Origin of the sequence: Duganella margarita, from assembly GCF_009857535.1 — a bacterium.
GTDB classification, from domain to species: Bacteria; Pseudomonadota; Gammaproteobacteria; order Burkholderiales; family Burkholderiaceae_D; genus Rugamonas; species Rugamonas margarita.
Genome location: NZ_WWCS01000006.1, coordinates 1 through 57,471 on the forward strand (window position 1 = coordinate 1; position 57,471 = coordinate 57,471).

At 64.8% G+C, this 57,471-nt stretch carries 50 protein-coding genes and 1 pseudogene (1 of these 51 only partly in view); 28 read left to right on the forward strand and 23 right to left on the reverse strand.

Going from position 1 to position 57,471, the window contains the following annotated elements; all coding sequences use genetic code 11:
- Nucleotides 1-238: 238 nt before the first annotated feature.
- From GTP55_RS10960 to GTP55_RS10980, 5 genes are all read right to left on the reverse strand, one after another.
- Nucleotides 239-1,120 (reverse strand): phosphate/phosphite/phosphonate ABC transporter substrate-binding protein, encoded by an 882-nt coding sequence (locus tag GTP55_RS10960; protein ID WP_161044981.1) that lies wholly within the window; start codon nt 1,118-1,120, stop codon nt 239-241.
- Complete coding sequence (locus tag GTP55_RS10965; protein ID WP_229257872.1) at nt 1,117-3,396, reverse strand: putative bifunctional diguanylate cyclase/phosphodiesterase; 2,280 nt, start codon at nt 3,394-3,396, stop codon at nt 1,117-1,119. The genes GTP55_RS10960 and GTP55_RS10965 overlap by 4 nt, the downstream gene beginning before the upstream one ends.
- A 227-nt stretch (nt 3,397-3,623) precedes the next feature.
- Nucleotides 3,624-4,838 carry a hypothetical protein gene (locus GTP55_RS10970; protein ID WP_161044983.1) on the reverse strand — a complete coding sequence of 405 codons (1,215 nt, stop codon included), beginning with the start codon at nt 4,836-4,838 and terminating at the stop codon, nt 3,624-3,626.
- 201 nt (nt 4,839-5,039) lie between these two features.
- Nucleotides 5,040-5,582: a hypothetical protein gene (locus tag GTP55_RS10975; RefSeq protein ID WP_161044984.1), complete on the reverse strand. Its 543-nt coding sequence runs from the start codon at nt 5,580-5,582 to the stop codon at nt 5,040-5,042.
- A 281-nt stretch (nt 5,583-5,863) separates the two neighbouring features.
- Nucleotides 5,864-7,264: an aminotransferase-like domain-containing protein gene (locus tag GTP55_RS10980; RefSeq protein ID WP_202423657.1), complete on the reverse strand. Its 1,401-nt coding sequence runs from the start codon at nt 7,262-7,264 to the stop codon at nt 5,864-5,866.
- 112 nt (nt 7,265-7,376) lie between these two features.
- Between GTP55_RS10980 and GTP55_RS10985 the strand changes: the two genes are divergently transcribed.
- The 5 genes from GTP55_RS10985 (at nt 7,377) to GTP55_RS11005 (ending at nt 14,727) form a co-directional block, all read left to right on the forward strand.
- On the forward strand, nt 7,377-7,613 hold the full coding sequence (locus GTP55_RS10985) for a hypothetical protein (protein ID WP_161044985.1): 237 nt from the start codon (nt 7,377-7,379) through the stop codon (nt 7,611-7,613).
- 102 nt (nt 7,614-7,715) lie between these two features.
- The gene (gene bla, locus GTP55_RS10990; protein ID WP_161044986.1) at nt 7,716-8,579 is read left to right on the forward strand and encodes a subclass B3 metallo-beta-lactamase; all 864 of its coding nucleotides are present in this window, start codon (nt 7,716-7,718) and stop codon (nt 8,577-8,579) included.
- Between the two features lie 270 nt (nt 8,580-8,849).
- A complete protein-coding gene (locus GTP55_RS10995; RefSeq protein WP_161044987.1) occupies nt 8,850-11,051 on the forward strand; it encodes an OsmC domain/YcaO domain-containing protein in 2,202 nt (733 codons plus the stop codon).
- An 82-nt stretch (nt 11,052-11,133) separates the two neighbouring features.
- A complete protein-coding gene (bcaP, locus tag GTP55_RS11000) occupies nt 11,134-12,528 on the forward strand; it encodes a branched-chain amino acid transporter BcaP (RefSeq protein WP_371868322.1) in 1,395 nt (464 codons plus the stop codon).
- A gap of 9 nt (nt 12,529-12,537) precedes the next feature.
- Nucleotides 12,538-14,727 carry an ATP-binding protein gene (locus tag GTP55_RS11005; protein WP_161044988.1) on the forward strand — a complete coding sequence of 730 codons (2,190 nt, stop codon included), beginning with the start codon at nt 12,538-12,540 and terminating at the stop codon, nt 14,725-14,727.
- A 3-nt stretch (nt 14,728-14,730) separates the two neighbouring features.
- On the opposite strand, the gene GTP55_RS11010 is transcribed toward GTP55_RS11005, so the two are convergent.
- A complete protein-coding gene (locus tag GTP55_RS11010) occupies nt 14,731-15,636 on the reverse strand; it encodes an alpha/beta fold hydrolase (protein WP_161044989.1) in 906 nt (301 codons plus the stop codon).
- A 140-nt stretch (nt 15,637-15,776) separates the two neighbouring features.
- Here GTP55_RS11010 and GTP55_RS11015 point away from each other — a divergent pair, with 140 nt between their 5' ends.
- The 5 genes and pseudogenes from GTP55_RS11015 (at nt 15,777) to GTP55_RS11030 (ending at nt 22,132) form a co-directional block, all read left to right on the forward strand.
- Nucleotides 15,777-18,755, forward strand: coding sequence for a sensor histidine kinase (locus tag GTP55_RS11015; RefSeq protein WP_161044990.1), 2,979 nt, complete (start codon nt 15,777-15,779; stop codon nt 18,753-18,755).
- A 60-nt stretch (nt 18,756-18,815) separates the two neighbouring features.
- Nucleotides 18,816-19,451 carry a response regulator gene (locus GTP55_RS11020; RefSeq protein ID WP_229257873.1) on the forward strand — a complete coding sequence of 212 codons (636 nt, stop codon included), beginning with the start codon at nt 18,816-18,818 and terminating at the stop codon, nt 19,449-19,451.
- 33 nt (nt 19,452-19,484) lie between these two features.
- Nucleotides 19,485-20,441, forward strand: a complete 957-nt coding sequence (locus GTP55_RS11025) for an AEC family transporter (RefSeq protein ID WP_161044991.1) — start codon at nt 19,485-19,487, stop codon at nt 20,439-20,441.
- A gap of 92 nt (nt 20,442-20,533) precedes the next feature.
- A pseudogene (locus GTP55_RS29835) lies at nt 20,534-20,815 on the forward strand (PAS domain-containing protein); the annotation flags it as partial.
- Between the two features lie 180 nt (nt 20,816-20,995).
- A complete protein-coding gene (locus tag GTP55_RS11030) occupies nt 20,996-22,132 on the forward strand; it encodes a methyl-accepting chemotaxis protein (protein ID WP_229257893.1) in 1,137 nt (378 codons plus the stop codon).
- On the opposite strand, the gene GTP55_RS11035 is transcribed toward GTP55_RS11030, so the two are convergent.
- Genes GTP55_RS11035 through GTP55_RS11055 form a run of 5 tightly spaced genes read right to left on the reverse strand, consistent with a single transcriptional unit; the run spans nt 22,113 to nt 25,277 of the window.
- Nucleotides 22,113-22,340 carry a hypothetical protein gene (locus GTP55_RS11035; protein WP_229257874.1) on the reverse strand — a complete coding sequence of 76 codons (228 nt, stop codon included), beginning with the start codon at nt 22,338-22,340 and terminating at the stop codon, nt 22,113-22,115. The two genes, GTP55_RS11030 and GTP55_RS11035, sit on opposite strands and share 20 nt — an antisense overlap.
- A 19-nt stretch (nt 22,341-22,359) precedes the next feature.
- Nucleotides 22,360-23,277, reverse strand: a complete 918-nt coding sequence (locus GTP55_RS11040) for a PaaX family transcriptional regulator C-terminal domain-containing protein (protein ID WP_161044992.1) — start codon at nt 23,275-23,277, stop codon at nt 22,360-22,362.
- Nucleotides 23,270-24,601, reverse strand: coding sequence for a permease (locus GTP55_RS11045; RefSeq protein ID WP_161044993.1), 1,332 nt, complete (start codon nt 24,599-24,601; stop codon nt 23,270-23,272). Before GTP55_RS11045 ends, GTP55_RS11040 begins: the two co-directional genes overlap by 8 nt.
- Complete coding sequence (locus GTP55_RS11050) at nt 24,598-24,822, reverse strand: DUF2249 domain-containing protein (protein WP_229257875.1); 225 nt, start codon at nt 24,820-24,822, stop codon at nt 24,598-24,600. The genes GTP55_RS11045 and GTP55_RS11050 overlap by 4 nt, the downstream gene beginning before the upstream one ends.
- Nucleotides 24,819-25,277 carry a hemerythrin domain-containing protein gene (locus GTP55_RS11055; RefSeq protein WP_161044995.1) on the reverse strand — a complete coding sequence of 153 codons (459 nt, stop codon included), beginning with the start codon at nt 25,275-25,277 and terminating at the stop codon, nt 24,819-24,821. Before GTP55_RS11055 ends, GTP55_RS11050 begins: the two co-directional genes overlap by 4 nt.
- 131 nt (nt 25,278-25,408) lie before the next feature.
- On the opposite strand from GTP55_RS11055, the gene ubiU reads away from it, so the two are divergent.
- From ubiU to ubiT, 3 genes are read left to right on the forward strand one after another with little or no spacing between them, the layout of a single operon-like run.
- The gene (gene ubiU / locus GTP55_RS11060) at nt 25,409-26,428 is read left to right on the forward strand and encodes a ubiquinone anaerobic biosynthesis protein UbiU (protein WP_161044996.1); all 1,020 of its coding nucleotides are present in this window, start codon (nt 25,409-25,411) and stop codon (nt 26,426-26,428) included.
- 13 nt (nt 26,429-26,441) lie between these two features.
- Complete coding sequence (gene ubiV / locus GTP55_RS11065; protein ID WP_161044997.1) at nt 26,442-27,341, forward strand: ubiquinone anaerobic biosynthesis protein UbiV; 900 nt, start codon at nt 26,442-26,444, stop codon at nt 27,339-27,341.
- Nucleotides 27,338-27,832, forward strand: coding sequence for a ubiquinone anaerobic biosynthesis accessory factor UbiT (gene ubiT, locus GTP55_RS11070; protein WP_161044998.1), 495 nt, complete (start codon nt 27,338-27,340; stop codon nt 27,830-27,832). Before ubiV ends, ubiT begins: the two co-directional genes overlap by 4 nt.
- Here the strand turns inward: ubiT and GTP55_RS11075 are convergent.
- From GTP55_RS11075 to GTP55_RS11105, 7 genes are all read right to left on the reverse strand, one after another.
- Nucleotides 27,798-28,538 carry an anaerobic ribonucleoside-triphosphate reductase activating protein gene (locus tag GTP55_RS11075; protein WP_161044999.1) on the reverse strand — a complete coding sequence of 247 codons (741 nt, stop codon included), beginning with the start codon at nt 28,536-28,538 and terminating at the stop codon, nt 27,798-27,800. The genes ubiT and GTP55_RS11075 overlap by 35 nt on opposite strands.
- A complete protein-coding gene (gene nrdD, locus GTP55_RS30035) occupies nt 28,519-28,686 on the reverse strand; it encodes an anaerobic ribonucleoside-triphosphate reductase (RefSeq protein ID WP_161045254.1) in 168 nt (55 codons plus the stop codon). The genes GTP55_RS11075 and nrdD overlap by 20 nt, the downstream gene beginning before the upstream one ends.
- Nucleotides 28,683-30,722, reverse strand: a complete 2,040-nt coding sequence (locus GTP55_RS11085) for a ribonucleoside triphosphate reductase (RefSeq protein ID WP_161045000.1) — start codon at nt 30,720-30,722, stop codon at nt 28,683-28,685. Before GTP55_RS11085 ends, nrdD begins: the two co-directional genes overlap by 4 nt.
- Before the next feature lie 93 nt (nt 30,723-30,815).
- On the reverse strand, nt 30,816-31,445 hold the full coding sequence (locus GTP55_RS11090) for an SCO family protein (RefSeq protein WP_161045001.1): 630 nt from the start codon (nt 31,443-31,445) through the stop codon (nt 30,816-30,818).
- Entirely contained in the window at nt 31,442-32,209 is a 768-nt protein-coding gene (locus GTP55_RS11095) for a formylglycine-generating enzyme family protein (RefSeq protein WP_161045002.1), read from the reverse strand. The genes GTP55_RS11090 and GTP55_RS11095 overlap by 4 nt, the downstream gene beginning before the upstream one ends.
- Nucleotides 32,210-32,211: 2 nt before the next feature.
- Entirely contained in the window at nt 32,212-33,609 is a 1,398-nt protein-coding gene (gene nirK, locus GTP55_RS11100) for a copper-containing nitrite reductase (RefSeq protein WP_161045003.1), read from the reverse strand.
- Between the two features lies 1 nt (nt 33,610).
- On the reverse strand, nt 33,611-35,899 hold the full coding sequence (locus GTP55_RS11105) for a nitric-oxide reductase large subunit (protein ID WP_161045004.1): 2,289 nt from the start codon (nt 35,897-35,899) through the stop codon (nt 33,611-33,613).
- A 246-nt stretch (nt 35,900-36,145) separates the two neighbouring features.
- On the opposite strand from GTP55_RS11105, the gene GTP55_RS11110 reads away from it, so the two are divergent.
- Genes GTP55_RS11110 through GTP55_RS11130 form a run of 5 tightly spaced genes read left to right on the forward strand, consistent with a single transcriptional unit; the run spans nt 36,146 to nt 41,478 of the window.
- Entirely contained in the window at nt 36,146-37,351 is a 1,206-nt protein-coding gene (locus GTP55_RS11110) for an MFS transporter (RefSeq protein WP_161045255.1), read from the forward strand.
- The gene (locus GTP55_RS11115) at nt 37,351-38,736 is read left to right on the forward strand and encodes a NarK family nitrate/nitrite MFS transporter (RefSeq protein ID WP_161045005.1); all 1,386 of its coding nucleotides are present in this window, start codon (nt 37,351-37,353) and stop codon (nt 38,734-38,736) included. The genes GTP55_RS11110 and GTP55_RS11115 overlap by 1 nt, the downstream gene beginning before the upstream one ends.
- Nucleotides 38,737-38,749: 13 nt before the next feature.
- Complete coding sequence (hemN, locus tag GTP55_RS11120) at nt 38,750-40,150, forward strand: oxygen-independent coproporphyrinogen III oxidase (protein ID WP_161045006.1); 1,401 nt, start codon at nt 38,750-38,752, stop codon at nt 40,148-40,150.
- 7 nt (nt 40,151-40,157) lie between these two features.
- Entirely contained in the window at nt 40,158-40,841 is a 684-nt protein-coding gene (locus tag GTP55_RS11125) for a Crp/Fnr family transcriptional regulator (RefSeq protein WP_161045007.1), read from the forward strand.
- Nucleotides 40,828-41,478 carry a carbonic anhydrase gene (locus GTP55_RS11130; RefSeq protein ID WP_161045008.1) on the forward strand — a complete coding sequence of 217 codons (651 nt, stop codon included), beginning with the start codon at nt 40,828-40,830 and terminating at the stop codon, nt 41,476-41,478. The genes GTP55_RS11125 and GTP55_RS11130 overlap by 14 nt, the downstream gene beginning before the upstream one ends.
- Here GTP55_RS11130 and GTP55_RS11135 read toward each other — a convergent pair.
- Together GTP55_RS11135 and GTP55_RS11140 are read right to left on the reverse strand one after the other, a co-directional pair.
- A complete protein-coding gene (locus GTP55_RS11135) occupies nt 41,369-41,635 on the reverse strand; it encodes a DUF3079 domain-containing protein (RefSeq protein ID WP_161045009.1) in 267 nt (88 codons plus the stop codon). The genes GTP55_RS11130 and GTP55_RS11135 overlap by 110 nt on opposite strands.
- Before the next feature lie 11 nt (nt 41,636-41,646).
- Nucleotides 41,647-42,033, reverse strand: a complete 387-nt coding sequence (locus tag GTP55_RS11140; protein ID WP_161045010.1) for a hypothetical protein — start codon at nt 42,031-42,033, stop codon at nt 41,647-41,649.
- 197 nt (nt 42,034-42,230) lie between these two features.
- Between GTP55_RS11140 and GTP55_RS11145 the strand changes: the two genes are divergently transcribed.
- From GTP55_RS11145 to narL, 9 genes are all read left to right on the forward strand, one after another.
- On the forward strand, nt 42,231-42,590 hold the full coding sequence (locus GTP55_RS11145) for a hypothetical protein (RefSeq protein WP_202423658.1): 360 nt from the start codon (nt 42,231-42,233) through the stop codon (nt 42,588-42,590).
- A 113-nt stretch (nt 42,591-42,703) separates the two neighbouring features.
- Nucleotides 42,704-46,402 carry a nitrate reductase subunit alpha gene (locus GTP55_RS11150; RefSeq protein WP_161045011.1) on the forward strand — a complete coding sequence of 1,233 codons (3,699 nt, stop codon included), beginning with the start codon at nt 42,704-42,706 and terminating at the stop codon, nt 46,400-46,402.
- Between the two features lie 4 nt (nt 46,403-46,406).
- Complete coding sequence (gene narH / locus GTP55_RS11155) at nt 46,407-47,975, forward strand: nitrate reductase subunit beta (protein ID WP_161045012.1); 1,569 nt, start codon at nt 46,407-46,409, stop codon at nt 47,973-47,975.
- Complete coding sequence (narJ, locus tag GTP55_RS11160) at nt 47,968-48,636, forward strand: nitrate reductase molybdenum cofactor assembly chaperone (protein ID WP_161045013.1); 669 nt, start codon at nt 47,968-47,970, stop codon at nt 48,634-48,636. The genes narH and narJ overlap by 8 nt, the downstream gene beginning before the upstream one ends.
- Nucleotides 48,637-48,646: 10 nt before the next feature.
- Complete coding sequence (narI, locus tag GTP55_RS11165) at nt 48,647-49,330, forward strand: respiratory nitrate reductase subunit gamma (protein ID WP_161045014.1); 684 nt, start codon at nt 48,647-48,649, stop codon at nt 49,328-49,330.
- 10 nt (nt 49,331-49,340) lie between these two features.
- Entirely contained in the window at nt 49,341-50,087 is a 747-nt protein-coding gene (locus GTP55_RS11170; protein WP_161045015.1) for a peptidylprolyl isomerase, read from the forward strand.
- Nucleotides 50,087-51,061 (forward strand): GTP 3',8-cyclase MoaA, encoded by a 975-nt coding sequence (gene moaA / locus GTP55_RS11175; RefSeq protein WP_161045256.1) that lies wholly within the window; start codon nt 50,087-50,089, stop codon nt 51,059-51,061. The genes GTP55_RS11170 and moaA overlap by 1 nt, the downstream gene beginning before the upstream one ends.
- Nucleotides 51,062-51,103: 42 nt before the next feature.
- Complete coding sequence (locus GTP55_RS11180) at nt 51,104-53,041, forward strand: type IV pili methyl-accepting chemotaxis transducer N-terminal domain-containing protein (RefSeq protein WP_161045016.1); 1,938 nt, start codon at nt 51,104-51,106, stop codon at nt 53,039-53,041.
- A gap of 12 nt (nt 53,042-53,053) precedes the next feature.
- The gene (narL, locus tag GTP55_RS11185; protein WP_161045017.1) at nt 53,054-53,710 is read left to right on the forward strand and encodes a two-component system response regulator NarL; all 657 of its coding nucleotides are present in this window, start codon (nt 53,054-53,056) and stop codon (nt 53,708-53,710) included.
- A gap of 18 nt (nt 53,711-53,728) precedes the next feature.
- Here the strand turns inward: narL and GTP55_RS11190 are convergent, their stop codons facing one another.
- Complete coding sequence (locus tag GTP55_RS11190; RefSeq protein ID WP_161045018.1) at nt 53,729-53,992, reverse strand: heavy-metal-associated domain-containing protein; 264 nt, start codon at nt 53,990-53,992, stop codon at nt 53,729-53,731.
- Nucleotides 53,993-54,160: 168 nt separating this feature from the next.
- On the opposite strand from GTP55_RS11190, the gene GTP55_RS11195 reads away from it, so the two are divergent.
- A complete protein-coding gene (locus GTP55_RS11195) occupies nt 54,161-55,345 on the forward strand; it encodes an NnrS family protein (RefSeq protein WP_161045019.1) in 1,185 nt (394 codons plus the stop codon).
- Nucleotides 55,346-55,350: 5 nt separating this feature from the next.
- On the opposite strand, the gene GTP55_RS11200 is transcribed toward GTP55_RS11195, so the two are convergent.
- Both GTP55_RS11200 and GTP55_RS11205 read right to left on the reverse strand, forming a co-directional pair.
- Entirely contained in the window at nt 55,351-56,652 is a 1,302-nt protein-coding gene (locus GTP55_RS11200) for a cytochrome c (protein ID WP_161045020.1), read from the reverse strand.
- Nucleotides 56,649-57,471, reverse strand: partial view of a GMC family oxidoreductase gene (locus GTP55_RS11205; protein WP_161045021.1) — the final stretch only. The gene runs 917 nt beyond the window's last position; the window shows 823 of its 1,740 coding nt (coding positions 918-1,740); its start codon lies off the right edge, out of view; its stop codon occupies nt 56,649-56,651. Before GTP55_RS11205 ends, GTP55_RS11200 begins: the two co-directional genes overlap by 4 nt.

The following is a 57,471-nucleotide window of genomic DNA, read 5'->3' on the forward strand; positions in this document are numbered from 1 at the left end:
CCGCGCTGGAGAGCGCCTGCCGCGACGCCGACCATGAGGGTGCCGCTGCGGCACTGGCGGCGCTGACTGCGGCCGCCGCGCGCGAGGCCGATGCGGCGCCGCTGGCGGTGACCTCATGATGAGCGGCAAGTGATGCAAGGGCGATTTGCGGTAAAGGCAGCTCGGGCATGCCGACGCAATCGTCCCGCAAGATGCCGGGCTTTAGCGAACTGCCGGTGATCAAGCCCGCCACCCCGGCTCAGTAGATGTCGCGAACCGGTTGATAGTCCCGATCCGAGATGGGCACGAAGCGCACCCCATCGATATTTTCCAGTACGGCGGCCCGGCGCGCGCCGTCGTTTTTCAGGAAAACGCTGCGTATCTTTTTCTTGACCGCCTCGCACAACTGGCCGCGATACACGAACGGATCGAGCGGAAAGGCTTGCGAGCGCCATATCACGCGCACTTTTTGCATCGCGGCCGGATCGCTGAGGACCGCCGCCAGGTTGACGCTGGCGACAAATGCGGCGTCGACCCGGCCGTCGAGTACACGGTTGATGGACTGCACATGGCTGCCCGTGTAGCCGATCTGCCCGAAGTACGATTCCAGCGCTTGCCCGGCCTGTTTTGCGAAGACCTGCCGGGGAATCAAGGCGCCCGAGGTGCTTTGCGGATCGACCAGCGCCAGGCGCTTGCCGCGCACCGCTGCGATGTTGCCGATGCCGCTGTCGGCCCGCACAATCAGCAGCGAGTGGTAGAAGGCGCCGGCTGGCTGGTAGGCGTTGGCCTTGTGCTCGAAGCTGGCGAACGGCGTGAGTTGGGGATCGGCTTTCCTGGCCGCGACGTAGCTGGCTGGCCCCATGCGGGCCAGCTGGATGGCGCCGGACAGCAGGCCTTCCGCCACCGCGCCGTAGGAGGGCGGGGCGTAAATCTCGACCGGAATGCCGAGGGCCGCGCGCAGTTCCTGCAGCAGCGGCTGATGCGCGAGCATGTCCTTTTTGAGGTCTCCCGACGGGATGATCGACATGCGCAGCATGGCGGGGTTTTCGCATTCGGCGCCGGCGGCGGCGGTGGCATGGAGCCATAGCCAGGCAAGCAACAACAGGGGCGCGAACGCGCGGTGCAGGAGGGTGATGGTCATGTCGAAGGAAAGGTGTAATGGCGTTTGCGCAGCAGCGGCGCGATGTCCTGCGCCGACACGGGGCGCTGCAGGAAGAAGCCCTGTACCTGGTCGCAGCCGGCCGCCTTCAGGTGCAGCAACTGGTCCTTGCTTTCCACGCCTTCGGCCACCACGATTAAGCCGAGGTTGTGGGCCAGCGAGATGGTCGAGGCGACAATCACCGCGTCGTCGGTGTCGTTGCGGATGTCGCGGATGAACGAGCGGTCCACCTTGACGGCGTTGATCGGCAGTTGTTTCAGCATGCTCAGGCCGGAAAAGCCGGTGCCGTAGTCGTCCAGCGCGATCTTGATGCCGATGCCGGCCAGCGATTCGAGATTGCGCCGCGCCAGCTGGGTGTCTTCGATCAGGCTGGTCTCGGTGATCTCGATCTCGATCCATTCGGGACTGACCGCATGGCGCGCCAGCGATGCCATTACATCCTCCGGCAGGCGGTTGTCGCGCAGCTGGTGCGCGGAGACGTTGATCGCCACCGGCACCAGCGGCACGCCGTCCGCCTGCCACTGCGCGATCTGGCGGCAGACCGCATCGATGACCCAGCGTCCCAGCGGGATGATGTAGTTCTGTTCTTCGGCGAGCGGAATAAAGTCGCCCGGGAAGATCAGCCCATGTTCCGGGTGGTCCCAGCGTATCAGCGCTTCCAGGCCGACCACGGCGAAGTCGTCGAGCGCCACTTTGGGCTGGAAGTGCAGGCAGAATTCGTTGTCGTGCATGGCGGACTTGAAACGCGCGGTCAGTTCCGAGCGGCGCGCGCTCGACGCGTTCAGCGACGCGTCGTAAAAGCGGAACACGCCGCGTCCCTTGGCCTTGGCGCTGTACATGGCATGATCGGCGTGGAGCAATAAATCGTCCACCGTCTGGCCGTCGCGCGGATACAGCGCAATGCCGACGCTGGGACTGGTCTCGACGTTGTGGCCGTCGAGATCCACATAGGTTTTCGACAGCTCCTGCACCAGGTTGGCCGCCAGCTGGCTGACGAAATCCTCGGACGGGATTTCCGACAGCAGGACCACAAATTCGTCGCCGCCCAGGCGGGCCACCAGGTCGTAGTTGCGCACCGCCGCCTGCAGCCGGCCGGCAACCGCCTTCAACAACAGGTCGCCAACCGCGTGGCCGAGATTGTCATTGACCAGCTTGAAGCGGTCGAGATCGAAGAACAGTAGCGCGTACAAATTCCGGCTGCGCCGGGCGCGTTTGAGCTCGGAGGCGGCCAGCTGCTGGAATTGCCGGCGGTTGGGAATGCCCGTCAGGTAATCGTGCGAGGCCAGCGCGAGTGCGCGGATCTTTTCCTGCTCCAGCAGGTCGATCAGTTGCTTTTTTTCCTGTTCGGAATTGGCAACGGCCTGATGCAGGCGATGCTGATGCCGCAGGCTGAACACGACAATCAGGATGACCAGAATGACCACCGCCGAGAACACCAGCGAGCGCAGCAGATACTCGTGGTGCTGGGCCGACAGCCGGCCCAGCACCACGGCGGAATTTTGCGTGACCGCGACCTGGATCGGGTAGTGGGCCAGGCGGTGCGCCGAGGACAGATAGCCCAGGTCGGTCGGACCGCTGGAGAAGGTGAGCGCGTCCATGTCGCCAGGCAGCCGGGAGTGGGAACCGGGCAGGCGTGTGTCGAGGGATAAGGCGCCTTCGCGCAGGACCGCCAGTGGCAGGCCGTCTGAATGGATCAGTTCGATGCTGCCGCCCTGGCCAAGCTCGACCTCGCGGTACCGGGAGAGGATGTAGCCGAGGTCGAGAATGGCGCCGTAGTAGCCCGCGCTGCGCGCATCGCCGAGCGGCACCAGAATCGGCAGCCGCCAGGCGCCATTACCGTCGGCCGGGGGATGGCCAATCAGGATCGGCGCTGGGTCACCGCGCCGGCCATCGCGCAGCGCCTGGTCGAGCAGTGGCTGCAGTTCTGTTTCGGTGCGCTGATGGGCCGACGAGTAAATCAGTTTGCCGTCGCGGTCATACACTGCCGCCCGCAAGTAGGCCGAATCGCCGACCTGCTGAGGATTAAAGTGCGGGCTGCTGACGCCGGAAGACTGGTCGCCGCCGCTGGTGATGCGCGCGTACAAGGACGCTCTGCCCAACACTTCTTCCAGGTTGGTGGCGACGATGGCGGCGATATTCTGGCTGCTTTCCGTGGTGGCCTGCAGTGCCAGCTTTTTCTCGTTCTGGATGCGGGTGAAGTGCAGCGCCCACAGATAGACGAGCAGGGCCAGCCCAAGGACGAAGGCGCTCGGTACCAAGGTATGCTGGCTGGTGAGAAGCGACGCGCAACGACGTTTGAAAACTGCGAGGAGTGAAAGCATGGACTGGCAAAGCCAAGTGGTATTGCAAAGCAGAAAAATTTCCTTATGGTATCAAAGTTAGATGTCAGTTTCGTGACATGCGGCCACTCGCTTTTTCCGCTGCTAAATGAACCAGGGCAGCCTGGCGGGCTGCCCTGGTGGATCCAACTGTTTAAGCCCGGGATTTATTGCCCGTCGTTTTTAAGCAGGTTGGTGATGCCCCAGATGAAATCCACGCTCACCGTATCGGTTGGCAGCGTGACTTTGCCCATCGGATTGCTACTGAGCAATGTCGTGAAGGGGGAGCCGTCCTTGTTCACCGCTGCGCTGGCGTGGCAAGCCATGCAGGACGATTGCCGGATCGGTACGGCCGCCGCGATCCGCTCGGTAAACGAGTCGCCCAGCATCAGCGGTGCGCCGTTCTTGGCGACGAAATCGATCTGCGACGCTTTCAGGCAGTAGTTCTGCCATACGGCGTCAAGCTGGGCCGCCTTGAATAATTTGGCGACCGCGGGTGTCTTGGCGCAATTGCCATATTGACCGTTGGCTGAGGTCTCTGCGGCAGGCAGGATTTTCGGCTTGACCGCGCCGAAGGAATCGTAACAGCCCATGGTGTCGCAGCGCCCCGGATTGGCCTGGTGTTCGAACGACGCCCAGACCCAGTTGGGGATTTCCTTGGAACTAATATGGAAGGAGACCAAGCCGTAAACTGTGCCGCCGGACACGGTGGTGTAGTACTGCGCCTTGACCTGCGCCACGGTTTTTTTCACATGATTCGCAGCCAGCCAATCGACGATGGTATCGATCGGTACCCAATCGGCCTTCACCTCCACCGCATCGGTGGGCAGCGATACCCGCCAGTCGGAAGACTTGGCTTTTTGATAGGCTTTGGCCAGTCCTGCTTGCGTATTGAGGCCGTTGCTGGTCAGGTAGTCGTACGAGGGGCGGTTGCGCCGCACTTCTTCGGCGTAGCATGGCTGCGAACCGGTCAGCTTGACAGGTTGAGGCGGTGGCGTACTGCCTGCGATGGGGAAATTGCCGGCTTTGGCATCGCCAACCGGTTGGCACTGGCCATCGATCATGGCTGCTGTCAACGCATGCGGCGCTTTGCTGAGTTGCAGCAGACCAGGCCGCAGCTTTTTATTCTTGGCCTGCTCGGGTGTTGGCCAGTGTGGCGTGGGCGTGTAAATATCGGGATCCGATGCCCATGTTTCAAACACGACTTGCGACGTTGATGCTGGCGTAATGGCCGCAATAAAATGCTGCCAGGACAATTGATCTGCATTTTGGCCCGACGGCAGCACGCCACCGGTGGCGGGAACGGGATTGGCAGCCCATGCTGTGCCAGCTGCGTGGATGCACAGGCCCAGGCAGAGGTAAGCGAGTATTTTAGATTTCATGTGTTTCAATGCCTCCAGAAAAATGGGTTGCGTTGTTGCGCCCCGTGACAGCAAGGTACGCTGCGATCGAGCCGGCGATAAGTCTCAGCAGGTATCGCGATGCGTTGTTACGCGAGGCTTGTTGATTGCCGATTTCAGGAGACCGCCAGCCATCCGGCGAGGTGCCGCACCGGACGCTGGTAAAAATCGACAGTCCCGCCGTTATGACACGTTCGATGCGGTAAAGGCGTAACCGATGAAGTTTGTGGTGTCCGGCCCGCTGCCAGCGACCGCAGTGAGGGTCGCAGCTGCCCAGCCCACGGTCTGCGCTGGCCCCAACGTATGAATGCCACTGCTCATCGCAACCAGTCCGCCCTCCATCACCAAGCTGCTGAGAATTTGTTTGGCGATAGTGGTGGGCACGTCGGCGCCTCCGGTAACCTGCCAACTGTTCAGATCAGATGTGATTTGATCCACGGCACATGTGACAGGGGTCGACATGCTGATGCTCCCTGTCGCCACGAGAAAAGCGGAATCGATATTCCCCGCTGCAAGCGGATTGGTTGAGGTGAAGCGCGCATTCCACGCCGCGGTCAAAGTGGCCAACAGGGCTTTTTCCAAGGCTTGTTCAACCGCTTGGGCAGGACTGCCGACCGGCACCGTGGAAAAGGTGCCCGGATTGGTAATTGCCGCGGCGTTGACTGCATTAATAATGACCGTCGTGTTGTTGTTGACGATGGTTGAGGTGCTGGACGAGCTTCCCATTTTGATATCCTTAAGTAATAGATGAAAGATAATGGCGGCGAAATGTCAGCTGCTGCTGAGGCCCGGTGGATTAACGATGCTCATCAATCGCCTACCTTCTGGGCTGCATTTTTTGCCAACCCATGACGTCAAAGTACACGTCGGCCCGGCCAGTCATAAGTATCAAACCGTATCTCGGATCGTTGTTACGTCAGCAATGGGAGTGACCGCGTGCCGGCGCCCGCATCGGGCGCCGCCGGGAAGAGGCGGGATAGATATGAAGCGGAGGGTTGGCTGGGCGGTTAGACCACCGCAGCGCTGAACGACTCGGGCCCCCGCGCAAGCAACTGCGACAGCCGTTGCAGCCCTGCTTGCAAGCGTCCACGGTCCTTGATGCTCCCCAACGAAATCCGGATTGCATTCACGGATGCGCCGCCTGTTGCGAAAGCCTCCGCCGGCGTGACGGCGATGCCCGCGCTGTCGGCGGCACGCGCAAGCTGGGCGGGAGTCCAATACGCCGGCAATTCGAGCCACACATGCAGGCCGTCGCCGGCGCCGCTGTAGCGCCCCGCCAGAATATCGCGCGCCATCCGGTGGCGCAGGCGCGCCTCCTTGCGCACGCCTGCCATCAATCCGCCAGCCGAACCATCGACGATCCACTGTGTGGCCAGTGCCGCCGTCAGCGGCGCCACCATCAGCGCGAACGACCTGAGCGCGGCCAGAAAACGTTCGCGCTCGTGCGGGTCGCGTATCAGCACGAAGGCGACACGCAAGCCGGGCGTGAGGCATTTCGACAGGGTGGCGATGTAGTACACCTGTTGCGGGGCAAACGTGGCAATCGGCGGCGGCGGTGCCTCGGCGAGCAGCCAGTAGGGATCATCCTCGACGATGCGGACATTGCAGCGCCTGGCGATGTCGGCGAGCTCCTTGCGCCGGCGCTCCGGAATGGTGATCGCGGTCGGGTTTTGTAATGTCGGATTGAGGAAGACCAATCCCGGCTGGTGCTGGCGGCACGCTGCCTCAAGCATGTCAGGCACCATCCCGTGCTGGTCCGCGTCCACCGCAATGATGCGCCGGCCGAATTGGGTGGCTGCGGCGCGCAAGCCGGGATAGCTCGCCGGCTCCGCCAGGATGATATCGCCTGGCTTCGTCAGCGCCAGGATCAATGCGGCGATCGCCGCTTGCGCACCCGGGCAGACCAGCACCTCGCGCGCGTCCAGCGGTCCAAACATCGGCGCCAGCCATTGGGCCCCAGCCTTCCGGTCGGAGTCGCTGCCGCCGGCCAGGTGATAGGTCATCAGCAATTCGTTATCTGCCCTCATCAAGACTTGCGACAGGCCTTGTTTCAGCATGTCGTCGAAGTCCACCCCATCCGGTGGTGGCGGGGTATTCATGCTCAGGTCGAGGATCGAGGTCAGCTCGACTTTCGGCGCCGCCACATACGTGCCGCGCGCGCCGCGGCCTTCCAGCAGGTTGCGGCGTCTGGCTTCGTCGTAGGCGCGCGTGATCGTCGTCAGGTCGACGTTCAACTGTTCGGCCAACTGGCGCTGCGGCGGCAGACGGTCACCCGGTTTCAGCGAACCGTCCACCATCGCCGCCTGCAGCGCATCGGCGATCTGCAGGAAACGCGGCCCGCCATGCGGGGCCAGACGCGGCAACCAGTTAGCCAAATTTTCATTTTGTATGGTTTTTACCTGGGACATTTTGTCTCGATGTATGGAAATTGCTTTGAAGTAGTATGCTTCATAACCTGCAGCAACACCATCCTTGCATGGCGGTCGCTGGCGCTTTCTCCCCTTTCATAGGTAGATGTAAATGGACTGGATCCCGATAGTCTTTGTGATATTCAAGCTGGCCGTACTCGGCACAGGCATGTTCTTCGCCATCAAATGGCATTACGACCAAGGGAAGAAGGGCAAGGTAGCGGAGCGGCGTGCGGTGCTGCGCGCGGCCGGCAAGGTGGTCGCATTCTTCGTGCTGTCATTGCTCGGCCTGGGCCTCGTCACGTTCTTCCTCGTCAGAATGCTTGGGATGGACTTGACCTTCCCATGAGGGCAAAGTGAAGAATTGAATTCCACTGGTGCTTGACGAAATGCGACAACTGTCGCACTATTGCGACACTCGTCACATGACGACTTTTTAGTTATCCCGCAAATGAAAAAGCAAATTCTCGGGTGTGTCACGCTGATTGCCGCATGTCTCATTAGTGCCAGGGCGGCTGACTGGTATGCGCCGCAGGAGCCGTTTCCGCTGTACGGCAATACCTATTACGTCGGCACTGGCGGCATCAGTGCGGTGCTGATTACCTCGTCGGCGGGACACATCCTGGTGGATGTCGGCGGACCGGAGGCGACCGAGCAGGTGGTGGCGCATATCCGCCAGCTTGGCTTCCGGGTGGAGGACATTCGCTACATCCTGAATTCGCACGCGCACCAGGATCATGCCGGCGCGATTGCCGATTTGCAGAAGCTGAGCGGCGCAACGGTGCTGGCCAGCGCGGCTTCCGTGAAGGTGCTGGAAAGCGGCCAGCCCGATCCAGCCGATGCGCAGTTTCCGAACCTGACGCCGATGGCGCCGATCGCGCACACGCGTGCGGTGCGCGACGGCGAACTCGTCCATCTCGGCCCGCTGGCGGTCACCGCGCATTTCACGCCGGGCCACACGCAAGGCGGCATCAGCTGGACCTGGCAAGCCGAGGAGGGCGGTCGCACCGTGAACGTGGTGTTTGCCGACAGCCTGTATGCACTGGCCGCCGACGGCAGGCTTTTCAGCCGCAATCCGCTGTACCCGAACGCGCAGGCAGACGTCGAACGTTCGATCGCCACCGTCGCCGCATTGCCGTGCGACGTGCTGATCTCCGCTCACCCGGAGCTGGGCGGCCTGTGGGAGCGCAAAGCCAAACAGGCAGCGCTCGGCGATGCCGCCTTCATCGATACCGGCGCTTGCCGCAACTACGCGGCCAAAGCCCGCGTCACGCTGGCGCAAACGCTGGCCGCCGAAGCAGCGCCTGGCAAGTAGCGCATCAAGAAGACAGTAATGGTTGGCGGCAGCGGGTGCGGTACGAATGCCCGGACGCGTTCGCCTAGCGTTGTCGTCATCACCAAGGTTCCGCTCGAGCGTGGCATTTTAAAGATTCCTTTAATACCGAAATTCATCTTAAAGCATTCTTTAATTTGCCGCTTGGTCTAACAGTGATATACTGCTAAGCCATTGATTTATCAGGCAGTTCGACTCAGGGGTAGCCCAAGTGGCTGCCCTTTTTGCATTTCTTTTTCGGAATTCCCCCCCATGGAAATTAAGGTCAATTTTCTCGACAAGCTGCGTCTCGAAGCCAAGTTCGACGACTTCACGGTGATTGCCGATCAACCGATCCGCTACAAAGGCGACGGCTCGGCGCCCGGTCCGTTCGATTACTTCCTGGCGTCATCGGCACTGTGCGCGGCGTATTTCGTCAAGTTGTACTGCAACACGCGCAATATCCCGACCGAAAATATTCGGCTGTCGCAGAACAATATCGTGGACCCGGAAAACCGCTACAAGCAGATCTTCAAGATTCAGGTCGAGCTGCCGGAAGACATTTCCGAAAAAGACCGCATCGGCATCCTGCGCTCGATCGACCGCTGCACGGTGAAAAAAGTGGTGCAGGAAGGCCCGGACTTCATCATCGAAGAAGTCGCCAACCTGGACGCCGACGCGCAGGCGCTGCTGACCGTCAGCCCGGGCGCCGACACCAGCACCTATATCGCCGGCAAGGATCTGCCGCTGGAGCAAACCATCGCCAATATGTCCGGCTTGCTGGCCAGCCTCGGCATCAAGATTGAAATCGCCTCGTGGCGCAACATCGTGCCGAACGTGTGGTCGCTGCACATCCGCGATGCCCATTCGCCGATGTGCTTCACCAACGGCAAGGGTTCGACCAAGGAAAGCGCGCTGGCCTCGGCGCTGGGCGAGTACATCGAGCGCATCAGCAATAACCACTTCTACGCCGGCGCCTTCTGGGGCGAAGACATTGCCAACGCCGAGTTCGTGCATTATCCGAACGAGCGCTGGTTCAAGCCGGGTCCCAAAAGCAAGCTGCCGGCAGGCCTGCTGGATGAGTACACGCTGGAGATCTACAACCCGGACGGCGAACTGCGCGGCAAGCACCTGATCGACACCAACTCCGGCAATGTGGCGCGCGGCATCTGCGCGCTGCCGTTCACGCGCCGGTCGGACGGCGAGACGGTGTATTTCCCGTCCAACCTGATCGAGAACCTGTACGCCAGTAATGGCATGAGCGCTGGTAATACGCTGGTCGAGGCGCAGGTGCAGTGCCTGTCGGAGATTTTCGAGCGCGCCGTCAAGCGCGAGATCCTGGAGGGCGAAATCGCCTTGCCGGATGTGCCGCAAGAAGTGCTGGCGAAATATCCCGGCATCGTGGCCGGCATTCAGGGCCTGGAAGAGCAGGGCTTCCCGGTGCTGGTCAAGGATGCGTCGCTGGGCGGCCAATACCCGGTAATGTGCGTGACGCTGATGAACCCGCGCACCGGCGGCGTGTTCGCCTCGTTCGGCGCGCACCCGAGCCTGGAAGTGGCGCTGGAACGCAGCCTGACCGAACTGATGCAGGGCCGCAGCTTTGAAGGCCTGAACGACCTGCCGCGTCCGACCTTCGCCAGCGAAGCCGTCACCGAGCCATACAACTTCGTCGAGCACTTCATCGATTCCAGCGGCGTGGTGTCGTGGCGCTTCTTCAGCGCCAAGGCCGATTACGATTTCGTCGAGTGGGATTTTTCGGCGCAGGGCGACAACGCCAACGCCGAAGAGGCGGCGACTCTGTTCGGCATCCTCAAGGACATGGGCAAGGAAGTCTACACGGCGGTCTACGACCAGCTGGGCGCGACCGCCTGCCGCATCCTGGTGCCGGGCTATTCGGAAGTCTATCCGGTGGAAGACCTGATCTGGGATAACACCAACAAGTCGCTGCTGTTCCGCGAAGACATCCTGAACCTGCACCGCCTGGACGACGCCCAGCTGGAAGCGCTGCTGGACCGTCTGGAAAACAACGAGCTGGACGACTACGGCGACATCGCCACCCTGATCGGCATCGAGTTCGACGAGAATACCGAGTGGGGCCAGCTGAACGTGCTGGAGCTGAAGCTGCTGATCAACCTGGCCTTGCAGCAGCTGGACGAAGCGCACGAGCTGGTCGGCGCCTTCCTGCAATACAACGACAACACGGTCGACCGCGGCCTGTTCTACCAGGCGCTGAACGTGGTGCTGGAAGTGGAACTGGACGACGAGCTGGAACTGGACGACTACGTGGCCAATTTCCGCCGCATGTTCGGCAACGAGCGCATGGACGCGGTGCTGGGTTCGGTGGACGGCAGCGTGCGCTTCTACGGTCTGACGCCCACCAGCATGCAGCTGGAAGGCCTGGAGCGCCATCAGCGGTTGCTCGATAGCTACAAAAAACTGCACGCAGCACGCGCCAGGGCGGCTGCAGGCCGCTGAATCTGCCCGCTCGCCCTCGGTTGTGTCATACTGCCGCGCTTCAAGTGTGCGCAATATGTTCAATAAAGCAACGGAGGCAGCAGTGAGTATTTTTAGAACCAAGGATTTCGACGCAATGCGCGCAGCCAGCGCCAAGCCGGGCGGGCTGAGGAAAGTCCTTGGCCCCGTCGACCTGGTGCTGATGGGGATCGGCGCGATTGTCGGCACCGGCATCTTTGTGTTGACCGGCAGCGGCGCGACCACCGCCGGCCCGGCATTGGCCTTGTCGTTCGTGGTGGCGGCGTTTGCCTGCGGCTTCGCCGCCCTGTGCTACGCGGAGTTCGCCTCCATCCTGCCGGTTGCCGGCGGTATCTATACTTACAGTTACGCCATCCTCGGTGAAATCATCGCCTGGATGATCGGCTGGGACTTGATCCTCGAGTACGGCCTGGTGACTTCGGCCGTATCGGTCGGCTGGTCCGGCTATTTCCAATCCCTCATCAGCGGTTTCGGCCTGCACATCCCGGTGGCGCTGTCCGCTGCTCCCGGCGCGCTGCCTGGCGTGACCACCTTCTTCAACCTGCCTGCGTTCGTCATCATGATGGTGCTGACCGTCATGCTGTCGCTGGGCGTGCGCGAATCGGCCCGTATCAACAACATCATGGTGGTGATCAAGATCGCCGTGGTACTGCTGTTCATCTTCGTCGGCGTGCGCCATGTAACGCCGGCCAACTGGCATCCGTTCATGCCGTACGGCGGCACCGGCGTGATGAGCGCGGCGGCGCTGGTGTTCTTCGCCTTCATCGGCTTTGACGCGGTGACCACGGCGGCGGAAGAGGTCAAGCAACCGAAGCGCGACCTGCCGATCGGCATCATCGGTTCGCTGGCGGTCTGCACCGTGCTGTATGTGGTGGTCAGCCTGATCATGACCGGCATCGTGCCGTTCACCCAATTCAAGGGCATCGACCATCCGGTCTCGCTGGCGCTGCAATTCGCCGGTGAAAATTGGGTCGCCGGTTTCGTCGACGTCGGCGCTATCCTCGGCATGAGTACCGTGATCCTGGTTATGGCGTTCGGCCAGACCCGCGTGCTGTACGCCATGTCGCGCGACGGTCTGCTGCCGAAGCAGCTGTCGGCGCTGAACGGCAAGGGCACGCCGATCGTGGCGACCTGGCTGGTCGGCATCGTGTTCGGGCTGCTCGGCGCGCTGGTGCCGCTGCAGGTGCTGGGCGAGCTGGCCAACATCGGCACGCTGGCGGCGTTCTGTCTGGTCTCGGTGGCGGTAATCGTGCTGCGCAAGCAGCGCCCTGATCTGAAGCCGGCGTTCCGCTGCCCTGGCGTGCCGGTGATTCCGGCGCTGGCCATCCTGTTCTGCGGCGCGCTGATGGTGTTCCTCAGCGCCGTCACCTGGATCGCCTTCATCATCTGGCTGCTGATCGGCCTGGTGGTGTACTTCACCTACGCGCGGCATCACTCGGCGCTGAACAAAGCGCACTGACCCATGCCCATGGCGCCGCTGCTCGCCTGGCGTAGCGCCGTGTCACGGCGCCTGCAGGCGCTCGACCACGGCGACCAGGGTCTGCAAGGCTGGCGCCAACGGCTGCTGGATGGTTTGTGTGCGGTGGCTTTCTGGCTGGGGTTGCTGGCCATGTTGCCCAGCATCTGGGGCAGCGCGCGCCAGGGGCACTGGCCGCTGATCGTCACCGACGTGGTGGCGCTGGCCGGCATGGTGGTGCTGAACTACCGCCGCAGCATCGCTTATCGCTGGCGCGCCGGCGCCTTGCTGGGCATCGCCTACCTGCTGGCGGTGATGCTGCTGTTTGCGATGGGGCCGCTGTCGCAGATCTATTTGCTGGCGGTGCCGGTGCTGTGCACGGTGCTGATCGGCAGCACGGCCGCCATGTTGGCGCTGCTGGCCTGTACCGCGACGCTGTTCCTGGCCGGCTACGTCGGCGGCATTGAGCCGGGCCTGGCGGTGATGGTGGTCGGCCCGCTGGCGCACTGGCTGATCCTGAGCGTGAACTTCCTGCTGGTGGCCAGCATTTTGTGCGTGTCCTGCTCGTATCTGCTGCATGGACTGGCCGGCGCGCTGGTGCGCGAACGCGCGATCCACGCGCAAAATGCCGAAGCGCTGGCGGCGCGGCGCGCGGCCGAAGTCTCCAGCCAGCTCAAGAGCGATTTCCTGGCCATGATCAGCCACGAGGTGCGCACGCCGCTGGGCGGCGTCATCGGCATGCTGCGCTCGGCGCTGCGCGACGCCAGCCTGCCGCACGCTACCCGCGACAAGCTGCGCCTGAGCCTGAGCAACGCCGAGGTGCTGCTGCAAATCATCAACGATATCCTCGATTTTTCTCGCCTGGAAGCGGGCAAGATGCCGCTCGAGCATCTGGACTTCGACCTGCCGGCCGTGCTGCGCGATGTGGTCGACCTGCTGGCCAACCGCGCCGAGGCCAAGGGCATTTCCCTGGTGGCCGAAGTCGATCCGGCGCTGCCGGTCTGGTGGCGCGGCGATCCGACGCGGCTGCGCCAGGTGGTGGTCAACCTGGTCGGCAACGGCATCAAGTTCACCGAGCGCGGCGAGGTGTGCGTCAGCGTCGCGCCGGGGCAGGAGGGGCCGGGCATCGTCATCACCGTGCGCGACACCGGCATCGGCATCGCGGCCGAAGCGCTGGGCCGGCTGTTCCAGAAATTCGAGCAGGCCGACGCCGCCACTTCGCGCAAATACGGCGGCGCCGGCCTTGGCCTGGCGATCTGCAAGAATATCGTGGCGGCCATGGGCGGGCGGATCGAGGCCACCAGCGAGCCGGGCGTGGGCAGCGTGTTCCGCGTGCTGCTGCCGCTGGAACATGGCGTGCCGGCGCCGGCCGCGCCGGTGGAACTGCTGCGTCCTCACCAGGCCAGCCTGGCGGTGCTGTGCGCCGAGGACGGCAGCATCAACCAGCTGATCCTGCGCGAACTGCTGGGCTATATGGGCCACACCATCACTATCGTCGAGGATGGCGTGGCGGCGCTGGAAGAACTGGCTGCGCGCGACTATGATTTGCTGATCATGGATGACCGCATGCCGCGCATGGACGGCTATGCCGCCCTGCAACGCCTGCGCGCCGGGCGGGATGGCGTGCGCAACCCCGCCATTCCTGTGATTGCGTTGACGGCCAACGCCGGGCCGGAGGACCGCCAGCGTTTCCTGGCGGCCGGCGCCAACGGTTTCCTGCCCAAGCCGATTGACGAGAACGATTTGCACACCGAAATCGCGCGCCAGCTGGATGCCTTGCTGGCGCAGGGCCGTCCGCTGATCGCCGACCGGCACGCCATGCCGGCCAGGCTGGACGCGATGTTCGGCGTAACGACTGCACCGGCGTCGAGCGCCGCGTCGCGCACGGCGCCATCGACGACCGATTCCAGCGACAAACTGTACCGCGCCATGCGCGCCGCCTTCCAGATCGAAGGACCGCGCTTGCTGGACGTCGCCCAACAGGGATTGGATCACGGCGACGCCGCAGCGGTCGCCCTGGCCGCCCATCGGCTGATGGGGGCGGTGGCTTACCTTGGCGCCGACTCGCTGCACGCGCGCTGCGCCAAGATCGAGCGGCTGGCCGACGCCGCCGAGCTGGAAGCGCTGGCGCCGCACCTGGCGGCGCTCAAGCTGGAGCTGGAGCAGGCGTTGAAAACGCTGGCGTCGAACGCGCCAGCCTGACCATCACTTCAGGAAATCCACCAGCTTCGGCACCACTTGCGCGGTGGCTTCTTCCATCAGCCAGTGGCCGCTGTTCTTGACCACCACGCCTTCCACATTGGTGTCCACCAAGCGCGCCTGCTGGATCAGGAACTCGCCCGAGGCTTTTTCGCCGGTCAGCACCAGCATCGGCATCGTCAGCGGCGTCTTGGCGTAGCCGGCGAAGTCCTTGGCATCCTGCTCGAAGGCGCGGAACACTTCAAAGCCGGCGCGCATATGGCCTGGTTGCGCATATTCGTTGGTGTAGAACTTGCGGTCCGCTTCGCTCAGCGACTTGGTCTTGTCGGCGGCAAAATCATTCCAGAAATGCTCGAAGTAGGTGCGCTCGCGGCCTTTGACCAGGGCCAGCGGGGTTTCGCCGTAGAAGTGGAAGTGCCACAGGTCGCGCAGCAGCCACACATCCTTCCAGTTGCCGACGCCCGGCAGGAACGCATCCATCAGCGCGATCTTGCTGACTTCCTGCGGATACTGGGCGGCGTAAGCGTAGGCCACCATCAGGCCGATATCATGGCCGACCACCTTGGCCGACTTGATGCCCAGGCTGGTCGCCAGCGCGTGCACATCCTGCGCCATCACCGACTTGGTGTACGGGCCTTGCGGCAGGCCGGACTGGCCGAAGCCGCGCAGGTCCGGCGCGATCACCAGGTGGTCTTTCGACAGTTTGTCGATCAGCGGCAGCCACATATGGCTTGACTCGGTATAGCCGTGCAGCAGGATGACCGGATCGCCTTTGCCGGTCGTCAGGTAGTGCAGCCGCACGCCGTTGACTTCGGCGAACTGGCTCTTCGGCGCCTCGGCATGGGCCGGTCCCGCGACCACGCCGAGCAACAGCAGGCCGGCGGCCAGCAGCTTGGTAAACATAGCTTGCATGATAAATCCTCCTCATTTGGTGAAGCAGACAGCATAGCTAGCAGCCTCAAACGGACATACACACGATCGGGTGATTTCTATACAATATTCGCCAATAGCAAACAAATTCCGAATTACAACTAATTGTTGGTTGCGCTTTGATGAAGAGACCATTGCCGGCTTACGGCAAGGCACTGGCCTTGTTTGTGATGCTGTCCTGCTGCGTGTTGCCCGCTGTGTGCCACGCCCAGGCGCAGGCCGTAGTGCAAGCGGAGCGTCCGGCCATCAATCTGCATCACACCAGCTGGACCGCCCGTGACGGCGCACCGGCGCTGGTGTTGTCGATGACGCAGACCACCGATGGCTGGCTGTGGCTGGGCGGTCCGACCGGCCTGTATCGGTTTGACGGCATCCAGTTCGAACAGTTCGTGCCGTCCAATGGGCCGCTGCTGACGCGCAACGTCAGTGTGGTCAACGCGTTTGCCGACGGTTCGCTGTGGATCGGCTATCGCACCGGCGGCGTTGCGCGCCTGCAGAACGGCCTGGTCCGCAACTATGGCGAACGCGACGGCTTGCCGGCCCGCGCCGCATGGGGCGTCGAGCAGGACGGCAGCGGCCGCATCTGGGCGGCCACGCCGCTCGGCATGCGGTACCTGGAGCAGGACCGCTGGCTGGCGCCGGCCAGCGCCTGGAATCTGCCCGCGACGTCGTACAAAACGCTGATGCGCGACCGCCGGGGCGTGCTGTGGGCGCAGGGCGAGGCCGGCGTGTTTTTCCTCAAGCCGGGCGCCGCGCGGTTTGAGCGGGCGGCGGTCGACAGCGGCACCGGCGTGCTGTTCGACCTGGCCCACGACAGCGTGGTCAGCTGGAATGCGACACAAGGAAAGTTCCGCCAGGTGGCCGGCCGTCCGCAGGATCTGCAGCCGCGCCTCTGGCAACACCTGGGCGATCCGGCCAGCCTGCTGTTTGATCGCCGCGGCGACCTGTGGGTTGGCACGCGCGACGGCCTGGCGTACCACACGCCGCAAGGCATCGCGCGCACCTTGCCGGCGCACGGGCTGAGCGGGCGCCAGGTCAGCGCCGTGTTCGAGGACCGGGAAGGCAATATCTGGGCCGCGACCGCCAGCGGCATCGACCGGTTCGCGCGGCGCCGGCTCACCAGGATCGCGGTAACGGAGGCGGCCATCGGTCACGCCATCCTGGCCGACGATAACGGCGGCGCCTGGATCGGCGGCTTTCACGTGGCGGCCGGCGATGCCGGGCTGGCCGAGGTGACGCCGCTGTGGCCGCCGGGCAGCGACGGCTGGTCCGGCATGCTGACCAGCTTTACCCGTACCAGCGACGGCGTGCTGTGGGGTTCCACCTACGGCGCTTTGCGCCGGGTGCAGGGGGGCGACCGCCGCAAGATCGCCTTGCCGCCGTTTGCCGGCGGCGCCTTCGTGCCACTGGTGCAGGCGGACCGGGACAATAGTGTGCTGGTGTCGCTCAAGCAGCATGGCTTATACCGGCGCAAGCCCGACGGCGCATGGCAGAAACTCGGCGATCCGGGCGAGGTCAGCGTGATGGCCCGCAGCGACGCGGCTGGCCTGTGGCTGGCCTGCTTCGACGGCAAGCTGGTGCATGCCGAAGGCGCCCAGTGGCGCAGCTATGGCGCCGCGCAGGGCCTGTCGGTGGGGCTGGTAATGGCGCTCCACCTGCATGGGCTGCACGTCTGGGTCGGCGGCGACACCGGCCTGGCGTGGCTGGACGGCGAGCGCTTCCGGCCGGTGCGCGGCGTCAAGGGCGAGACCTTCGACGGCATTTCCGGCATCGTGGAACTGGACAACGGCGACCTGTGGCTCAACGCCGCGGCCGGCCTGTTCCGGATTCCCGGCGCCGAGCTGGCCAGGCTGCAGCGCAGCCCGGACTACCGGGTGCAATACGAGCGCCTCGACCAGCTGGACGGCATGGACGGCATCGCTCCGCGCCTGGTGCCGTCGCCGTCGATGGTGCTGGCGTCCGATGGCCGCCTGTGGGTGATGCGCTCGTCCGGCGTGTTTCGGCTGAACCCGGCCGATCCGGAGCCGCCGGCGCCGGCGCAGCCGGTCATCATCAAGCGCATCGGCGCGCCCGGCGCCAGTCTGCCGCTGCAGCAACCGTTGCGGTTGGCCGCCGGCAGTTCGGCGGTGCAGATCGACTACACGGTGCCGGCGCTGGCGTTGCCGGAACGGGTGCGCTTCCGGTACCGCGTCGACGAAACCGATGCGGACTGGCAGGAAGTGGGCGGGCGCCGCAGCGCCTATCTGAGCAACCTGCGCGCCGGCGACTACCATTTCCGCGTGGCGGCGTCGGATTACAACGGCCACTGGCCGGCGCACGACACCATGGTGCACTTCACGATTGCGCCGGCCATCACCGAGACCTGGTGGTTCCGCACGCTGTGCGGCGCGCTGCTGCTGGCGGGCGCGTATCTGAGTTACCGCTGGCATCTCGGCCGCCTGCGCCGGCAGATGGCCAACCGCCTGCGCGAGCGGGTGAGCGAGCGCGAGCGCATCGCGCGCGAGCTGCACGACACCTTGCTGCAATCGGTGCAAGGCCTGATTCTGCATGTGCACGCCGCGACACAGCGCCTGCCGGACCAGGACAGCACGCGCCTGCAGCTGGAAACCGCGTTGCTGCAAGCGGACAATGTGGTGGACGAGGGGCGCGGCCGCATCCGCGAGCTGCGCGGCGAAGACGCCGGCAAGGCCAACTTCCCGGACGCGGTGCTGGCCGCCGCGACCCGGCTGCGGCCGCACGATGCGCCGCCGGTGCAGCTTAGCCTGGTGGGCACGCCGCGCCGGCTCGATCCCACCATGCAGGAAGAAGCGCTCGCCATCGTCACCGAGGCCATCGCCAACGCCTACCGCCACGCCGGCGCCGGGCGGATCGAAGTCGAGTTGCAATATGGCGCGCGTGAGCTACGCTGTACTGTACGCGATGATGGCGCCGGCATCGCGGCCGACGTCCTGCGCGACGGCGGCCGCCAGCACCACTGGGGCATGCGCGGCATGACCGAGCGCGCCGACCGGATCAAGGCCAAGCTGGTGTTGCGTAGTGGCGAAGGCAGCGGGACCGAATGGCAACTGGTGCTGCCCGCCGCGCTGGCATATACCCGATAGGGTGATGGCGGAATCCCCGGCCGGTGCTAGTCTCGCGCGTGTCAATTCAGGAGGGCGGCGATGAACAACAGAAGCAGTGGAATAATCAGTGTGATGATCGCCGACGATCATCCCTTGCTGCGCAGCGGCATCGCGGCGGTGCTGTCGGCCGATCCGCGCTTTGCGGTGGTAGCCGAGGCCTGCGACGGCGATCTTGCTCTGGAGCTATATCAGCGCTTCCGGCCTGACGTCACGCTGATGGATTTGCAGATGCCGGGCCTGAACGGCATCGACGCCACCATTGCCATCCGCGACATCAATCCCCAGGCCCGCATCATCATCTTGACGACGTATGGCGGCGAGGTGCAGGTGGCGCGTGGACTGAAGGCCGGCGCCAGCGGCTACATCCTGAAGAACATGGCGCGCACCGAGTTGAGCCACTACATCCTGTCGGTGCACGCCGGCCAGCAGCAGCTGGCGCCGCAGCTGGCCTGCAGCCTGGCCAGCAGCTTCCAGCAGGATACGCTGAGCAAGCGCGAGATCCAGGTGCTGCGCGTGATCGCCGACGGCAACTCCAACCAGCGCGCCGGCACCCAGCTGGGCCTGAGCGAGGACACCATCAAGGCCCACATGAAAACCATCCTGCAAAAACTCGACGCCCGCGACCGCACCCACGCGGTGATGATCGCCATGCGCCGGGGTTACTGGGAGGCCTAGCCCGCCGCGCGGAGGTGATATGCTACGCGGCTTATGCTTGAAATCCTCGCCATCACCTGTCCCATCTATCTGGTCGTTCTCGCCGGTTATCTCGCCACCCGCAGCGGGCTGTTTGCCCGCGCCGATATGCAGGTATTCGGCAAATTCGTCTTCAACCTGGCGCTGCCGGCATTGATCTTCAATGCGCTGGCGCAGCGCCATATCAGCGACATTCTGCATCCCGGCTATCTGCTGTCCTATCTGTTCGGCTCGCTGCTGATGCTGACGCTGGCGTTTGTGATCGGCCGCCAGCTGTTGGGCCTGAACCTGGTCCGCAGCACCTTCCTGGCGATGGGCGTGTCGTGCTCCAACAGCAGCTTCATCGGCTTTCCGATTTTGATGCTGATGGTGGCGCCGGTGGCGGGCGTGGCGCTGGGCCTGAATGTGATCGTCGAAAACCTGGTGATGCTGCCGCTGCTGCTGGCGATGGCAGAACACGGCAAGAGCGGTGGCGGCGGTGCCTGGCATCAGGTGATGCGCCAGTCGGCGCGGCGGCTGATGAAAAATCCGCTGGTGATGTCGGTGACGGCCGGGCTGGTCATCAGCGTGGCGCAGATTCCGCTGCCGCAGCCGGTGGTGCGCAGCGTGAACCTGTTTGCCCAGGCCAGCGGCGGCTTGTCGCTGTTTGCCATCGGCGGCATGCTGGTCGGACTGTCGCTGAGCGCCGGCTGGCAGCGCGTGGTGCCGCTGGTGGCGGGTAAGCTGATTGGTCACCCGCTAGCGGTGTTGCTGATCTCATCGCTGCTGCTGCCGTTGCTGGGCGTGGCGCCGATGAGTCCCGAACTGCGCGCCGCGGCGCTGCTGATGGCGGCCATGCCGATGCTGAGCATCTATCCGATCCTGGCCCAGGCTTACGGCGAGGCCGACCGCAGCGCCACCGCGCTGCTGATCTGCATGGTGGCGTCGTTCTTCACGCTCAGCGGGTGGATGTGGCTGGTGACGCCGCATTGACCTAAATCAAAATGGAATAAGATAAATATTTATTAATTGTTGTTGTTGCGGTGACTATATAATTGCCGGCGGATTTTATGCTGAAAGTGATTATGCGGTTAAACCTGCCAATTAGTAATGTGGAATATGTTCTGGATGCCTGCGAGACGATTGTTTCAAAAACTGATCTCCAGGGAAATATTACTTATGTAAATAGAGATTTTATCAAGATCAGCGGCTATGCCGAGGAGGAGCTGCTCGGCGCACCGCAGAATATCCTGCGCCACCCGGACATGCCAGCGGCCGCGTTCGCCGATATGTGGCGTGCGCTGAAGGCGGGCAGGGCATGGACCGGACTCGTCAAGAACCGCTGCAAGAATGGCGATTTCTACTGGGTCGAGGCGAATGCCGCGCCGTATCTGGAAAATGGCCGGGTCGTCGGCTATACCTCGGTGCGGGTAAAGCCGTCGCGGGAGCAAATCGAGTCCGCGCAGCGTCTTTATAATACGGATCATCTGCGCTTTCCGGAAAAACGGAGTATATCGCTGTCGTTCCAGTTAAATGCGCTATTCCTTTTGATAATCGCCCTGATGCCGGCGGCACTGATATCGCCGGCGATGACGGCGGTGGACATGGCGTTGGCGCTGGCGGCGTGGATGCTGCTGCGCAAAACCGCGATCCGGCCGCTCAACGACATGCGTGCACACCTGGCGCAGATGAGCGGCGGCGACCTCACGGCCCGCATTGCCACGCACGGCAGCAGCGAGGCGATGGAGATGCAGCACGCGCTGCGCATCCTGCAGACCAACCTGAAATCGCTGGTCGGCCAGATCAAGGAGGCCGGCAGCGTGGTCAACGCCGGCGCCGACCATATCGCGCATGGCAATGCCGACCTGTCCGCGCGCACCGAAGGTCAATCCAGTTCGCTGGAACAGACCGCCGCGGCGATGAAGCAGATGACCAGCACCGTGCGCCAGAACGCCGACGCCGCGCACGACGCCAACGAACTGGCGCTGGCGGCGGCCCGCGTGGCGGGCCAAGGCGGCGCCGCCGTCGACGCCGTGGTGCACACCATGGAATCGATCCGCGCCAGCTCCACCCGCATTGCCGACATCATTACGGTGATCGACAGCATCGCCTTCCAGACCAATATCCTGGCGTTGAATGCCGCCGTGGAGGCGGCGCGCGCCGGTGAACAGGGGCGCGGCTTTGCGGTGGTCGCCACGGAAGTGCGCAATCTGGCCCAGCGTTCGGCGACGGCGGCGCGCGAGATCACCCAGCTGATCACCCATTCGGTCAGCGAAGTGGAAAGCGGCAGCCGCCAGGCCGCCGATGCGGGCCGCATCATGGCCGGCATTGTGGCCTCGGTGGGGAAGGTGGCGCAGTATATGGGCGACATCAGCAATGCCAGCAAGGAGCAGAGCAGCGGCATTGCGCAGATCGATCAGGCGGTGGCGCACATCGACGCCATCAACCAGCAGAATGCGGTGGTGGTGCAAGAGGCGGAGCTGGCCGCGCGCCGCATGCAGCAGCAGGCGGCGCAACTTGCCGGCTTGATCGGCCAGTTCAAACTGGTGGCCGTTGCCGCTGCGTCGAATGTGCTGCGCCTCGATGCGCGCCGCCAGCAGGCGGAGACGCCGGTTGCCGTACAGCGGCAGGGACAGGCTGCAGAAGCCTGTTCCCGGGATGCGGTCAGCGTCGCCCGGCCTTGATCTTGCGGGCCGGCGCCGCCTGTGACGGATGTTCGGCGGCGGCGCCGAACAAGGCCTCCACCATCGGATCGCGGCGGATGCACAGCTTCTTGGCGCGGGTGGGGTAGTTGGTGTCATCGATCAGGCGGTGCACGCGTGCACCCTCGCGGTTAACGGTCACGCTCAACGTCGGACCGTTGTAGTAATCCTGTGCCATTTCCAGTTCCATCTTGATTCTCTTTCGATGATTAAGCAGTCATGTACACGCTGGACCGGCGCATCGTTTGCCGGGTCGGTGGCGCTGCAATGACTGGCTGTTCCAGCGCCGGCGTTTCAGTGATCTTGAGGATGTGGCGGCGCGCCTGCGCCGCGCATCCTGCGTACAGCGCGACATAGGTCTGGTAGGCGGCCATCGCCGGCCAGTCTTGCGGCAGCAGCTCCTGGGGCAGCAGCGGATCGCTGCGGCGGCTGTGCTGGTAGCCGTGGCTGACCAGCAGGCGCACCATGTAGGCCTGCTGGTCGGTGAGCGCGGCTCGCTTGCCCAGCAGTGCGCGCAGCGGCAGGAAGCGCTGCTGGAACTGTTCGTACAGTTCCTTCGGCGTCTCCAGGTCCCAGTCCATCTTGCCGAACAGCGGCTGGCGCACGGCCGCTGCCAGCTGGCTGCCGCTCACTTCAAACAGCGCCAGGCCGTGGTCTTCGCCGCACTGCACGCCACGCGCGTAGGACGCCGGCCGCGCCATGATGTTGGGCGCCAGCACGCAGTAGTCCAGATCCAGCAGCTGCTTGCGCGCGCTGGCGTAACGTGCGGCGCTGAAGCCGCCGCTGTGCACCAGCATGCTCCAGTCTTCGCCGAAGTTGCGCGCGGCCGGGATGTTGAGACGCTGGCGCGCAGCCTGGATGACGGCCGCCGTTGACGGCGCCAGCATGCACAGGCTGCGGCGGCCATGGCGCTCGATCTTGATCAATTTGGCCTCGGCCAGCCGGAACAGGGCGGTGCGGATGGTGCGCTCCTGAAAGCCGAGCGGTTCGAGCAGGGCGATGACGCTGCCCAGCCATTGGGTCTTCTGGCCGAACGCCTGCGCCTCGCTGAACATCAGTTTGAGCAGGGTGCTCAGGCGCGGTTTGGCCTGGCGCAGGACGGCGTCGATGTGGAATTGGCTATTCATGATAGTGGGGGACGGAGAGATGCTGGTTAGGCGCGTTGCGCGACTGGCGGTACAGGCGCACGGCGCGGCCGAGATTGAGCCAGAGCGCCAGGCAGGCGGCGCACATCAGTGCCGCGGCCGGGCGCGCCAGCGCCGGTTGGTAGCAGGCGGCCAGCAACAGCAGCAGGCCGGCGGCATGCGCGCCGAACTGCCATTGCGCGTGCCGCTCGGGAATGATCTGGCTGATGCTGGGCGGCTTGCGGCCACTGGTCTCCCGTAGTTGCTGCAGGTGGTACCAGGTGAGAAAAGGGACGATCTTGTACAGCATGCCGCAGACGGCCGACAGCGCGAAGCCGGCGACCAGCAGCACGCCGACCGCCAGCGGCGTGGCGCCGGATGCCGCCGACGGCCATGCCCACAGGCCGATCGCCGCCAGCAGGCTGGCCATGGCGGTACACCAGTAAAGCGTGGTCGGGTCGGCGCGCGGGCGCTTGCGGCGCGCCAGCAGGTGCAGCGTGGTGGCGCCGAACAGTGCGTAGCCGGCCGCCAGCAGGAAGGCGCAGGTCGTGTGCAGCAGCGCGCCGCGACCGCTCCAGCCGCCCGACAGCGACACTGCGCCCAGTAGCAGGAACATCCAGGTGGCGTAGGCGCCGGTCAGGTGGCGGGGATAGGGCGCGGTGAGCATGAACATCGGCGCCACCTGGAAGGCGATGGCGATCACCAGCAGGCCCGCCCAGCCCAGCATGCCCCACATGGCGTGCAGGTCGGTCAGGCGCTGCAACGGCAGCTGGATCAGGCCGGGCCAGGCGAACGCGCTTGCCAGCATGCCGCCCAGCGTCATGGTCAGCACCAGCGCCGCCAGCGCCAGGCGGATGCCGGCCACCACCGCGCCGGAACCTGGCAGGTGGTACTGCCACATGGCCACCGTACAGGCACCCACAAACAGCAGCAGGCCGCCCAGCAGCAGCGCCATCGCCACCCGGAACAGGGCCGGGCTGTCCTGCCAGAAGGCGCAGGCCAGCACCAGCGTGCCGGCGCACAGGCAGGCGTGCACTACGGCGCCGACCCGGGCGGCGCGCGGCACCTGAATGCCCGCCACCACCGGCAGCAGTTGCAGCAGCGCGCCGATCATCGTCATGCTCAGGCATCCCAGCACCAGCAGGTGGGTGACGGCCAGCGTCTGCGGCGACCAGCGGGTCAGCAGCGCCGGCGCCCCGTGCCACGCGAGCAAGCCTGCGGCCAGCGCCGCGAACAACGGCGCGCTGAGGAAAAAGCGTAGCGGCAGCGACAGCGGCGGATGGTCGCCGAAAGAAAGGGCCCGCTGAGGCGCATCGACAGGTTTCATGCGCCGGGCACGAGCCAGATCAGCACTTCGTAGCGGTGGTCCTGCTGCGCGGTGGTGCGGTGACCGTAGCCGTTGCGCTGCAGGATGCTGTACAGCGGCACCGGTTCGCGGTCGATCAACACGCGCAGCTTTTCGTCGGGGCCGAGCGTATCGAGCGCTTCGAGGATGCGCACCATCGGCTCCGGCGGCTCCAGTCCGCCGACATCGAGCACGGCGCTCATGCGACGCTCCATTCGGCCTGTTCCAGCTGCTCCATGCAGGCCAGCACCTCGTCGGCCTGCTGCGCCAGCACGAAATCGGCCTGCGGATAAAGAATGCCTTCTTCCTTCAGATTATGCTGGCGCATCAGCAGGCGCAGCATGTCGGCCTGGTCGAAGAAGCCGTCGCAGTCGTGGCGCGCGATGGCGGCCTGCATCTCGCGGAGCATCTCGCGCATCTGGCGGTGCTCGGCGCGCATCACCACCGTGGGGCCGTAGCCATTGCCCAGCGCATGGTCGAGGCGCGGGAACAGCACCCGTTCTTCCTTGTCCAGGTGACGGCCGAACATGGCCAGGAAGGCGCTGAAATTGGTGGTGGCGGCATCCCAGTGGCGCAGGATGACTTCCGATTCCGCCATGGCGTATTGATCGTCGCAGCGGCGGTGATCGTGATCGAGATAGGTGGCGATCTTTTCCATCTTGTTTGTCCTTCATTAAGCGTGCGCACATTGTCCCACCCGGTAAAGGTCAAATTCTTTGATTCACATCAAGGATTTCCGGGATCACGAAGCGATACAGTTCGTCCGCCTCTGTTAGCCATCCAAACCATATGAATCAATCCGACTCTCCCCCCATTGAACTGGTATGCCCGGCCGGCAGCCTGCCGGCGCTGAAGAACGCCATCGACCTGGGCGCCGACTGCGTCTATCTCGGCTTTCGCGACGCCACCAACGCGCGCAATTTCGCCGGCCTGAATTTCGACGATGCGGCCATCCGCACCGGCATCGGCTACGCCCATGACCATGGCCGCAAGGTGCTGCTGGCGCTGAACACCTATCCGCAGCCCGACAACACGGCGCTGTGGCAAAGCGCCATCGACCGCGCCGCCAAAGCCGGCGTGGATGCGGTGATCCTGGCCGATCCGGGCCTGATGCGCTACGCCGCCGACCACTATCCGGACCTGCGCCTGCACCTGTCGGTACAAGGCTCGGCCACCAATGCGGAGGCCATCAACTTCTACCAGAAGCAGTTTGGCGTGGCGCGCGCGGTGCTGCCGCGCGTGCTGTCGCTGGCGCAGGTGGAACACGTGGTGAAGAACACTTCGGTGGAAGTCGAGGTGTTCGGCTTCGGCAGCCTGTGCGTGATGGTCGAGGGGCGCTGCCAGCTGTCGTCCTACGTGACGGGCGAATCGCCGAACACCCACGGCGTCTGCTCGCCGGCCAGGGCGGTGCGCTGGCAGCAGAACCCGCGCGGGCTGGAATCGCGCCTGAACGGCGTGATGATTGACCGCTACACGCCGCAGGAAAACGCGAGTTATCCGACGCTGTGCAAGGGTCGCTTTGAGGTGGAGGACGAAACCTATTACGCCATCGAGGAACCCACCAGCCTGAATACGCTGGAACTGCTGCCGCAGCTGCTGGAGATGGGCGTGCGGGCGGTGAAGATCGAGGGCCGTCAGCGCAGCCCGGCCTATGTGTCGCAGGTCACGCGCGTGTGGCGCGCGGCGCTGGACGACTGCCTGCGCAATACGGCGCGCTACTCGGTCAAGCCGGCCTGGATGGCGGAACTCAATACGCTGGCCGAAGGCCAGCAGCACACACTGGGCGCGTATCACCGCGCGTGGAAATAACATCGGAGAAGTCATGCTCAAACTCGCCCTCGGGCCGCTGCTGTATTACTGGCCGCGCGCCAAGGTCATGGAATTTTATGAGGACATCGCGGACAGCGCGGTGGATATCGTTTACCTCGGCGAGACCGTGTGTTCGCGCCGCCACGAGCTGCGCGCCGCCGACTGGCTGGCTGTCGCCGAGCTGCTGCAGGGCCGCGGCAAGGAAGTGGTCATGTCGACGCTGGCGCTGATCGAATCGAGCGCGGATGTCGGCGCCCAGCGCAAGCTGGTGGCCAACGGCCGCTTCCAGGTCGAGGCCAACGATATGGGCGCGGTGCACTTGCTGGAAGGGCAGACGTTCATCGCCGGCCCGCACCTCAACGTCTACAACCCGCCGACGCTGTCGCTATTGCATGGGCTGGGCGCGAAGCGCTGGATCATGCCGCTGGAGATGGGCCGCGCGGGACTGGCGCATATGCAGCGCGAACGGCCTACCGGCATGGAGACCGAGGTATTTGCGTTCGGCCGCATGCCGCTGGCGTTTTCGGCGCGCTGCTTCACGGCGCGCAACCGCAACCTGCCGAAGGACGACTGTCGCTTCAGCTGCATCGACCATCCGGATGGCATGATGATGCAGACGCGCGAAAAGCAGCAGTTCCTGGTGCTGAACGGCATCCAGAGCCAGTCGGCACTGGTGTATAACCTGGCGGCGGAGATGCGGCAGATGGCGGAACTGGGCGTGGACGTGGCGCGCCTCAGTCCACAGTCGACCCATATGAAACAGATCATCGCCGCCTTTGACGCCGCGCGCACCGGCGCGCTGGCGCCGCGCCAGGCCGCGCAGGCGATCTCGCCGCTGCTGCCGTCCGCGGCCTGCAATGGCTACTGGTACGGCAAGCCCGGACTTGAATACAGCATGGAGAACGCAGCATGAACCCTGTCGCACAAAATCATTACGGCGCCGCCCAGCCTCTGCCTGCTCTGGCGGCGGCGCTGGGCCAGCGTCTGCCGGCCTATCCCGGATCGCTGCTGTGCGTGGCCGCGCTCAATCTGGTGCTCAAGCCGCATCTTCCGGACGACGTGCGCGCTGGCCTGGCAGGGCGGCACCTGCGGGGGCGCGTCACCGACGCCGGCGTGGCGTTCGACTTCACCTGGCGCGGCGACGGCTTCGCGGCGCTGCACCGCAGCGGCGTCCCGGATCTGGAAATCGGCGCCTGCGCGCGCGACTTCGTGGCACTCGCCAGACGCGAGCAGGACCCGGACACGCTGTTCTTCTCTCGCCGCCTGCGGATGGAAGGCGATACGGAGCTCGGACTGCTGGTGAAGAATACCCTCGATGCGATGGAACTGCCGGTGACGGAATTGGGTCGGCAGGCCCTGGCGCGGGTTTTCAGCCTGTTGCCTGGCCGGGGCGCCGCACGCTGAAGTTGTCGAACAGCGGCGCGATCTCGGCCACCACGTCTTCCTGCGGATAACCGGGGAAGGCGCGCGCCACCAACGTCTCATCGGCGCAGCCGGTGGCGCGGAATTCCTGCAGGGCGTAATTGCGCACGCCCATGAAGGATAGCGTCTGCGCCAGTTCTACCAGCATCGCCGGCGACAGATGGGCCGGATGCACGGTGGTGCGGCACTCGTAATCGACGCCGCTGGCAAGGATGGCGGCCACGCCGTCGTGCACCGGCCCGCCGCTGCCGGCGACGCCGGTGACGTCGGCGTAGCGCTCAAACGTGGTCTTGACGTCGAAACCGACCCAGTCGACCAGCGGCAGCACGCTTTTCAGGCGCGCCGGGTAAATGCACGCCGTTTCCAGACCGATCTTGAAGCCCATCGCGCGCACCTGCGCCATGGCCTCGCCCAGCGCCGGGTCCATGGTGGCTTCGCCGCCACAGAACACCACGGCGTCTAGCATGCCGGCGCGCCGTTCCAGCCGGGTGACGATGCCCTTCCAGGCATTGGGATTGTCGCGCGTGCGCTGCTGCAGATGCGTGTTATGGCAATAGCCGCAGCGCCAAGGACATCCCTGCACGAACACCACGGCCGATAGCAGGCCGGGATATTCGGTGGCGCTGAACGGCGTATAGCCGCCCACGCGCAACAGGCGGCCTTCCTCTTTAAGAAGCAGCTTGCGCATGAGGCTCACGGAAGAATGTGCGTTCGTTGAATTCGCCCTGCTTGCCGATGTTGAACGACGAAACCGGACGGTGGTAGCCCATCACGCGGGTCCAGATTTCGCAACGCTGGCGTTCCGAGTCGTCGAGCGCGATGGTGGAAGGGGTCATACTTTGCATGGCGTTTCCTTTGCGGTTGGTTGAAGAGCGGCTTGTTTGCGGGCGATGATCTCGGCGTCGCACTTGGGGCAGAATTCGTAGCTGCCGGTCAGGTAGCCGTGTGTCGGGCAGATCGAGAACGTCGGCGTGACCGTGATGTAGGGCAGGCCGAAGCGCCCCAGCGCGCGGCGCACCAGCGTGCGGCAGGCGGCGGCGCTGGACAGCGCCTCGGTCAGGTACAGGTGCAGCACGGTGCCGCCGGTGTATTTGCGTTGCAGCGCGTCCTGCTGTTCCAGCGCCTCGAACGGATCGTCGGTGTAGCCGACCGGCAGCTGCGACGAGTTGGTGTAGTAGGGCTGCTGCGGCGTGCCGGCCTGCAGGATGTTGGGGTAGCGCTTGCGGTCCTCCTTGGCGAAGCGGTAGGTCGTGCCTTCGGCCGGCGTGGCCTCCAGGTTATACATATGGCCGGTCTGCTCCTGGAATTCGAGCATGCGCGCGCGCACATGGTCCAGCAGGCGCAGTGCAAACGCGCGGCCCCATGGCGTGGTGATGTCATGCTGTCCGGCCGGATCGAAGTTGCGGATCATCTCATTGATGCCGTTCACCCCCAGGGTGGAGAAGTGGTTGCGCAGCGTGCCGAGATAGCGTTTAGTGTACGGGAACAGGCCATTGTCCATATGGCGCTGGATCACCTTGCGCTTGATCTCCAGACTGTCGCGGCCCAGTTCCAGCAAGCGGTCCAGCGCGGCCATCAGTCCTGCCTCGTCATTGCGGTGCAGGTAGCCGAGGCGCGCGCAGTTGATCGTCACCACGCCCAGCGATCCGGTTTGTTCGGCCGAGCCAAACAGGCCATTGCCGCGCTTGAGCAGCTCGCGCAGGTCCAGCTGCAAACGGCAGCACATGGAGCGGATCATGTTCGGCTTCAGCTCGGAGTTGATGAAGTTCTGGAAGTAGGGCAGGCCGTAGCGGGCGGTCATCTCGAACAGCAGCTCGGCATTCGGGCTGTCCCACGCGAAGTCCTCGGTGATGTTGTAGGTCGGGATCGGGAAGGTGAAGGCGCGGCCCTTGGCGTCGCCGGTCATCATGATCTCGATGTAGGCGCGGTTGATCATGTCCATCTCGTCCTGCAGGTCGCCGTAGGTGAACGGCATCTCCTCGCCGGCCACGTGCGGGATCTGCGGGCGCAGGTCCTCCGGGCAGACCCAGTCGAAGGTCAGGTTGGTGAATGGGGTTTGCGTGCCCCAGCGCGACGGCACATTGAGGTTGTAGATCAGCTCCTGCATGTACTGTTTGACTTCGTCGTAGCGCAGCCGGTCCTTGCGGACGAAGGGCGCCATGTAGGTATCGAAGGAACTGAAGGCCTGGGCGCCGGCCCATTCATTCTGCAGGGTGCCGAGGAAGTTGACGATCTGGCCGATGGCGCTCGACATATGGCGCGGCGGGCTCGATTCCACCTTGCCCGGCACGCCGTTCAGGCCTTCGTTGAGCAGCGTGCGCAGCGACCAGCCGGCGCAGTAGCCGGCCAGCATGTCGAGATCGTGGATGTGCAACTCGGCGTCGCGGTGGGCGCGGCCGATTTCCGGCGGGTAGACGTGATTGAGCCAGTAGTTGGCGATGACCTTGCCGGAGACGTTGAGTATCAGGCCGCCCAGCGAGTAGCCTTGGTTGGCGTTGGCGTTGACGCGCCAGTCCTGGCGCTCCAGGTATTCGTTGATCGACGAGGCGACATCGACCAGCGAGTGCCTGTCCTGGCGCAGCGCGGCGTGCTGCTCGCGGTAGACCACGTAGCGGCGCAGCGTGTGGCGGTAGCCGGCGTCGTAGAGCACACGCTCCACGGTGTCCTGCACCAGTTCAACGGTAAGGTTATCGCCTGGCGGCAGCGACGACAGGTGCAGCAGCACTGCCTGGGTGAGTTGCTGCGCCTTGTCGGTGTCGAATTCGCCGCTGGCGCGACCGGCGCGCAGCAGCGCGCTTTCGATCTTGACCAGGTTGAAGGTCTGTCCGGCCCCGTCGCGCTTGATGATCGTGGTGTGAAACAGTGCATCCATATCCGCCCCATATCTAGTTGATTTGATTGTTCGTCTACTATATATGGTGTGTTTTGCGGGCGGCAGCACTATTTGTTGATTTCTTGATCTGACTTATCTTTTTAAGGAGCGGGCGATTTGTCGCACGAAATCGGGGTCGGGATCGACCGCCAGCCGGGTGCTGTCCGCCTGCACGCTGCCGTCCGTGTTGAGCAGCGCGAGGCGGGTGGTGTGGCTGATTTCTCCGTTGTCCAGCGGGCGGTAGCGGATGTTGAGCGCGGCGGCCAGCGTGCGGGTGTCGCTGTCGTTGCCGGCGACGGCCAACCGGTACTGGGCGGGGTCGAGTTGCTGCATCCGCGCCATCATCGCCAGCGAGCCGGGTGTATCGCGCTTCGGATCAAGGCTGACCAGCAGGACGTGCAGGCGCTGGCCGTCCGGTCCGAGCGCGCCGATGGTGCGCTTGAGCGTTTCGATGACGACCGGGCAGGCGGAATGGCAGTCGCCGTAGAACATCGTGACCAGCAGCGGCTGGCCGGCCAGCTCGCCCAGGGTGAACCGCCGGCCGGCGGCGTCGGTGAGCGGCGTCGCCAGCTGATACAGCGACGTCGCCGGCAGTGCGGCCGTCGGCGCCGCGGCATGGACGGCAAGCGCGTGCGGAGCGTGATCATGCACCTGCGCGCCGGTGCGGCCCGACGCCAGCAGCACGGCGGAAAACATGGCCAAAGCGATGGCGGTGCGCTTCATGGTGAATCTCCTTGTTGGTTGGGGGCGGGATCGCGCGCGCAGCGAAATCCCAGGTTGGCGCCGCCCTGGCGCGCCTCCATGGCGGAGAGCAGGGCGAGGCGCATCAGCACCGCGTAGTTGCGGCGGTCGGAGAGGTTGACGGCGGCGCCGCCGCAGAAGTCGAGTTGCTTTTTCTCGCCGGTGGCGCGGCTGTCGGCGTTGACGAACAGGCCGCTGTAGTCCTCCACCCATTCCCACGCCAGGCCGTGCATGTCGTGCAGGCCGTAGTAGTTGGCCGGCGTGGCGGCGACGCGCCCGGGCGGGGCTTTGCCGGCGTCGGCATACCAGCGCAGGATGGTGGACAGCCAGGCGTCGTCGTCGCGGGCGTCGGCGCGGGTGGCGTCGGCGGCGGCGGCGAACTCCCATTCGTACCAGCGCGGCAGGCGGGCCTGTTCCGCAGCACAGTAGGCCTGCGCCGCGTACCAGCTGACCTGCACCACCGGCGCCTCGTCGTCGGCGCTGTCGAGACCCGACAGGTAGCCGGGCGCCGCAAACAGCGACGGCGCCTGAAAGCGCCGCCAGGACGGCGAAGTTTGCAGGAAGGCCTTGAACTCGCGGTTGGTCACCAGGCGGCTGCGTAGCTGGAATGGCGCCACCTGCGCTTCGGCCGCCACGCCGTCCGCCGGCAGCACGCTGCGCAGCGTGCCGCCCGCGATCAGGCGATATTCGGTGCCGCCAGCGCCGCAGGCGACGGCGGCCAGCAGCGCAAGTACCGGCGCTTTCACGGTTACCTCGCCTTACGCATTTCGGCCACCTGGGTTGGCGTAACCACCGGCTTGCCTTCGTTCATGGCGACGCTGACGTAGTTGATCACCGCCGCCACATCTTCGTCGTTCAGCTCCTGCGGCGGCATCACGCCGTTGTAGTGCTCGCCATTGACGACGATTTCGCCGCTGCGGCCATGCAGCACGATGTGCGCCATCTCGTATGGACGCTCCTTGAAGAAGTCCGACCGGGCCAGTGGCGGGAACACGCCGGGCACGCCCTGGCCCTTGTCCTGGTGGCATACTGCGCAGGTGCTGTCGTACACCGTCTTGCCGCGCAGTTGCTGGCCCGCGACCGCCGGCACCGCGGGCGCAGGCGCCCTGGCGGGCGACGCCGAGGCCTGCGCGCCGGGCAGCGGCTTCTTGACGCCCCTGCCGTAGATGGCGGGGTTGTCGGCGCCGCTCACCGTCAGCAGGCCGATGGCGCCCTTGTTGAAGGCGCGGGTCAGCGAGTGGTCCACCAGCGTCAGGTTGCCCGGCACCTTGGGCGTGAATTCGACGATGGCCGAACCGCCGGCCGGCACCATGGTGGTCTGCACCTGCTCCTGGAACCTGGTGCCGCCTTCGAAGTAGACCTTGTCGAAGATCGCGCCGATGATGTGGAAGCTGGAGGTGATATTCGGTCCGCCGACGCCGAAGAACAGGCGCACCTTGTCGTTGGTCCTGGCGGTCAGCGCATTGGCGCCGGTGAGCGCGCCGTCAGCGCCGTTGAACAGCACATAGGTCGGCTTCTCGTCGATGGCCTTCTGCTGGTCGAACGATTGCAGGCCGGGGGCGCGGTAGCCGCCGGAGGTATAGAAGTCGCCCTGCATCACGTAGTATTCCTTGTCGACCCTGGACATGCCCTCCTTGGGCTCGACCAGTATCATGCCGTACATGCCGTTGGCCACATGCATGCCGACCGGCGCGGTGGCGCAGTGGTAGACGTACAGGCCGGGATTGAGCGCCTTGAAGGTGAAGCTGGCCTCATTGCCCGGCGCGATCAGGGTCTGCGCGGCGCCGCCGCCGGGGCCGGTCACCGCGTGCAGGTCGATATTGTGCGGCAGCTTGTTGTCGGGCAGGTTTTGCAGATTCAGCTCAACCGTGTCGCCTTCGCGCACGCGGATCATCTTGCCGGGAACCGTGCCGCCGAAGGTCCAGAAAGTATATTTTGTGCCGGGCGCGATTTCGCGCTCGACTTCCTCCACCGTGAGATTGACCACCACCCTGGCGGGCGACTTGCGGGTGATCTGCGGCGGCAGCAGGGGCGGTGCGACCAGCTCCTGCGTGATCACGGGCAGCGCAGGTTCGGCGAAGCTCCGGGATACGACCAGCAGCGCGGCGGCGACGCCGGCGGCGGCAAGCTTGAATTGTGTTTTCATCTCATTCACCTTTTGGTTGTTGTAATCCGGCGCGCTCCGCCACGGCAGCGCTGCTTTGCCGGCCTGCCGTCAGCAGGCGCCATGCGAACAGCGCCAGGAACAGCGTGCCGGCCGCGAACACCACGTCGCCCGGGACGCGCATCCATACCAGCGTTTCCATCAGCTTCGAATGGATCACTGCCGGCGAGCGTGCGAACCACATGCCGGTGCTGATGCTGGCCCAGGCTTGGTAGATGCCGGCCGGGACCAGCGAGATGAACACCATCATCGCCAGGCCGATATTCAGGCACCAGAACATGGGCCGCAGCAGGCTGTCGGACCACGCCAGGCGGTCGCTCAGGCCGCGCAGGCAGAACAGCAGCAACCCTATCCCCAGCATGCCGTACACGCCGAACAGCGCCGCGTGGCCGTGCGCCGCGGTCATGTTCAGGCCCTGCATGTAGTACAGCGCAATCGGCGTATTGATCGAGAAGCCCAGCAGGCCGGCGCCCACGGTGTTCCAGAAGCCGACCGCGATGAAGCACAGGATCGACCAGCGGTAGCTGCTGACCCACGGCGCGGCCTTCGAGCGCTGGTAGTTGCGCCACGCCTCGATGCCGATCAGCGACAGCGGCACCACTTCCAGCGCCGAGAACATGGCGCCGATGGCGATCACGAAGGTCGGCGTGCCGGTGAAGTACAGATGGTGCAGCGTGCCGAGAATGCCGCCGAACAGGAACACGATCGTCTCCAGCACGATGGCGTTGTTGGCGCTGGCCGCACGGATCAGGCCCAGGCGGGTGAACAGCAGGGCGATGACGGCGGTGGCGAACACCTCGAAGAAGCCTTCCACCCACAGGTGCACCAGCCACCAGCGCCAGTATTCGATCATCGAATAGTGGCTATGACGGCCCCAGGTCAGCGAGGTGGCGTAGAAGCCGCCGATGCACAGCGCGGACAGGAACACCATGACGATCAGGCCACGGCTGTCGGACGGTTTTTTCAGCGCCGGCCACAGTGCGCGCCCCAGCAGCGTGACCCAGAACAGCAGGCCGACGAACAGCAGGATCTGCCAGATGCGGCCCATGCTGGTGAACTCCAGGCCCTGGTTGCCGACCCAGAAAGCGAAAGCCGTGCCCTTGTGCTGCAGGGAGCCGAGCCAGCCCATGGCGGTCGAGCCGACCACGATGAACAGCAACGCGTAGAACAGCAGATTGACGCCCAGCTTCTGGAAACGCGGTTCGTGACCGGAGATGGCCGGGGCGATATACAGGCCGGTGGCAAGCCACGCGGTGGCGATCCACAGCACCGCAAACTGGGTGTGGATGGTGCGGCTGACCACGAACGGCAGGATCTCCGCCAGCGGGTAGCCGAAGAAGCTGTGCCCCTCCACCGCGTAATGCGCGGTGATCACGCCCATGCCCACTTGCGCCAGTATCAGGCCGATGACGACGAAGAAGTACTTTTTTGTCGCGCGCATGGACGGCGTGGGTTTCAGGTCGAACAGCGGATCGGCTTTGGGTGGGTGCGGATCGGCTTCCTCTCTGGCGGTGGAATGGGCCATGACCATGGCGGCGATGGCGCCGATCATCAGGATCACGCTGGCGATCGACCAGATCCCGGCGCCGGCGCTCGGCCGGTTGTCGATCAGCGGCTCGTGCGGCCAGTTGCTGGTGTAGCTCAGGCCCTCCGCGCCGGGGCGGTCGGTGGCGGCGGCCCACGCCGACCAGAACACGAACGCCGGCAGCGCGCGCAGGTCTTCCGCATCCGTCACGGAATTGGCGTTCATCGCATACTGCTCGCGCAGATGATCGAGGCTGCGGGCGTCGCCGAACAGGTCGGTGTAGTGGCGGGCGACGGCGCGCACGGCGGCGGCGCGGTCGGCCGACAGCACAATGTCGCCGCGGGCGGCGTCATAGGTGTTGGTGCGCATTTCTTCCTTCAGGCGCGCATTGAGCGCGGCCTGGGCGGCCTTGCCCAGGTCATCGAAGCTGGCGCCGAACTCGCGCCTGGCCCAGATCTGGCGCAGTTCCAGCGCTTCGCGGTGCAGCCAGTCGGCCGACCAGTCCGGGGCGACGTAGCTGCCGTGCCCCCAGACGGTGCCGAGCTGCTGGCCGCCGGCCGAGAGCCAGGCCTGCTGGCCGCGATCGACCTGGCCTGCGCCGAAGAGCACATCGCCGTCGGCGCTGACGACGTTGTTGGGAATGGGGGGCGCCGTCAGGTAGATTTCCGCGCCCACCCACGCCAGGACGGCGAAGGAGAGGGCGCAGATGATGGCGAGCCAGGTCCAGAGCTTGCGTGTGGCATGCATGGCATGGTTCCTTTTTTATGCGTGGCTTGTCGGATCGACAGCGCCGATTCTAGGCGCGCACTCTGGCCGTGCCTATTCGGCTTTGGCTTTTCTTGATGCAGGTTATAAATGCCGCCGTCTAGTCATTTCGGGCTAGGCGGACTATCCGTCATGCCGATTGGCGGCCATCGCCTGCGCGCGTACCCTGACGCCATCCCTACGTGTATCAGGAGAGGCAAAGTGGCAAACAATAACAAGGCAATTCAGGTGCTGGCGAGTAGCACGGCGTCGTTCACGATCTGCTTCGCGATCTGGATGATGTTCGCAGTGCTGGGCATCCCGATCAAGAAAATGCTAGGCCTGAACGAGACCGAATTCGGCCTGCTGGCCGCCATGCCGGTGCTGAGCGGATCGCTGGTGCGGGTCCCGCTGGGCATCTGGTGCGACAAGTACGGCGGCCGCATCGTGTTCTTCCTGCTGATGCTGGCCACGGTGCCGGCGATTTTCATGATTGGCAAGGCCACCGCCTACTGGCAGTTCCTGGTGCTTGGCCTGTTCGTCGGCCTGGCGGGCGGCTCGTTCTCGGTGGGCACGCCGTACGTGGCGCGCTGGTTCTCCAAGGAACGGCGTGGTCTCGCCATGGGCATCTTCGGCGCCGGCAATTCCGGTTCGGCGCTGACCAAGTTCGTCGCTCCGGCCATCATCGCGGCCTGGGGCTGGCAGGCGCTGCCCACCGTGTATGCGGTCGCCATGCTGGTGACGGCGCTGCTGTTCTGGGTGTTCTCGGCCACCGATCCTTCGCACCAGAGCGGCGCCAGCGTGCCGTTCAGCGCGCAAATGAAGGTGCTGAAGGATCGCCGCGTGTGGCGCTACTGCCAGTACTACTCGGTGGTGTTCGGCGGCTATGTCGGCCTGGCGCTGTGGATGACCAAATACTACGTCGGCGAATATGGTTTTGATCTCGGCCTGGCGGCCTTGCTGGCCGCCTGCTTCTCGCTGCCGGGCGGTGTGCTGCGCGCGCTGGGAGGCTGGATCTCGGATCGCTACGGCGCCTACAAGGTCACCTGGTGGGTGATGTGGGTCTGCTGGGTATGTTTCTTCCTGCTGTCGTACCCACCGACCTCGATGATCGTCCAGACCACGCACGGCGAGGTGCATATGAAACTGGCGCTGTCGCCGTGGATGTTCACCGGCCTGCTGTTCGTGGTCGGCACCGCCATGGCGGTGGGCAAGGCCTCGGTGTTCAAATTCATCGCCGACGATTTCAGCGACAACATCGGCGCCGTCTCCGGCGTGGTGGGCCTGGCCGGCGGCCTCGGTGGCTTCATCCTGCCGATCATGTTCGGCGCCTTGCTGGATCTGACCGGCGTGCGCTCCAGCGCCTTCATGCTGCTGTATGGCGCGGTGTGCGTGTCGCTGGTGTGGATGCACTACGCCTTCCAGCCCCAATTGAGTCAACAAGGAGAACTTTGATGAGCAAGTACATGATTAACACGTGGGAGCCCGAAAGCACCGCGTTCTGGGGCAGCGGCGGGCGCGCCACCGCCAACCGCAACCTGTGGATTTCGATTCCCGCGCTGGCGCTGGCTTTCGCGGTGTGGATGGTGTGGAGCGTGGTGGTGGTCAACCTGCCGGCCATCGGCTTCAAATACAGCACCAACCAGCTGTTCTGGCTGACCGCGCTGCCCGGCCTGTCCGGCGCCACGCTGCGCATCTTCTACTCGTTCATGGTGCCGATTTTCGGCGGCCGCAAATGGACCACCATATCCACCGCCTCGCTGCTGATTCCCGCCGTCGGCATCGGCTTTGCGGTCCAGGATATCAACACCGGCTATCCGACCATGCTGATTCTGGCGCTGCTGTGCGGCTTCGGCGGCGGCAATTTCGCCTCGTCGATGGCCAACATCAGCTTCTTCTTTCCGAAAGCGCAGAAGGGCTACGCGCTGGGCATGAACGCCGGCCTGGGCAACCTCGGCGTGTCGGCGGTGCAGTTCGTGGTGCCGCTGGTGATCACCGCCGGCGTGTTCGGCGCCATTGGCGGCGCGCCGCAAGCGGCGCTCAAGGCCGGCGTCAGCACCACCTTGTGGCTGCAGAACGCCGGTTTCATCTGGGTGCCGTTCATCGTCATCAGCAGCCTGCTGGCGTGGTTCGGCATGAACGACCTGGCCTCGGCCAAGGCGTCGTTCGCCGACCAGGCGGTGATCTTCAAGCGCAAGCACAACTGGCTGATGTGCTGGCTCTATACCGGCACCTTCGGCTCCTTCATCGGCTATTCGGCGGCGTTTCCGTTGCTGATCAAGACCCAGTTCCCGGAAGTGAATCCGCTGCAGTACGCCTTCCTCGGCCCCCTGGTCGGTGCGCTGTTCCGCGTCGCCGGCGGTTTCATCGCCGACAGGCTGGGCGGCGCGCGGGTCACGGTGTGGACCTTCGCCGGCATGATCGCTGCCGTGTACGGCGTGATCTCCTTCCTGCCGCATGGCGGCGCGGCCGGCAGCTTCGGCGGCTTCTTCTGGATGTTCATGGCGCTGTTTGCCGGCACCGGCATCGGCAACGCCTCGACCTTCCGCATGATTCCAGTGATCTTCCTGACCGAGCGCCAACGCGCGGCCAGGGGGCTGCCGCAGGCCATGCAGCAGCAGGCCGTGGTCGACGCCAACAAGGAAAGTGCGGCGGTGCTGGGCTTCACGTCGGCGGTGGCGGCGTATGGCGCCTTCTTCATCCCGAAGAGCTATGGCACCTCGATCGCCCTGACCGGCAGCGTGGACGCCGCGCTGTGGTGCTTCATCGGCTTCTACGCCAGCTGCATCGCCATCACCTGGTGGTGCTATGCGCGCAAGAACGCGGCCATGCCTTGCTAAGCGGAGACGCCATATGATCCCGCTGATGCCGTCCGTGGAATTTGACGCCGCACTGGTGCGCAAGCTGAACCAGATGGGGCCACGCTACACCTCCTACCCCACGGCCGACCGCTTCAGCGCCGGCTTCGGCGCGCCGCAGTACCAGGCCGCCGTCGCGCGGCTCGACGCGGCCGGCGGGCAGGCGCCGTTTTCGCTGTACGTGCACATTCCGTTCTGCGAATCGCTGTGCTACTACTGCGGCTGCAACAAGATCATCACGCAGGACCGCGGCAAGTCCGCCGAATACCTGCGTTATCTGGGGCGCGAGATGGCGCTGCAGGCGGCCGTGCTGGGCACGCGGCGCAAGGTCGACCAGCTGCACTTTGGCGGCGGTACGCCGACCTATCTGAGCGACGCCCAGATGGACGGTCTGCTGGCGCAACTGCGCGCCTGTTTCGATTTCGCGCCGGACGAGGAGGGCGAGTTTTCGATCGAGGTCGATCCGCGCACGGTGACGCCGGCGCGCATCGCCACCTTGCGCCGGCAGTGCTTCAACCGCATCAGCCTTGGCATCCAGGACTTTGATCCGGCGGTGCAGCAAGCCGTCAACCGCATCCAGTCCCACCAGCAGACCATGGAGGTGCTGCAGGCCGCGCGCGACAGCGGTTTCCGCTCCATCAGCGTGGACCTGATCTACGGCCTGCCGTTGCAGAGCGTGGCCAGTTTCGGCCCGACGCTGGACAAGGTGGTCGCCGCGCGACCGGACCGCATCGCGGTCTATAACTATGCCCACATGCCGCAGCTGTTCAAGGCGCAGCGCCTGATCCAGGCCGGTGACCTGCCGGACCCGGAAGCCAAGCTGGCCATGCTCGGCCTGTGCATCGAGCGTCTGACGGCGGCAGGTTACGTCTATATCGGCATGGACCATTTCGCGCTGCCGGAAGACGACCTGGCGCGCAGCCAGCGCCAGGGCAGGTTGCAGCGCAACTTCCAGGGCTATTCCACGCACGCCGAAGCGCCGCTGGTGGCGCTAGGCGTCTCCGCCATCAGCGCGGTCGGCAACACCTATGCCCAGAACGAGAAGACGCTCGGCGACTACTACGCGCGGCTGGACGCCGGCGAGCTGCCGATCGCGCGCGGCATCACGCTGAACGACGACGACCTGCTGCGGCGCCAGGTGATCAGCCGCCTGATGTGCGATTTCATCGTCGAATACGATCGCCTGCCGCTGCCCGGGGGTGTGGCGCCGCAGACTTACTTCGCCGCCGAACTGCAGCGCCTGAAGGTGCTGGAGGACGACGGCCTGCTGTGCGCCGGCAGCCGCGGCATCCGGGTGCGCATGCGCGGCCGCCTGCTGATCCGGAACATCTGCATGGCCTTCGACCGCTATCTGCACGATGGACCGCAGCCGGCGCGTTATTCACGCACCATTTGAGGCGTACATGGACAAGGCCAAAATCAAAGTGCAGGATTTCCTGGCCAGGGTGCCGCTGTTTAACTCCATGGGACCGGAAGAACTGAGCCGCATCGCGCTCGGCACCACCGAACTGCGGGTCGAGCGCGGCGGCCAGATTTTCCAGCGCGGCGATCCGTGCGTGGGCTTTCACCAGGTGCTGTACGGGCAGGTCAAGCTGTCGTTTACGTCGGTGAGCGGGGTGGAAAAGGTGATTGAACTGATCGGGCCAGGCCAGAGCTTCGGCGAGGCGCTGATGTTCATGGGCAGCCCCTATATCGTCTCGGCGCAGGCCACCGAGGATACGCTGCTGCTGCACGTGTCCAAGCCGGTGATCTACCGCGAGATCCATCACGATGCGGAATTCGCCTGCAAGATGCTGGCGGGCCTGAGCCAGCGCATGCACTCGCTGATGTGCGACATGGAGTCGTACGCCCTGCGCAGCGGCACCCAGCGCGTGGCCGGCTATCTGCTGAAGGAACTGGGCGAGCCGGGGGACACCGAGCTGACCCTGCCGGTGACCAAGGCGGTGCTGGCCTCGCGCCTGAACCTGACGCCGGAGCATTTCTCGCGCATCCTGGCGGACCTGAGCACGCAGCGCCTGATCGCCTTCAAGGGACGCAGGATCAACATACTTAACGCAGAGGCTTTGCGCGATCATGCAGGATATTGAGAAATTCATCGGTGGTTTCAGCCGCTTCCAGCAGCAGTATTTCAATGACAATCCCGACTTGTACGGCAGTTTGCGCGGCGGCCAGCGTCCGCGCACGCTGCTGATCGGCTGCTGCGATTCGCGCGTCGATCCGGTGCTGCTGACCGGCAGCGACCCGGGCGACATGTTCGTGGTGCGCAATATCGCCAACCTGGTGCCGCCTTGCACGCCGACCGCGTCGGCCGGCGTCAGTTCGGCGATCGAGTTCGCGGTGTGCGAGCTGGAGGTGGAACGCGTGATTGTGCTGGGCCACGCGCGCTGCGGCGGCATCCGCGCGCTGATGGCGCCGCGCCCGCCGCAGCGCGAGACCGATTTTGTCGGCCAGTGGATGCGCATCGCCCAGCCGGTGGCCGAGCGCGTGCGGCGCGACCTGGCGCACCGCAGCAGCGACGAGCAGCACCACGCCTGCGAACTGGCGAGCATCCTGCTCTCGCTGGACAACCTGCTGACCTATCCGTGGCTGAAGCGCCGGGTGGAAGAGGGCAAGCTCAAACTTCACGGTTGGTACTTCGATCTGCAGAGCGGGGCGCTGATGGCGTATTCGGCGCGTCAGCAGCAGTTCCTGCCGCTGGTGTGTCCTCTGCCTGCGGCGCATTGAGGCCGAAGGTGTCCCAGCCCTCGCCGAAGGTTTCGATCGGGTGCTGGGTGCGGTCGGCGCCATTCCCGCAGGCCATGGCGTCGTGCGCGCAATAACGGTCGCACCCCCAGCAGATCAGCTCCGGTCGCGCCGGACGAATCGGAAATGTCTTGGCCATGGCGGCCCCGCTCACGCGTGTTGCAGCAGGTCGCCGCTGCGGTCGAAGGCCAGCAGGCGTTCCAGCTGGCCGTAGCGGATGGCCTTGATCATCTTGCGCAGCGCGGCGTCGGTCTGCTCATTGTCCGGCAGCTGGCTGGCGGTGCCGGACAAGGTGGTCACCAGCAGCACATCCCACTCCTGCCCCATGCGCCTGGCCTCCGCCGCCAGGTTGTCGAAGGTGTCGAGTTCCGCCACCTGCTTGTCGACGCACATGACGGGGACCAGCGTGGTGCGGGCCGGCGCGCCGCCGGCTGCATCGGGTTCCGGTTCGGCGACGGCAAACGTCAGCAGCAGGCGCTGTTGCTGCGGCTGGAGGGCGGCGGCGATCAGCAATTCTTCAAATGTGGCGATATTCATAACGACTCCTGGCGATGGCCGCGCGACGTGGCGGCCCAACCGTATGTATACCGCGCCGCGCGCGGTCTGCCCATGCGCATGAATGACTAGGGCGACTAGTTCTTTTGCCGTCGCCTGATCGGGCAAAACCTGACCTGTGTCATGGATTTTCGGCGCGGCGGCCATGGACAATGGCGCCGCAATGAAAGGAATACACCATGCAGACCATGATCCGACGCCGCCTGGCCTGTGCGCTGGCCACGCTGATTTTCGCCGCTGCGCTGTACGAGGGCGATGGCCCGGCGCGAGCCCATGAAGCGCGGCCCGCCGGCGCGGGCTGCGGCGCCGTGCGTGCGCAGATCCGATATGACAGCGGCCGCACGCTGCGCTATTGCAGCGCTGGCGCCATGTTCGCCCAACTGGCGGCGCAGGAGCAGCCCGGCCGGGTGCTCGCCGCCCAGGTGCTCGATGGCGGCGGCCGCTGGCTGGACGCGCGCCACGCCGTCTATCCGCATGGCGCGCGCCGGCTCGATTATCGCCAGATGCTGGCCGCATGCGCCCGCGCGGCCTGCGACTAGTCATTTAGGACTAGACCGCCTACTCCTTCTCCCTGCGTCGTGCCGCCTTCTTGCCGATTCCCACCGTGCGCCTGCCTCCGTAGACTGATTCCATCGTAGAGTGAGGAGGTAGCATGAGTCATTTTCTGGATCGCCTGAAGTTCTTCAACAAAACCACGTCGACTTTTTCCGACGGCCACGGCGCCGTCGTCAACGAGGACCGCACCTGGGAAAACGCCTATCGCCAGCGCTGGCAGCATGACAAGATCGTGCGTTCCACGCACGGCGTCAACTGCACCGGGTCGTGCAGCTGGAAGGTGTACGTGAAGAATGGCCTGATTACCTGGGAAACCCAGCAAACGGACTATCCGCGCACCCGCCCGGACCTGCCCAACCACGAGCCGCGCGGCTGTCCGCGCGGCGCCAGCTATTCCTGGTACGTGTATTCGGCGCAGCGCGTGAAGTACCCGATGGTGCGCGGCCGGCTAATGGAAATGTGGCGCGACGCGCGCAAGACCATGGACCCGGTGACGGCCTGGGAATACATCAGCCAGGACCCGGAACGCGCGGCGCGCTACAAGTCCATCCGCGGCCTGGGCGGCTTTGTGCGCGCCAGCTGGGACGAATCCAATGAGATGATCGCCGCCGCCAACGCGCTGACGATCAAAAAGTATGGGCCGGACCGCATCGTCGGGTTCTCGCCGATTCCGGCCATGTCGATGGTCAGCTACGCGGCCGGCACGCGCTACCTGTCGCTGATCGGCGGCGTGGCGCTGAGCTTCTACGACTGGTACTGCGACCTGCCGCCGGCCAGCCCGCAGGTATGGGGCGAACAGACCGACGTGCCGGAATCGGCCGACTGGTACAACTCTACCTACCTGATGGTGTGGGGTTCCAACGTGCCGATGACGCGCACCCCCGACGCGCACTTTTACACCGAGGTGCGCTACAAGGGCACCAAGACGGTGGCGGTGTCGTCGGACTTCGGCGAGATGGCCAAGTTCGGCGACATCTGGCTGGCGCCCAAGCAGGGCACCGACGCCGCGCTGGCGATGGCGATGGGCCATGTGATCCTGACGGAGTACCACAGCGCGCAGCAGTCGCAGTATTTCAAGGAATACGCCAAGCAGTACACCGACTTCCCGATGCTGGTACTGTTGAAAGAGCAGAACGGCGTGCTGGCGCCGGAATACTTCCTGCGCGCGTCGCACCTGGCCAACAATCTGGATGAGACCAATAACCCGGACTGGAAAACGCTGGTGATCGACGGGGCCACCGGCCGCATCGTCGCGCCGGCCGGTTCGATCGGCTTCCGCTGGGGCGAGTCGGGCAAATGGAATCTGGAGATGAAGGAGGGCGGCAACAACGCGCCGGTCGATCCGCAACTGTCGCTGCTGGGCAGCAGCGACGACGTGCTGGCGGTCGGTTTCCCTTACTTCGGCGGCAAGGATGCCAGCGATATGCTGCTGCGGAACGTGCCGGTCAAGCGCCTGACGCTGGCCGACGGCAGCAGCGCGCTGGTGGCCACCGTGTTCGACCTGACCATGGCCAACTATGGCGTCGACCGCGGCCTCGGCGGCGGCAATGTCGCCGCCAGCTATGGGGACGACGTGCCGTACACGCCGGCCTGGCAGGAAAAGCACACCGGCGTCAAGGCCGCCGATGTCATCACCGTGGCGCGCCAGTTCGCCGAGAACGCCGACAAGACGCGCGGCAAGAGCATGGTGATTGTCGGCGCGGCGCTGAATCACTGGTATCACATGGACATGACCTATCGCGGCATCATCAACATGCTGATGATGTGCGGCTGCATCGGCCAGTCGGGCGGCGGCTGGGCGCACTATGTGGGCCAGGAGAAGCTGCGGCCGCAAACCGGCTGGACGCCGCTGGCCTTCGCGCAGGACTGGAACCGTCCGATGCGCCAGATGAACGGCACCTCCTTCTTCTACAACCACACCAGCCAGTGGCGTCATGAAAAGCTGCACACCGAGGAGATCGCGTCGCCGCTGGCCGGCGCCGATGTCGCGCCCATGACGCTGCTGGACTACAACGCCAAGGCCGAGCGCCTGGGCTGGTTGCCGTCAGCGCCGCAGCTGCAAACCAACCCGCTGGAGGTGACGCGCGCCGCCGCCGCCGCCGGCGTCAAGCCGGTCGACTATGCGGTCGACCAGATCCGCCAGGGCAAGCTGGAGTTCTCCTGCGACGACCCGGACCACCCGGCCAACTTCCCGCGCAATATGTTCGTCTGGCGCTCCAACATCCTGGGCAGTTCGGGCAAGGGCCACGAATACTTCCTGAAGTATTTGCTGGGCACCCAGAACGCGCTGATGAGCGACGAGGACAACTGCATCAAGCCGGCCCATGTCAAGGTGCGTCCGGCCGTCGAGGGCAAGCTCGATCTGCTGGTGGTGCTGGACTTCCGCATGTCCACCACCTGCCTGTACGGCGATATCGTGCTGCCGACCGCCACCTGGTACGAGAAGGACGACCTCAATACCTCGGACATGCATCCCTTCATCCATCCGCTGTCGGAGGCCGTGCAGCCGCTGTGGCAATCGCGCTCGGACTGGGAAATCTACAAGGGCATCGCCAAAAAATTCGAGGAAATCGGCGGCGCCTATCTCGGCACGCAGCAGGACATCGTGCTCACGCCGCTGATGCACGACACGCCGGGAGAGCTGGGCCAGCCATTCGACCCGAAAGACTGGCGCGCCGGCGAATGCGAGCCGGTTCCCGGCAAGACCATGCCCAACTTCACGGTGGTGGAGCGCGACTATACGCAGATCTACCAGAAGTTCACGTCGATCGGCCCGTTGCTGGAATCGATCGGCAACGGCGGTAAGGGCATCAGCTGGAAGACCGGCCACGAAGTCGACGTCCTGCGCGGCATCAACCGCACGGTGCTCGACGAAGGCGTCGCCAAGGGCCAGCCGCGCCTCGATACCGCCATCGATGCGGCCGAGATGATTCTGTCGCTGGCGCCGGAAACCAACGGCCACGTGGCGGTCAAGGCGTGGGATGCGCTGTCGAAGATCACGGGCCGCGACCACACCCACCTGGCGCTGCCGCGTGAACACGACACGATCCGCTTCCGCGACGTCCAGGCGCAGCCGCGCAAGATCATCTCGTCACCGACGTGGTCCGGACTGGAGTCGGAGGAAGTCAGCTACAACGCCTGCTATACCAACGTGCATGAGCTGATCCCATGGCGCACGCTGACGGGCCGCCAGCAGTTCTACCAGGATCACCGCTGGATGCGCGATTTCGGCGAGGGCTTCTGCGTCTACAAGCCGGCCATCAATACCAAGACCACCACCGCGATGCTGGGGGCCAAGCCGAACGGCAACAAGGAAATCGCACTCAACTTCATCACGCCGCACCAGAAGTGGGGTATCCACTCCACCTACTCGGACAACCTGCGCATGTTGACGCTGTCGCGCGGCGGTCCTCATGTGTGGCTGTCGGAGGTGGATGCGCAGGCGGCCGGCATTGTGGACAACGACTGGATCGAGGTCTTCAACGTCAACGGCACGCTGACCGCCCGCGCCATCGTCAGCCAGCGCGTGCCGGAGGGGATGACGCTGATGTACCACGCGCAGGAGAAGATCATCAACGTGCCCGGCTCCGAGCAGTCGGGCAAGCGCGGCGGCATCCACAATTCGGTGACGCGCGCCGTCACCAAGCCGACCCACATGATCGGTGGCTATGCGCAGCTGTCGTGGGGCTTCAACTACTACGGCACGGTGGGCTCCAACCGCGACGAATTCGTCCTGGTGCGCAAGATGAACAAGGTGGATTGGCTGGAAGGCCCTTTGAAAGAAGAACGGGAGTAAGACAATGAAAATCAGAGCGCAAATCGGCATGGTGCTGAACCTGGACAAGTGTATCGGTTGCCACACCTGTTCGGTCACCTGCAAGAACGTCTGGACCAGCCGCGACGGCGTTGAATACGCATGGTTCAATAACGTGGAAACCAAACCCGGTATCGGCTATCCGAAGCACTGGGAAGACCAGAACAAGTGGAACGGCGGCTGGCGCCGCACCGGCAGCGGCAAGATCGAGCCGCGCCAGGGCAGCCGCCTGAAGATCCTGGCCCAGATCTTCGCCAATCCCAACCTGCCGAACATCGACGAGTACTACGAGCCGTTCACCTACGACTACGAGCGCTTGCAGAACGCGCCGCTGGTGGAGACGCCGCCCACCGCGCGTCCGGTTTCGGTCATCACCGGCAAGAAGATGGACAAGATCGAGTGGGGGCCGAATTGGGAAGATGACCTGGGCGGCGAGTTCGCCCAGCGCAGCAAGGACACGCTGTTTGAGAACGTGCAGAAGGAGATATACGGCACCTTCGAAAACACCTTCATGATGTATCTGCCGCGTCTTTGCGAGCATTGTCTCAATCCGACCTGCGTAGCGTCGTGCCCATCGGGCTCGGTGTACAAGCGCGAAGACGACGGCATTGTGCTGATCGACCAGGACAAGTGCCGCGGCTGGCGCATGTGCATCTCCGGCTGCCCGTACAAGAAGATCTACTACAACTGGTCTTCCGGCAAGGCGGAGAAGTGCACCTTCTGCTATCCGCGCATCGAAGCCGGCCAGCCTACCGTGTGCTCGGAGACGTGCGTGGGGCGCATTCGCTACCTCGGCGTGTTGCTGTATGACGCAGACAAGATCGAAGCCGCGGCGTCGGTGGCGGATCCGCGCGACCTGTATCCGTCGCAACTGGGCCTGTTCCTCGATCCGCACGACCCCGAGGTGATCGAGGAGGCGCGCCGCCAGGGCATTCCCGACTCGTGGCTGGAGTCGGCCAAGCGTTCGCCGGTGTACAAGATGGCGGTGGAGTGGAAGGTGGCGTTCCCGCTGCATCCGGAATACCGCACGCTGCCGATGGTGTGGTACATCCCGCCGCTGTCGCCGATCCAGGCCGCCGCCGAATCGGGCCGCATGGGCAGGAACGGCATCCTGCCGGACACGCAAAGCCTGCGCATCCCGGTGCAGTACCTGGCCAACCTGCTCACGGCCGGCGACCAGCCGCCCATCATCAAGGCGCTGGACCGCATGCTGGCGATGCGCGCCTACATGCGCAGCAAGAGCGTGGAGGGCGTGCCGGACCTCGAAGTGCTCAAGCAGGTCGGGCTGGACGCCGCCACGGTCGAGGACATGTATCACATCATGGCCATCGCCAATTATGAAGACCGCTTCGTCATCCCGAGCAGCCATAAGGAGATGGCGGAGGACAGCTTCAACGACAAGGGCAGTTGCGGGTTCACCTTCGGTAACGGCTGTTCGGATGGCGTGAGCGACGCCAGCCTGTTCGGCAAACGCAAACACGGTTCGGAGATCTTCATGATGATGCCGAAGTCGCGCAAGAAAAAATCCGGCAACGAGGAGAACACAGATGTCTGACCAAGGCTACCTGGTGCTGTCGGCACTGCTGCAGTATCCCGAGGCTGAGCTGGTGGCGGAGCAGGCGGCGCTGAACCAGCTGCTGCTGGAGAAGCTGCCGGCATGGCACGCGCCGCTGCAAGGCCTGTTCGCCCACCTCGGCGGCACGCCGCTGATCGATCTGCAGCAGCAGTACGTGATGACCTTCGACCGCAATCCGGCGCACTCGCTGCACCTGTTCGAGCATATCCACGGCGAGTCGCGCGACCGCGGGCAGGCGATGGTGGACCTGCTGGCGGAATATCGCCGCCATGGCCTGCAAATGGTCGGCAATGACCTGCCGGACTACGTGCCGCTGTTCCTGGAATTCCTGTCGCAGCAGGACAGCGAAAACGCCGCGCGCCTGCTGGGCGACGCCATTCACGTGCTGGCCCACATCGGCCGCAAGCTGCGCGCCAACGGCAGTCCGTACGCCTGCGTGTTCGACGTGCTGCAGGCGCAGACGCCGGTGCAGGCGGAGGAACTGAGCGGCCCGCCGGTGCGCGACATGGACGAAGCGCTGGAAACCTTCGGCCCCGGCGCCGATGGCATCGAGCCGCTGCTCAAGCCGATGCCGCTGGCCGCCGGCGGCACCCATCCGATCAATTTCTACCCCAAGGCGGCAGCGCCGCAGCATCAATGAAGGAGTGGCCATGAACTACCTGAATCAATTTTTGTTCGGGATTTATCCCTACCTCGCGCTCGCGGTCTTCTTCCTCGGCAGCCTGATACGCTTCGACCGCGAGCAGTACACCTGGAAGTCGGAATCGAGCCAGACCCTCAACACCGGCATGCTGCGCCTGGGCAGCCCGCTGTTCCACGTTGGCGTGCTTGGCCTGTTCTTCGGCCATGCCGCCGGCCTGCTGACGCCCGTGTGGGTGTGGGATGCGCTGGGCGTGAGCCACAGCGTCAAGCAACTGGTGGCGATGACCGCCGGCGGCATCATGGGTTCCATGTGCCTGCTGGGTCTCCTGATGCTGCTGGCACGCCGCTTCGGTAATGAGCGCGTGCGCGTCCGCAGCACCTTCAAGGACAAGCTGGTGCTGCTTTGGCTGCTGGCGACGCTGCTGCTTGGCCTATCGTCGATCGTCGTGTCGGCCGGCCACCTGGACGGCCACATGATGGTGCTGCTGATGACGTGGGCCCAGCATATCGTCACCTTCCGCGGCGACGCCGCCGGCTTCATTGAAACGGCGCCGCTGATCTTCAAGCTGCACCTGTTCATGGGCATATCGCTGTTTGTGATCTTCCCGTTCACCCGCCTGGTGCATGTGTGGAGCGGCTTCGGCGCGGTGACCTACCTGGCCCGCGCTTATCAACTGGTGCGTTCGCGCTAAGGAGTACGACATGGGTATCGCAGTCAACGGCGTGGACATCAACGACAGCGCCGTCGAAGCGGAAATCGCACATCATCAGCAGGCCGGCAATCCGCTGCGCGATGCGGTGCACGAGGTGGTGCTGCGGCGCGTGCTGTTGGACGAGGCGGCGCGGCTGGGCATCGCGGCAGGCACCGACGACGACCGCATCGAGGCGTTGTTCGCGCGCGAGGTGGTGGTGCCGCAGGCCGACGACGACGCCTGCCTGCGCTATTACCTGGGCCAGGCCGCGCGGTTCCGCAGCGGCGACCTGATGGAGGCGCGCCATATCCTGTTCCAGGTGACGCCGTCGGCGCCGCTGGAACTGCTGCGGCAGACGGCCGAGTCGATCCTGGCCGCATTGCAGGCGCAGCCCGAGCGCTTCGCCGAACTGGCGGCGCAGTATTCCAACTGCCTGTCCGGCGCCATCGGCGGCAGCCTGGGTCAGCTGGCGCGCGGCCAGTGCGTGCCGGAGTTCGACGAGCTGCTGTTCCGGTTGCAGCCGGGCGAGCTGTCCGGCCGCCTGCTGGAAACCCGTTTCGGCCTGCACATCGTACAGGCGCAGCGGCGGGTGGACGGGGACGTGATTCCGTTCGCCACCGTCAAGCCGCAAATCGCCGATGCCTTGCAGCGCCAGTCCTGGCAGCGCGCACTGCACCAATACCTGCATATTCTGGTGGGCCGCGCCGAGATCGAGGGCGTGGAGCTGGAAGGCGCGCAATCGCCGCTGGTGCAATGATGTTAAGCGATCGCTTTGGGCGAAGCATCGACTATCTGCGGGTATCGGTGACGGATCGCTGCGATCTGCGCTGCACCTACTGCATGCCCAGGGACTTCAAGGGCTACGAGGATCCGCCGGACTGGCTCAGTTTCGCCGAGATCGAGCGCGTGGTGGCGGCTTTCGCCCGCCTTGGCACCTCGCGCGTGCGGCTGACCGGTGGCGAACCGCTGACCCGCCGCAATCTGCCGCAGCTGGCGACGCGGCTGTCGTCCCTGCCGGGTGTGCGCGACCTGTCGCTGTCGACCAATGGCACGCGGCTGGCGCGCCACGCCGAAGCCTTGCGGGCGGCCGGCATCAGCCGCGTCAACGTCAGCCTCGATACGCTGGACCGCAACTGCATGGCCAGCATCACGGGGCGCGACTGCCTGCCGCTGGTGCTGCAGGGTTTGCAGGCTGCGAAGGCGGCCGGGCTGGCGCCGATCAAGATCAATATGGTGGCCATGCGCGGCGTGAACGACGCGGAGATCGACGCCATGGCGGAATTTTGCATCGCGCAGCAGTTCATGCTGCGGCTGATCGAAGTCATGCCGATGGGGGAGACCGGCCAGAATACGGCCTATCTCAACCTTGGCCCGGTCCAGCGCCGGCTGGCGGACAAGTTCAACCTCCAGCCCCAGGCGCTGGAACTGGGCGGCGGTCCGGCGCGCTACTGGGCGACGGCGGACGGGCACGCCAGCATCGGCTACATCACGCCGCTGTCGCAGCACTTCTGCGCCACCTGCAACCGCGTGCGCTTGTCGGTGGACGGCAGCTTGTACCTGTGCCTCGGGCAGGAGCGCCAATATCCGCTGCGCCCTCTGCTGCGCGCGGGCGCCAGCGATGCGCAGCTGGAGCAGGCCATCCGCGAGGCGATCGAACTGAAACCGCAGGAGCACGATTTTGGCCGCCAGCCGGAAAAGATCGTCCGCTTCATGTCGCAGACGGGTGGCTGAGCCGCGCGTGTATACTAGCGCCGTTGAGAACCGGAGAGACCATTGAAACCTGCATTGTTCGCAAGCTGGCAAAAGCTGTCGACCCGTATCGTCGGGCTGTTGCTGAGTTTTCTGGCGGTGGCGCTGCTGGTGATCGGCTCGACGCTGCTGCTGTCTTGGCAGCTCGAAGGCAGCGCGGCCGCCATCAACGTGGCCGGCAGCCTGCGCATGGAAAGCTACAAGCTGGCGATGCTGGCCGGACGGGCGACCGACGGCGCCGATCATGCCAACGCCGTCGAACGCCTGCGCGCGCAGGTGCGGCGCATCGACGGCACGCTCGACCTGCTGGAAAAGGGCGATCCGCAAAGGCCGCTGTTCCTGCCGCCCACCGCCGCCATTCGCGACGTCTACGCCGGGGTGCAGCAGGAATGGCGCACGGCGCTGGTGCCGCCGGTGCGCGCCTTGATGACACCCGAACCGTCGCCTGCCGGCGCCTCATACGCGGTGCAACAGCTCACCGAGCGCTTCGTGCTGCGGGTGGACCATCTGGTGCAGCGCATTGAGCGCGACAGCGAACGGCGCACTTTCTGGTTGCGCGCTTCGCAACTGACGCTGCTGGCCCTGGCGCTGATCGGCACCATCAGCATCATCTACCTGTTGTTCGACATGATCGTGGCGCCCGTTACGCGGCTGCAGGGCGGCCTGGAACGCATGCGTGAAAAGGACTTCGGCGTGCGCCTGCCGGTCGAGAGCAACGACGAATTCGGCATGCTGGCGCACGGCTTCAACCAGATGGCGGACAAGCTGCAAGACTCCTACGCCAACCTGGAACAGCGGGTTTATCTCAAAACCTCGGAGCTGGAGCAGCAGAACCGTGAGCTGGCGCTGTTGTACGATAGCGCCTCCTTCTTGCAGCAGCCGCAGTCGGCGGAGGCGATGTGCGAGGGCTTCCTGCAGCGCATCAGCGAATATTTCGGCGCCGACGGCGGTTCGGTGCGGGTGCTGGATCCGAACCGCAACAACGTCCATATGCTGGTCCACCAGGGCATGTCCGAAAAGCTGGTCGAGTCGGAGCGCTGCCTGAAGGTGGGGGATTGCCTGTGCGGCGAGGCGGTGGTCAGTAAGCTGGCCGTGATTCACGACTTGCGGCGGCACCAGGATAGCCACAACCTGCAATGCCACCGCGAAGGTTTTTCCACGATTTCGATCTTCCATATTTTCGCGCAGCGCCAGTACCTCGGCTTCTTCAATCTGCACTTCCGCAAGACCGTCGGGTTTACCGCCGCGCAAACGGCGCTGCTGGAGACGCTGGGCCAACTGCTCGGCACCGCGATCGAGAACCAGCGCCTGCAGGTGCGCGAGCGCGAGCTGGCCATCTCCGAGGAACGCAACCTGGTGGCGCAAGGACTGCACGACAGCATTGCCCAGGGCCTTAACTTCCTCAACCTGCAAGTGCAGATGCTGGAGCAGTCGCTCAAACAGCAGCGTTTCGATGAAGTGGAGAGCATCGTGCCGATGCTGCGCGCGGGCGTCGACGAGAGCTACCAGGATGTGCGCGAACTGCTGCACAACTTCCGTACCCGCCTGCAGGAAGGCACGCTGGTGTCGTCCCTGGAAACCGTGGTCGACAAGTTCCGCCGCCAGAGCGGCATCGCGGTGGATTTCGAGGCCGACGGCGATGGCGCACCGTTCCCGCGCGAGCATCAGCTGCAATTGCTGTTCATCGTGCAGGAGGCGCTGTCCAATGTGCGCAAACACGCTGCGGCCGGCCGGGTGACGATACACCTGGCGGACCGGCAGGACTTCACGCTCAGCATCAGGGACAACGGCCAGGGCTTCGACATGGGCAGGCTGGAAACGCTGGGCGAATCCCACGTGGGCATCAACATCATGCGCGAACGCGCGCAGCGTATCGAGGCGCAGTTGCACCTCAAATCGGCGGCGGGCGAGGGCACGGAAGTGGTGCTGCACCTGCCGCGCGCGCAGCGCCGCGCCGCATAACAAAGGAAAAATATGGAAGACACTATCACCGTGCTGCTGGTGGACGATCACACCCTGTTCCGCAGCGGCATACGCTCGCTATTGCAGCGCAGTCCCGAGTTTTCCGTGGTGGGCGAGGCGGCCGACGGCTTCGAGGGCGTGAAACGCGCGCAGCAGCTCAAGCCGCAGGTGATCCTGCTGGACCTGAACATGCCCGGCATGTCCGGCGTCGAGACGCTGCAGATGATGCGCCAGGACAGCCCGGATAGCGCGATCGTGATGCTCACCGTGTCGGAAGATGCGGAAGACCTGAGCACTGCGCTCAAGGCCGGCGCCAGCGGCTACCTGCTGAAGAATATCGACACCGACTACCTGACGCGCGCTATCCGACGTGCGGCGGCCGGCGAAACCGTGGTGGCGGAGGCGATGACGGCCAAGCTGGTGGCGCAGCTGCAAAGCGGTACGGCGGCGCCGGTGGCGTCCGAGCTGGATAAGCTGACGCCGCGCGAACGCGAAATCCTCGACTGCCTGGCGCGCGGCGAAAGCAACAAGGGGATCGCCCGCATCCTCGATCTGGCCGAAAGCACGGTCAAGATTCACGTGCAGAGCGTGCTGAAAAAACTGAAGCTGAGCAGCCGCGTGCAGGCGGCCGTGTTCGCGGTTGAACACCGCAGGCAAAACGGCGCCTGAAGCGCCGCCGCTGAAAAATCAACCGCCGCAGCAACCGCCACAGCAAGTGCCGGGTTTCCGGGCTGCTTCGCCGGCCGCCACGGCGGGATAGCCGGCTGCGGTCAGTCCGCGCATGAGCATGTGCGGCGAGACCAGCGACTCATCGAGCTGCACGCTGGCCAGACCGTCGCGCAACGATACGCGCACGTCGCTGACGCCGTCGATATTGGTTAACAACTGGGCGATACGGTCGGCGCAACCCTCGCCCTCCATGCCGTCGATAGTGAGTACAGCGGTTTGCATGGCAGTCCTTTCTAAATGATGAGACAACAGCGCTAGCCTAGCGCAGCCCGGGCGTGTCTGCGGCAGGTATTTCTGGATTTCTTGATCTAGGTTATGAATATCCGGCGAGCCGCTTCACTGGTAGCCCAACAGCGCGGAAAATGGCGGAACACACACAGGAAGACCATCATGACACTGCTCCGTATCGAAGAACCCAGGCCACCGCTGGACGGCCATCCCTTATGGCGGCTGGGCTTCCGGCCATTCTACCTGGTGGCGGCGGTGTTTTCCGCGCTGGCCATCCCGCTGTGGATGGCGCAGTATTTCGGCTTGCTGCCGCAAGGTCTCAACGTCGGCTTCATGTGGCACATGCACGAAATGGTGTTCGGCATGGCCGCTGCGGTGGTGGTCGGCTTCCTTTATACGGCCGGCTACAACTGGACCGGCTTGTGGACACCGGTGCGCGGCCGCCTGGCGGCGCTGGTGGCGCTGTGGCTGGCCGGCCGCATCGCGATGCTGGCCGCGCCGCCGCTGGCCGCCGCCATCGTCGACTGGCTGTTTCTGCCCGCCGCCGCGTGGCCGCTGTTCCGCGTGATGCAAAAGGCGAACAACCGGCGCAACTACTTTCTGGTCGTGCTGCTTGGCCTGATGGCGCTGGCCAATGCGGTGTTCCATGCGATCTCGCTCGGCTGGCTGGCCGCAGCGCCGGCAGCGCCGGTGCAGGCGGCGATTCTGATGATCGTGATGATGGAGGCGGCCATCGGCACCCGCATCATTCCGATGTTCACCCGTAACGGCGCGCCCGGCACTGCGCCGCGGGTGCAGCCGAAACTGGACAAGGTGTGCCTGCTGCTGCTGGCCGCAGCGGCGGTCAGCTGGATCGCCGGCTTGTCCAACTGGCTTTTTGTACCGATTGCATTGGTGGTGGCGGCGTTGGTGCTGCTGCGCCTGTGGCGCTGGCAGGCCCTGCGCACGTTGTCGGTCCCGCTGTTATGGATCATGCACCTGTCCTATGCCTGGATCGCCGCAGGGCTGGTGCTGCTGGTGTTGGCGCGCTGGCAGCTGGTGAGCGCGAGCGCCGGGTTCCATGCGCTGACGGTGGGTTCGATGGCCGGCCTGATACTGGGCATGATGACGCGCACCGCGCTGGGACATACCGGCCGGCCGCTGAAGGCCGGCCGCGCCGAGCGCCTGATGTTCGCGCTGATCCAGTTGAGTGCTGCGGCGCGCGTGGCGTCCGCGCTCGGTTACGATACGCCGCATGGCGTACTGCTGATTGTCAGCGCCGCGTGCTGGACCACCGCCTTCCTGGCCTACGGCATCGCGTACATCCCTTATCTGTCGCGCGCCCGTGCGGACGGCAAGCCCGGATAGAATCGCTAAGGGCGAAGGCGCCTGACGTCGGCAGCCTGCACAGCCGGCGCCTGATTGCCCCAGCTGGTGCGCACGAAGGTGGCGATGTCCGCCACATCTTGATCGCTCAGGCGCTGGCCGAACGACGGCATGGAGAATTGCGCCGGCGTGCTGGCGGTGCGTGCGGTCGTCATTCCTTCCAATATGATGCGGATCACCGAGTTGGCCGGCGTCGCCGCCGCCACTGGGTTGCCGGCCAATGCCGGGAACACGCCCTGATAGCCCTTGCCGTCCGGACGATGGCAGGCGGCGCAGTTGTCTAGGTAAAGCTGGGCGCCACGCGCGCCGGCGTCGCCGTTGCGCAGCGCCTGGCTGGTGGCGGGATCGTAGGCAAAGCGGCCCTTGCCGGTGGCTGTATCGGTCAGCGATTTGAGGAAATGCGCCACCGCCGCCGCATCGTCGCCGCTGAGGAACTGGGTGCTGTTGCTTACCACCTCATTCATCGAGGCGAAGGCGATGCCATGGCGGTTGCTGCCGGTGCGCAGGAATTGCGCGATATCCGCCTCGCTCCAGGCGCCGATGGTGGTGCGGTCGCCGTTGCGCAGGCTGGGCGCATGCCAGCCGTCGATGATGGCGCCGGAGAGATACGCCGGCCCGTCCGCCGCGCTCAGCGCGCGCACTTGCAGCGTTGGCCCGCGGGGCGTATGGCAATCGCCGCAGTGGCCGAGGCCTTCGACGATATAGGCGCCACGCCGCAGCATGGCGTCGCCGGTGTGCATCTGAAAGGGGCGCGGCGCGGGGGCGACGGCCCAGCGCCAGACGGTCAGCGGCCATCGCATCGACAGTGGGAACGGGATCTCGTTGTCACGCCTTGCGACTGCTGCCGGAGGCACCTCATGCATAAAATAGGCATACAGCGCCGCCACGTCTTCCGGCGTGGTACTGGAGTAGGCGCTGTAAGGCATGGCGGGATACAGCGTATGGCCGTTGGCCACGCCATAGCGCAGCGCGCGGTCGAAATCGGCCAGCGTGTAGTTGCCGATGCCGTGCTGGCGGTCCGGCGTGATGTTGCTGGTGTAGATGGCGCCGATCGGCGTTTGCATGCGCAGGCCGCCGGAATAGGGCGCCTGGCCTGGCACGCTGTGGCATGCGGCGCAGTCACCGAGGCGCGCCAGGTAGGCGCCGCGCGCGATCATGGCCGTGCTGACGGCCGGCGCCTGCGGATGGGCGCCTGCGCGGGCGTCGGACCAGCGTGTGGCGCTGATTAAGGTCAGCAGGCCAATCACCAGCACCGATCCCACGCCGATAAAGAGAGTCCGTTTGTTCATGCGTGTACCAGTGCTCCGCCAGTTTTCAAATAGGTGGACCGGATTTTGGCGGCGGCGAAATAGGTGAGCGCCGCAACCAGGCCGGTAGGGTTGTAGCCGATGTTCTGCGGGAAGGACGAGGCGCCGAACACAAACACGTTCGGCACATCCCAGCATTGCGAATAGCGGTTCAACACACTGTTGGACGGATTGGTGCCGATAATGGCGCCGCCCGTGTTGTGGGTGGACTGGTAGACCCTCACGTCGTAGCTGTCGCCCGGCTTGAGGATGTGCTGTGACATGCGCTGAGGCTTCATCGCGCTGACGATTTCGCCCGCGCGCGCCGAGGTGAACGCGGTCATCTTGTATTCGTTCGGATGCCAGTCGAAGGTCATGCGCAGCAGCGGCACGCCGTGGGCATCGCGGTAGGTCGGGTCCAGGTCCAGGTAGCGGTCGCGGTAGGACATGACTGAGCCCATGGTGGCGACCGAGCTGCTGTGCGCATAGTGCTTGCGCACCGCGCTTTTCCAGCCGCTGCCCCAGCGCGGCGCATCGGGCGGCAGTGGCATCTGCACGATGGGACGGCCGCCGGTGGCGCCGGCGAAGATCATCGCGCCGCCGACGAAACCGTGCTTGCCATGGTCGAAGTGGTCGGCGTTGTAGTCGTCGATGGCCTGCTGGCCGGCGGCGCCGGCGCCCATGAAGGGATTCATGTTCACGCTCTCGTCGAAGAACGCGGTGGTGCTGCTGACCATCTGGTAGGCGTAGTTCTTGCCGACCACGCCCTTGCCGGTAACCGGATCGTAAGGCTTGCCGATGCCCGACAACAGCAGCATGCGC

Coding starts and splice junctions, on each gene's coding strand:
- GTP55_RS10960 (WP_161044981.1), bottom strand. CDS start 1,120: ATGACCATCACCCTCCTGCACCGCGCGTTCGCGCCCCTGTTGTTGCTT.
- GTP55_RS10970 (WP_161044983.1), bottom strand. CDS start 4,838: ATGAAATCTAAAATACTCGCTTACCTCTGCCTGGGCCTGTGCATCCAC.
- GTP55_RS10975 (WP_161044984.1), bottom strand. CDS start 5,582: ATGGGAAGCTCGTCCAGCACCTCAACCATCGTCAACAACAACACGACG.
- GTP55_RS10980 (WP_202423657.1), bottom strand. CDS start 7,264: ATGTCCCAGGTAAAAACCATACAAAATGAAAATTTGGCTAACTGGTTG.
- GTP55_RS10985 (WP_161044985.1), top strand. CDS start 7,377: ATGGACTGGATCCCGATAGTCTTTGTGATATTCAAGCTGGCCGTACTC.
- bla (WP_161044986.1), top strand. CDS start 7,716: ATGAAAAAGCAAATTCTCGGGTGTGTCACGCTGATTGCCGCATGTCTC.
- GTP55_RS10995 (WP_161044987.1), top strand. CDS start 8,850: ATGGAAATTAAGGTCAATTTTCTCGACAAGCTGCGTCTCGAAGCCAAG.
- GTP55_RS11005 (WP_161044988.1), top strand. CDS start 12,538: ATGGCGCCGCTGCTCGCCTGGCGTAGCGCCGTGTCACGGCGCCTGCAG.
- GTP55_RS11010 (WP_161044989.1), bottom strand. CDS start 15,636: ATGCAAGCTATGTTTACCAAGCTGCTGGCCGCCGGCCTGCTGTTGCTC.
- GTP55_RS11015 (WP_161044990.1), top strand. CDS start 15,777: ATGAAGAGACCATTGCCGGCTTACGGCAAGGCACTGGCCTTGTTTGTG.
- GTP55_RS11020 (WP_229257873.1), top strand. CDS start 18,816: ATGAACAACAGAAGCAGTGGAATAATCAGTGTGATGATCGCCGACGAT.
- GTP55_RS11025 (WP_161044991.1), top strand. CDS start 19,485: ATGCTTGAAATCCTCGCCATCACCTGTCCCATCTATCTGGTCGTTCTC.
- GTP55_RS11035 (WP_229257874.1), bottom strand. CDS start 22,340: ATGGAACTGGAAATGGCACAGGATTACTACAACGGTCCGACGTTGAGC.
- GTP55_RS11040 (WP_161044992.1), bottom strand. CDS start 23,277: ATGAATAGCCAATTCCACATCGACGCCGTCCTGCGCCAGGCCAAACCG.
- GTP55_RS11045 (WP_161044993.1), bottom strand. CDS start 24,601: ATGAAACCTGTCGATGCGCCTCAGCGGGCCCTTTCTTTCGGCGACCAT.
- GTP55_RS11050 (WP_229257875.1), bottom strand. CDS start 24,822: ATGAGCGCCGTGCTCGATGTCGGCGGACTGGAGCCGCCGGAGCCGATG.
- GTP55_RS11055 (WP_161044995.1), bottom strand. CDS start 25,277: ATGGAAAAGATCGCCACCTATCTCGATCACGATCACCGCCGCTGCGAC.
- ubiU (WP_161044996.1), top strand. CDS start 25,409: ATGAATCAATCCGACTCTCCCCCCATTGAACTGGTATGCCCGGCCGGC.
- ubiV (WP_161044997.1), top strand. CDS start 26,442: ATGCTCAAACTCGCCCTCGGGCCGCTGCTGTATTACTGGCCGCGCGCC.
- ubiT (WP_161044998.1), top strand. CDS start 27,338: ATGAACCCTGTCGCACAAAATCATTACGGCGCCGCCCAGCCTCTGCCT.
- GTP55_RS11075 (WP_161044999.1), bottom strand. CDS start 28,538: ATGCGCAAGCTGCTTCTTAAAGAGGAAGGCCGCCTGTTGCGCGTGGGC.
- nrdD (WP_161045254.1), bottom strand. CDS start 28,686: ATGACCCCTTCCACCATCGCGCTCGACGACTCGGAACGCCAGCGTTGC.
- GTP55_RS11085 (WP_161045000.1), bottom strand. CDS start 30,722: ATGGATGCACTGTTTCACACCACGATCATCAAGCGCGACGGGGCCGGA.
- GTP55_RS11090 (WP_161045001.1), bottom strand. CDS start 31,445: ATGAAGCGCACCGCCATCGCTTTGGCCATGTTTTCCGCCGTGCTGCTG.
- nirK (WP_161045003.1), bottom strand. CDS start 33,609: ATGAAAACACAATTCAAGCTTGCCGCCGCCGGCGTCGCCGCCGCGCTG.
- GTP55_RS11105 (WP_161045004.1), bottom strand. CDS start 35,899: ATGCATGCCACACGCAAGCTCTGGACCTGGCTCGCCATCATCTGCGCC.
- GTP55_RS11115 (WP_161045005.1), top strand. CDS start 37,351: ATGAGCAAGTACATGATTAACACGTGGGAGCCCGAAAGCACCGCGTTC.
- hemN (WP_161045006.1), top strand. CDS start 38,750: ATGATCCCGCTGATGCCGTCCGTGGAATTTGACGCCGCACTGGTGCGC.
- GTP55_RS11125 (WP_161045007.1), top strand. CDS start 40,158: ATGGACAAGGCCAAAATCAAAGTGCAGGATTTCCTGGCCAGGGTGCCG.
- GTP55_RS11130 (WP_161045008.1), top strand. CDS start 40,828: ATGCAGGATATTGAGAAATTCATCGGTGGTTTCAGCCGCTTCCAGCAG.
- GTP55_RS11135 (WP_161045009.1), bottom strand. CDS start 41,635: ATGGCCAAGACATTTCCGATTCGTCCGGCGCGACCGGAGCTGATCTGC.
- GTP55_RS11140 (WP_161045010.1), bottom strand. CDS start 42,033: ATGAATATCGCCACATTTGAAGAATTGCTGATCGCCGCCGCCCTCCAG.
- GTP55_RS11145 (WP_202423658.1), top strand. CDS start 42,231: ATGCAGACCATGATCCGACGCCGCCTGGCCTGTGCGCTGGCCACGCTG.
- GTP55_RS11150 (WP_161045011.1), top strand. CDS start 42,704: ATGAGTCATTTTCTGGATCGCCTGAAGTTCTTCAACAAAACCACGTCG.
- narH (WP_161045012.1), top strand. CDS start 46,407: ATGAAAATCAGAGCGCAAATCGGCATGGTGCTGAACCTGGACAAGTGT.
- narJ (WP_161045013.1), top strand. CDS start 47,968: ATGTCTGACCAAGGCTACCTGGTGCTGTCGGCACTGCTGCAGTATCCC.
- narI (WP_161045014.1), top strand. CDS start 48,647: ATGAACTACCTGAATCAATTTTTGTTCGGGATTTATCCCTACCTCGCG.
- GTP55_RS11170 (WP_161045015.1), top strand. CDS start 49,341: ATGGGTATCGCAGTCAACGGCGTGGACATCAACGACAGCGCCGTCGAA.
- moaA (WP_161045256.1), top strand. CDS start 50,087: ATGTTAAGCGATCGCTTTGGGCGAAGCATCGACTATCTGCGGGTATCG.
- narL (WP_161045017.1), top strand. CDS start 53,054: ATGGAAGACACTATCACCGTGCTGCTGGTGGACGATCACACCCTGTTC.
- GTP55_RS11190 (WP_161045018.1), bottom strand. CDS start 53,992: ATGCAAACCGCTGTACTCACTATCGACGGCATGGAGGGCGAGGGTTGC.
- GTP55_RS11195 (WP_161045019.1), top strand. CDS start 54,161: ATGACACTGCTCCGTATCGAAGAACCCAGGCCACCGCTGGACGGCCAT.
- GTP55_RS11200 (WP_161045020.1), bottom strand. CDS start 56,652: ATGAACAAACGGACTCTCTTTATCGGCGTGGGATCGGTGCTGGTGATT.